This window comes from Bdellovibrionales bacterium, assembly GCA_041662785.1.
GTDB lineage: Bacteria > Pseudomonadota > Alphaproteobacteria > UBA9219 > UBA9219 > UBA8914.
On sequence record JBAZRW010000004.1, the window covers coordinates 115,344 to 161,326 of the forward strand.

At 55.3% G+C, this 45,983-nt stretch carries 42 protein-coding genes and 1 tRNA gene (1 of these 43 only partly in view); 38 read left to right on the forward strand and 5 right to left on the reverse strand.

Features of this window, described 5'->3' with window-relative positions; translation table 11 throughout:
* Positions 1 to 1,168: the 3' end of an efflux RND transporter permease subunit gene (locus WC612_04945; GenBank protein ID MFA6280118.1), read on the forward strand. It extends 1,892 nt beyond the left edge of the window; 1,168 of the gene's 3,060 nt are visible here — the last part of the coding sequence; the start codon falls outside the window, past its left edge; it ends in the stop codon at positions 1,166 to 1,168.
* Here WC612_04945 and WC612_04950 read toward each other — a convergent pair.
* The gene (locus WC612_04950; protein MFA6280119.1) at positions 1,165 to 3,699 is read right to left on the reverse strand and encodes a penicillin-binding protein 1A; all 2,535 of its coding nucleotides are present in this window, start codon (positions 3,697 to 3,699) and stop codon (positions 1,165 to 1,167) included. The genes WC612_04945 and WC612_04950 overlap by 4 nt on opposite strands.
* Before the next feature lie 161 nt (positions 3,700 to 3,860).
* Here WC612_04950 and WC612_04955 point away from each other — a divergent pair, with 161 nt between their 5' ends.
* The 6 genes from WC612_04955 (at position 3,861) to WC612_04980 (ending at position 12,260) form a co-directional block, all read left to right on the forward strand.
* Complete coding sequence (locus tag WC612_04955; GenBank protein ID MFA6280120.1) at positions 3,861 to 5,519, forward strand: carbamoyltransferase C-terminal domain-containing protein; 1,659 nt, start codon at positions 3,861 to 3,863, stop codon at positions 5,517 to 5,519.
* Positions 5,516 to 6,268 carry a ComF family protein gene (locus tag WC612_04960; GenBank protein ID MFA6280121.1) on the forward strand — a complete coding sequence of 251 codons (753 nt, stop codon included), beginning with the start codon at positions 5,516 to 5,518 and terminating at the stop codon, positions 6,266 to 6,268. Before WC612_04955 ends, WC612_04960 begins: the two co-directional genes overlap by 4 nt.
* 258 nt (positions 6,269 to 6,526) lie before the next feature.
* Complete coding sequence (nusA, locus tag WC612_04965; GenBank protein MFA6280122.1) at positions 6,527 to 8,026, forward strand: transcription termination factor NusA; 1,500 nt, start codon at positions 6,527 to 6,529, stop codon at positions 8,024 to 8,026.
* Positions 8,027 to 8,052: 26 nt separating this feature from the next.
* Entirely contained in the window at positions 8,053 to 8,706 is a 654-nt protein-coding gene (locus WC612_04970; protein ID MFA6280123.1) for an RNA-binding protein, read from the forward strand.
* Positions 8,703 to 11,411 (forward strand): translation initiation factor IF-2, encoded by a 2,709-nt coding sequence (infB, locus tag WC612_04975; protein MFA6280124.1) that lies wholly within the window; start codon positions 8,703 to 8,705, stop codon positions 11,409 to 11,411. The genes WC612_04970 and infB overlap by 4 nt, the downstream gene beginning before the upstream one ends.
* 195 nt (positions 11,412 to 11,606) lie before the next feature.
* Entirely contained in the window at positions 11,607 to 12,260 is a 654-nt protein-coding gene (locus WC612_04980) for a LysE family transporter (protein ID MFA6280125.1), read from the forward strand.
* Positions 12,261 to 12,498: 238 nt separating this feature from the next.
* Here WC612_04980 and WC612_04985 read toward each other — a convergent pair whose 3' ends face one another.
* Positions 12,499 to 13,632, reverse strand: coding sequence for a hypothetical protein (locus WC612_04985; protein MFA6280126.1), 1,134 nt, complete (start codon positions 13,630 to 13,632; stop codon positions 12,499 to 12,501).
* A gap of 203 nt (positions 13,633 to 13,835) precedes the next feature.
* On the opposite strand from WC612_04985, the gene rbfA reads away from it, so the two are divergent.
* From rbfA to pnp, 6 genes are all read left to right on the forward strand, one after another.
* On the forward strand, positions 13,836 to 14,246 hold the full coding sequence (gene rbfA, locus WC612_04990; GenBank protein ID MFA6280127.1) for a 30S ribosome-binding factor RbfA: 411 nt from the start codon (positions 13,836 to 13,838) through the stop codon (positions 14,244 to 14,246).
* A complete protein-coding gene (gene truB / locus WC612_04995; GenBank protein ID MFA6280128.1) occupies positions 14,239 to 15,147 on the forward strand; it encodes a tRNA pseudouridine(55) synthase TruB in 909 nt (302 codons plus the stop codon). Before rbfA ends, truB begins: the two co-directional genes overlap by 8 nt.
* A 17-nt stretch (positions 15,148 to 15,164) precedes the next feature.
* Positions 15,165 to 15,434, forward strand: a complete 270-nt coding sequence (gene rpsO / locus WC612_05000) for a 30S ribosomal protein S15 (GenBank protein ID MFA6280129.1) — start codon at positions 15,165 to 15,167, stop codon at positions 15,432 to 15,434.
* A 165-nt stretch (positions 15,435 to 15,599) separates the two neighbouring features.
* Entirely contained in the window at positions 15,600 to 16,043 is a 444-nt protein-coding gene (locus tag WC612_05005) for a GNAT family N-acetyltransferase (protein ID MFA6280130.1), read from the forward strand.
* Positions 16,040 to 16,462, forward strand: coding sequence for a GNAT family N-acetyltransferase (locus tag WC612_05010; GenBank protein ID MFA6280131.1), 423 nt, complete (start codon positions 16,040 to 16,042; stop codon positions 16,460 to 16,462). Before WC612_05005 ends, WC612_05010 begins: the two co-directional genes overlap by 4 nt.
* 374 nt (positions 16,463 to 16,836) lie before the next feature.
* A complete protein-coding gene (gene pnp / locus WC612_05015; protein MFA6280132.1) occupies positions 16,837 to 18,954 on the forward strand; it encodes a polyribonucleotide nucleotidyltransferase in 2,118 nt (705 codons plus the stop codon).
* Positions 18,955 to 19,271: 317 nt separating this feature from the next.
* On the opposite strand, the gene WC612_05020 is transcribed toward pnp, so the two are convergent.
* Together WC612_05020 and WC612_05025 are read right to left on the reverse strand one after the other, a co-directional pair.
* Positions 19,272 to 19,943 (reverse strand): isochorismatase family protein, encoded by a 672-nt coding sequence (locus tag WC612_05020; GenBank protein ID MFA6280133.1) that lies wholly within the window; start codon positions 19,941 to 19,943, stop codon positions 19,272 to 19,274.
* Between the two features lie 329 nt (positions 19,944 to 20,272).
* Positions 20,273 to 22,408, reverse strand: a complete 2,136-nt coding sequence (locus WC612_05025; GenBank protein MFA6280134.1) for a hypothetical protein — start codon at positions 22,406 to 22,408, stop codon at positions 20,273 to 20,275.
* A 235-nt stretch (positions 22,409 to 22,643) separates the two neighbouring features.
* On the opposite strand from WC612_05025, the gene WC612_05030 reads away from it, so the two are divergent.
* The 13 genes from WC612_05030 to atpA all read left to right on the forward strand — a co-directional run bounded on the left by WC612_05030 (position 22,644) and on the right by atpA (position 33,807).
* Positions 22,644 to 23,045, forward strand: coding sequence for an NADH-ubiquinone oxidoreductase subunit NDUFA12 family protein (locus WC612_05030; GenBank protein MFA6280135.1), 402 nt, complete (start codon positions 22,644 to 22,646; stop codon positions 23,043 to 23,045).
* Between the two features lie 26 nt (positions 23,046 to 23,071).
* A complete protein-coding gene (locus tag WC612_05035; protein ID MFA6280136.1) occupies positions 23,072 to 23,620 on the forward strand; it encodes an MlaD family protein in 549 nt (182 codons plus the stop codon).
* A complete protein-coding gene (locus WC612_05040) occupies positions 23,617 to 24,018 on the forward strand; it encodes a DUF2155 domain-containing protein (GenBank protein MFA6280137.1) in 402 nt (133 codons plus the stop codon). Before WC612_05035 ends, WC612_05040 begins: the two co-directional genes overlap by 4 nt.
* A 76-nt stretch (positions 24,019 to 24,094) precedes the next feature.
* Positions 24,095 to 24,295, forward strand: coding sequence for a DUF465 domain-containing protein (locus WC612_05045; protein MFA6280138.1), 201 nt, complete (start codon positions 24,095 to 24,097; stop codon positions 24,293 to 24,295).
* 13 nt (positions 24,296 to 24,308) lie between these two features.
* Positions 24,309 to 25,517, forward strand: coding sequence for a DNA recombination protein RmuC (locus tag WC612_05050; GenBank protein ID MFA6280139.1), 1,209 nt, complete (start codon positions 24,309 to 24,311; stop codon positions 25,515 to 25,517).
* A 5-nt stretch (positions 25,518 to 25,522) separates the two neighbouring features.
* The gene (gene def / locus WC612_05055) at positions 25,523 to 26,074 is read left to right on the forward strand and encodes a peptide deformylase (GenBank protein ID MFA6280140.1); all 552 of its coding nucleotides are present in this window, start codon (positions 25,523 to 25,525) and stop codon (positions 26,072 to 26,074) included.
* A gap of 13 nt (positions 26,075 to 26,087) precedes the next feature.
* A complete protein-coding gene (gene fmt, locus WC612_05060; protein MFA6280141.1) occupies positions 26,088 to 27,017 on the forward strand; it encodes a methionyl-tRNA formyltransferase in 930 nt (309 codons plus the stop codon).
* Positions 27,014 to 27,754 (forward strand): tRNA pseudouridine(38-40) synthase TruA, encoded by a 741-nt coding sequence (truA, locus tag WC612_05065; protein ID MFA6280142.1) that lies wholly within the window; start codon positions 27,014 to 27,016, stop codon positions 27,752 to 27,754. Before fmt ends, truA begins: the two co-directional genes overlap by 4 nt.
* A 137-nt stretch (positions 27,755 to 27,891) precedes the next feature.
* Positions 27,892 to 30,183, forward strand: coding sequence for a 5-methyltetrahydropteroyltriglutamate--homocysteine S-methyltransferase (metE, locus tag WC612_05070; GenBank protein ID MFA6280143.1), 2,292 nt, complete (start codon positions 27,892 to 27,894; stop codon positions 30,181 to 30,183).
* A complete protein-coding gene (locus WC612_05075; protein ID MFA6280144.1) occupies positions 30,180 to 31,052 on the forward strand; it encodes a methylenetetrahydrofolate reductase in 873 nt (290 codons plus the stop codon). Before metE ends, WC612_05075 begins: the two co-directional genes overlap by 4 nt.
* A gap of 12 nt (positions 31,053 to 31,064) precedes the next feature.
* A complete protein-coding gene (locus tag WC612_05080; protein ID MFA6280145.1) occupies positions 31,065 to 31,595 on the forward strand; it encodes a DNA-3-methyladenine glycosylase I in 531 nt (176 codons plus the stop codon).
* Positions 31,596 to 31,687: 92 nt separating this feature from the next.
* Positions 31,688 to 32,275 carry an ATP synthase F1 subunit delta gene (gene atpH / locus WC612_05085; GenBank protein ID MFA6280146.1) on the forward strand — a complete coding sequence of 196 codons (588 nt, stop codon included), beginning with the start codon at positions 31,688 to 31,690 and terminating at the stop codon, positions 32,273 to 32,275.
* 2 nt (positions 32,276 to 32,277) lie between these two features.
* Positions 32,278 to 33,807, forward strand: coding sequence for a F0F1 ATP synthase subunit alpha (gene atpA, locus WC612_05090; protein ID MFA6280147.1), 1,530 nt, complete (start codon positions 32,278 to 32,280; stop codon positions 33,805 to 33,807).
* 387 nt (positions 33,808 to 34,194) lie between these two features.
* Here the strand turns inward: atpA and WC612_05095 are convergent, their stop codons facing one another.
* A complete protein-coding gene (locus tag WC612_05095) occupies positions 34,195 to 35,871 on the reverse strand; it encodes a formate--tetrahydrofolate ligase (protein MFA6280148.1) in 1,677 nt (558 codons plus the stop codon).
* A gap of 124 nt (positions 35,872 to 35,995) precedes the next feature.
* Between WC612_05095 and gluQRS the strand changes: the two genes are divergently transcribed.
* From gluQRS to WC612_05155, 12 genes are all read left to right on the forward strand, one after another.
* Positions 35,996 to 36,853 (forward strand): tRNA glutamyl-Q(34) synthetase GluQRS, encoded by an 858-nt coding sequence (gene gluQRS, locus WC612_05100; protein MFA6280149.1) that lies wholly within the window; start codon positions 35,996 to 35,998, stop codon positions 36,851 to 36,853.
* A gap of 138 nt (positions 36,854 to 36,991) precedes the next feature.
* The gene (locus WC612_05105) at positions 36,992 to 39,079 is read left to right on the forward strand and encodes a bacteriohemerythrin (GenBank protein MFA6280150.1); all 2,088 of its coding nucleotides are present in this window, start codon (positions 36,992 to 36,994) and stop codon (positions 39,077 to 39,079) included.
* Between the two features lie 161 nt (positions 39,080 to 39,240).
* Positions 39,241 to 39,317: transfer RNA gene (locus WC612_05110), tRNA-Asp, on the forward strand.
* 261 nt (positions 39,318 to 39,578) lie between these two features.
* The gene (locus WC612_05115) at positions 39,579 to 40,139 is read left to right on the forward strand and encodes a hypothetical protein (GenBank protein ID MFA6280151.1); all 561 of its coding nucleotides are present in this window, start codon (positions 39,579 to 39,581) and stop codon (positions 40,137 to 40,139) included.
* 181 nt (positions 40,140 to 40,320) lie between these two features.
* Positions 40,321 to 40,689, forward strand: coding sequence for an NADH-quinone oxidoreductase subunit A (locus WC612_05120; GenBank protein ID MFA6280152.1), 369 nt, complete (start codon positions 40,321 to 40,323; stop codon positions 40,687 to 40,689).
* A complete protein-coding gene (locus WC612_05125) occupies positions 40,680 to 41,276 on the forward strand; it encodes an NADH-quinone oxidoreductase subunit B family protein (GenBank protein ID MFA6280153.1) in 597 nt (198 codons plus the stop codon). The genes WC612_05120 and WC612_05125 overlap by 10 nt, the downstream gene beginning before the upstream one ends.
* On the forward strand, positions 41,269 to 41,865 hold the full coding sequence (locus WC612_05130) for an NADH-quinone oxidoreductase subunit C (GenBank protein ID MFA6280154.1): 597 nt from the start codon (positions 41,269 to 41,271) through the stop codon (positions 41,863 to 41,865). Before WC612_05125 ends, WC612_05130 begins: the two co-directional genes overlap by 8 nt.
* On the forward strand, positions 41,858 to 43,069 hold the full coding sequence (locus WC612_05135; GenBank protein MFA6280155.1) for an NADH-quinone oxidoreductase subunit D: 1,212 nt from the start codon (positions 41,858 to 41,860) through the stop codon (positions 43,067 to 43,069). The genes WC612_05130 and WC612_05135 overlap by 8 nt, the downstream gene beginning before the upstream one ends.
* A gap of 28 nt (positions 43,070 to 43,097) precedes the next feature.
* Positions 43,098 to 43,733: a hypothetical protein gene (locus WC612_05140; protein ID MFA6280156.1), complete on the forward strand. Its 636-nt coding sequence runs from the start codon at positions 43,098 to 43,100 to the stop codon at positions 43,731 to 43,733.
* A complete protein-coding gene (nuoE, locus tag WC612_05145; protein ID MFA6280157.1) occupies positions 43,730 to 44,299 on the forward strand; it encodes an NADH-quinone oxidoreductase subunit NuoE in 570 nt (189 codons plus the stop codon). The genes WC612_05140 and nuoE overlap by 4 nt, the downstream gene beginning before the upstream one ends.
* Positions 44,300 to 44,302: 3 nt before the next feature.
* Entirely contained in the window at positions 44,303 to 45,574 is a 1,272-nt protein-coding gene (nuoF, locus tag WC612_05150; protein ID MFA6280158.1) for an NADH-quinone oxidoreductase subunit NuoF, read from the forward strand.
* A 79-nt stretch (positions 45,575 to 45,653) separates the two neighbouring features.
* Positions 45,654 to 45,947: a GIY-YIG nuclease family protein gene (locus WC612_05155; GenBank protein ID MFA6280159.1), complete on the forward strand. Its 294-nt coding sequence runs from the start codon at positions 45,654 to 45,656 to the stop codon at positions 45,945 to 45,947.
* Positions 45,948 to 45,983: the final 36 nt, after the last annotated feature.

A 45,983-nucleotide genomic window follows, 5' to 3' on the forward strand; every position in this document is an offset into this window, starting at 1 on the left:
GAAGGATATGAGCAGCATCACTGGCCTAAAGGCCGTGGCGTTGCAGCCGCCGTCGTTGCCAGGGGCTCGCGGCTTGCCCGTCCAGTTCGTGATCAAGACGACGGAAGGCTATGATCGTCTGCAACAAGTCGCCGATGATTTCTTGAAAACCGCGTTGGCCAGCGGCACGTTCATGTTTTTGGATACGGATTTAAAGTTCGATCTTCCCCAAGCCACGGTGCAGATTGACCGCGACAAGGCGGCGCAAATGGGCCTGTCGATGAGCGATATCGGTGGGGCGCTTAGCTCAATGCTGGGCGGCGGCTATGTCAATTATTTTAGTTTTTCGGGACGGTCCTATAAGGTTATCCCGCAAGTCGAGCAAAAAAGCCGCCTGAATAGCGATCAGTTGAAGGATTATTATATCACGACCTCTAGCGGCGATTCTGTGCCTCTTTCCACCATCGTCACGATGACGACCAAGGCCGTGCCCCAGACGCTTAATCATTTTCAACAGATGAATGCCGCGACTATTTCGGGCATGATGTTTCCCGGCATTGGTCTTGGTGATGCGCTCACAAAACTGGATGGCATGGCTCAAGCGTCTTTGCCGCAAGGCTATAGCGTCGATTACGGCGGGCAGGCGCGTCAGTTTGTGCAGGAAAAAAGCGGGTTTGTGATGACCTTTTTGTTTGCGCTTGTCATCGTCTATCTTGTTTTATCCGCGCAATTTGAAAGTTTCCGCGATCCCATCACAATCCTGATTTCTGTGCCAATGGCCATTGCGGGCGCTTTGCTTTTTATCTCTTTGGGTCTGCACGGCGCGAGCGTCAACATTTATACCCAAGTCGGCCTTGTGACTCTGATGGGCCTTATCAGCAAGCATGGTATTCTTATCGCCGAGTTCGCCAATAAGCTGATGCTGCAGGGGATGAGCAAGCGGGAGGCCATCGTTCATGCCTCTGGCGTGCGTCTACGTCCCATTTTGATGACCACAGCCGCCATGGTGCTGGGCGTCATGCCGCTGGTGATCGCAACGGGCGCGGGCGCTTTATCGCGGTTTAATATGGGGCTTGTTATTGCGGCGGGGCTTTCGATTGGTACGCTATTTACGCTGTTCGTCCATCCCGCCGTTGTTCTTATGATCGGCGAAGATCACAGCAAGAAGGCGGCTGCACCTAATACCTAATACAACCCGCCTGTGCCTTCGGTGGCTGAGGGGTTGGTGGGCATAGCGGGTGTGGCGGCAGGCGCTGTGCCGCTCGGCGCTGTTCCCTCGGGTATCGTTCCATCAGGTGTGGCTGCGGGAGGGTTAACGCCGTTCGCAAACTCACCCGTGACGCTGCCGTCCAGAACGGGGCGCGTTTCCGCTTCCTTGGGCTCCGTATCGGGAATAAAGGCTTCCCAAATACCGGACGGGTTAGTCGAGGGGGTCAGGTTGCCCGTGGCCGGATCGACGCGCACCATGCGAAGACCAGAAGGGATGCGGAACGGTACGGCCATCTTATCTTTCATCGCTTCCGCCATAAAGTTCTGAAAGACGGGGATGGCGACGCTCGCGCCCGTTTCATGGCTGCCCAGCGATTGAGGCTCATCAAAGCCGACATAGACCGCCGCGACCAGATCGGGCGTAAAGCCGACAAACCACGCATCGCGGCTGTCGTTTGTTGTGCCCGTTTTGCCCGCGAGGGGAAAGCCCAAAGCTTTGAGCCGTGCGCCTGTGCCGCGCTGCACGACGCCTTCCAGCATCGAGGTCATTTGATAAGCCGTGCGCGGGTCTTGGATTTGCACCCGCGTGTCGGGCATGTCGGGCGCAGCGATCCCTGCGCTCCAGTATTCAAGCTGGCAGCCCTCGCAAGGGCGCGTATCCGCCCGCCAGATGGTGCGACCATCGCGGTCTTGCACGCGATCAATAATGGTCGGCGTTATTTTCTTCCCGCCGTTCACGATCATGCCATAGGCGGCGGCGAGGCGAAGGGGCGTGGTTTCTTTAGCGCCCAGCGAAAAGGACAAAAGGTTCGGCATGTCATCCACGACGCCGAATTTCTTGGCCTCTTCCACGACGGCGTCCATACCGATGGCGTTGGCGAGGCGCACGGTCATGACATTGCGCGATTTTTCGATGCCGACGCGCAGCGGCGTTGCACCATAAAACTCTTGCGAATAATTTTCAGGCCGCCAAAGCGGCATGTTCGGCCCTTGGACATATTCAAACGGCGCGTCCAGAACGAGGCTGGAAGGCGTAAAGCCTTTGTCCAGCGCGGCCATATACACAAACGGCTTAAAGGATGAGCCGGGTTGGCGATAGGCCTGCGTTGCTCGGTTATATTGGCTGATTTTCGCGCTAAAGCCCCCCGTCATGGCAAACACGCGCCCTGTGTGGGGATCCAGCGCGACAATCGCGCCCTGTACGACGGGCACTTGGCGCAGGGTATAGGAACCTGCCGGATAGGCCTTGCCTTTGTCGTCTTTTTTGGCTTCTTCCACCAAAATAACATCGCCAATGTCCAGAACGTCCGCTGGTTTCTTGATGGCAGGGCCAAAGGTATTATCTTTTAGCTCGCGCCGTGCCCAGCTCATCTCCCCCCACGGCAGATGCCCGCGCGTGCCGTCCACGACCGCCAGCTCTGCCTCTTTGGCCGAAAGGCCGATCACAACGGCCATCGTCCATATCTCGCCGCCCGCTGGTACGGGGATAGCCTTTAATTGCGCGTTCCAGTTTTTCAAGGAGTCCAAATGCGCCACGGCGCCGCGCCAGCCGCGATTGCGGCGGTCATAGTCCACAAGTCCGTCGCGCAAGGCTTTCGTTGCCACATGCTGCAAATGCGGATCAAGGCTGGCTTTCACCGCAAGGCCGCCTTCTAATACGGGCTTATCGCCAAAAAGACTTATCAATTGGCGGCGCACTTCTTCGGTAAAGTACTCGCCGCCTTGGACGACTTCCGCCTCATCGCGTGCGCGCGTTTGCAAGGGTTCTGCCGTGGCGGCCTCGGCTTGCTCGCGGGTCAGGCGGCCATCGGCCTCCATACGCGACAGCACCCAATTGCGTCGCGCCACGGCGGCGTCATGATCGCGTACAGGGTGGTAGTTATTGGGCGCTTTGGGCAGCGCCGCCAGATAGGCGGCCTCGGCATGCGTCAGCTCATCCAGTGATTTGTTGAAGTAGTTGAGCGCGGCCGATGCCACGCCATATGAGCGTTGGCCCAAGAAAATCTCGTTCAGGTATATCTCTAGGATGCGGTCTTTGGTGAGCGATTGTTCAAGGCGCTGCGCCAGAATAATCTCTCGCACTTTGCGGGCGATGGAAACTTCGTTGGTCAGCAGCATGTTCTTGGCGACCTGCTGTGTGATCGTGGACGCGCCCATCGGGTGACGATCCCGTCCAACGTTTTGTAGGTTGGTGATGGCGGCGCGGATGATGCCAAAGATGTCCACACCCGCGTGTTCATAAAAATTTTGGTCTTCAGCCGACAAAAAAGCGCTAACAACGAGGGGAGGGATGGCCTTGATCGGCACAAAGATGCGCTGTTCAGCGGCGATGGTGGCCATCATGCGTCCATCATCGGCGTAAAGGCGCGTCATGATCGGTGGCTGGTAGTCCTTAAGGTAGGTGTAGTCGGGCAGATCGTGGCCGTAATGCTGAAAGAGCAAAAACAGCGCGATCACACCACTGACAGCGACCAGAAACAAAAAGGAAAACAAACCAGCCAGAACGCGCATGCAAAACCCGTAAGAAAAGAAGCGAAAGGGGGAAGAGGTATAAGGAGTCCCTGTTCTTTTAGCCCAAACCATCCCGTTTGTAAAAAGCGGAAGAACAAGCCTTTCTTTTTGCGGGCTTTCCCTGCTAAATAAGGAGGTTAGCCCTTCAGAAAAGACCTCTCATGGATATCCTTGGACTCTCATGTTTCGATACAGACAGCGCGGCGTGCCTTGTGCGCGATGGCGTTGTTGTTGCGGCGGCTGAGGAAGAACGCTTTTCCCGCCTCAAGCATGAGGACGGCTTTCCCGAAAACGCGCTGCGTTATGTTTTGCAAGAGGGCGGGATTACGGGCGCGGCGTTGGACGCTGTTGTCTTTTACGAAAAGCCAGCCTTGAAGCTTAAGCGTTTGTCAGGGCCACAGGCGGCGTCCTATCGCGAAAATACGCAAGCGCTTGCGGCGCGGATTCAGGCGACGTGTGGGGCTTCCCCCAAGCTGATCGAGATTGATCACGCGCTTTCCCATGCGGCGCTGGCCTTTTACACCAGCCCGTTTCAGGAGGCCGCTATTCTGGTGGTCGATGGCGTGGGGGAGGTGGCGACGACCAGCCTTTATCGCGGGCAGGGCTCGGCGCTAGAGCTTGTGCGCGAGGTCGCGTATCCGCATTCGCTGGGGCTTTTTTATACGGCGATCACAAGCTATCTGGGGTTTGAGGCGCATGAGGGCGAGTATAAGGTGATGGGGCTGGCTCCCTATGGCCAGCCGCTTTATCGGGACGTTTTAAGCGGTTTAATTGCGTGGCAAGAGGACGGCGGTTTTACGCTGGATCTGTCTTGTTTTTCTATGGACGCGGGAGAGTTAGAGGTTGGCCCCAAGCTGGCCGCGCTGCTTGGCGGCGCGCCGCGAGAGCCGGAAGCCCCTCTTTCGCAAAGGCATAAGGACATTGCCGCCTCGCTGCAAAAGGTGATGGAGGAAGCCTTGCTGCATTTGGCACAAGGCGCGAAAGAAGCCACAGGCCTAAGCCACCTTTGCCTGACGGGTGAGATGGCGCACAACATCGTTGCCAATGCGCGGCTGCGTGATGCGAAAATCTTTGATGATCTTTTCATCCCGTTTGCGGCGGGCGATGGCGGCGCGGCACTTGGTGCGGCGCTGCAGGGGTATTATGCGTTGTCGGGCGCACCTCGCCGTTATGACAGGTTGACGCCTTACCTTGGCCCCGCCTTTTCGGACGAGGCTTGCCGCGCCGCGTTGGATCGGCAGGGTGTGCGCTATGAAGTGTTGCCGCGTGAGGCGCTGCTTTCGCGGGTCGCGAAGCTTTTGGCCGAGGATAAGGTGGTCGGCTGGTTTCAAGGACGTATGGAGTTCGGCCCTCGCGCCCTTGGCAACCGTAGCCTTTTGGCCAATGCGCGGCGTGGCAGCATGAAGGAAACGCTCAACGAGCGCGTCAAGCACCGTGAGGCGTTCCGTCCCTTTGCGCCCGTTGTGCTGGTCGAACAAGCGGCGACCTATTTTGAGCTAGAGGGCGAAAGTCCCGCCATGCTTTATGCAGCGCAGGTTCGCCCCGATCAAAGAGAGGTGATTCCTGCCGTGACGCATATTGATGGCTCGGCGCGGCCCCAGACTCTCCGGCGCGAGGACAACCCTCTTTTCTACGATTTGATCGTGCAGACGGCGGTTTTGACGGGCGTGCCCGTTTTGGTCAATACGTCCTTTAACCGGCGCGGTGAGCCGATTGTGGCCTCGCCCGACGATGCGCTGACGTGCTTTAAGGAAACGGCTATCGATGCGCTGGTGCTGGGGTCGTTTTTGGTGGTTTCCCAACAAGGGGCAAAGCCATGACGTCTTTTCTCAAGCGGCTTCATGGTTGGGCGCGGGGCGTGCTGAGGCCTTTATGGGATATTTTGATGCCGCCCCTCTGTTTGGGCTGCGATGCGCATGTCACAGAAAACCAGACCCTTTGCGCCGCGTGCTGGAAGGCGATTCATTTCGTGAACGCGCCTTTCTGTCCGTGTTGCGGCGCGCCGTTTGATTCGCCGATGGGTGAGGGCGCGTTATGCAGCGTGTGCCTTGCCGAGACGCCCGCCTTCACGGCGGCGCGGAGTGTCTTTTTGTATGATGAGGCCAGCAAGCCCCTTTTGCTGCGCTTTAAACATGCCGATCAATTGCAGGGGTTGCCGTTGTTTGTGCAGGGGCTCGCGCGGGCGGGGGAAGTTTTTTGGCCGGAGGTTGACGGAATCGTTCCCGTCCCGTTGCATCGCTGGCGGCTTTTGAAGCGGCGCTATAATCAGTCTGCCTTGTTGGCCACCGCCTTGGGCAAGCGCGTTCAAAAGCGGGTTTTGGTCGATGCCTTGGTGCGCGAGAGGCCTACGCCGCCCCAAGGGCACTTTTCGAAAAAGCAGCGCCTTTTGAATGTGCGTGGCGCGTTTGCCCTGCGCGGCGGCGTGGACGTGCGTGGCCTTAAGCTCATTGTGGTGGATGACGTAATGACGTCGGGCGCGACGGTTAATGAATGTGCCCGAATCCTCCTTGCGGCGGGGGCAGCGCGGGTGGATGTCCTGACGCTGGCGCGGGTTAAGGGCGCGGATTGATTCTGGGGATAACAGCCTGAACCATCAGATTCATAAGAGAAAATCGTGGTTAAAAGGAGTGGGCGTCACGAAAGGGGGCTTTTTAAGCTTAACATCGCTGCGATATCTCTTGCTTTTTGCGTGGGTGAGTCTATGATGCGTTGCAAATCCGATGGTTAGTATGAGCGGTGGGCCAAAAGCCCGCCTTTTTTATTGCCCAAAGCGGGTGGTTTCCAAAACAGATTAGGTTCACAGCAAGGTTTAGGACGAGGTTCGAAAATGGAATTGTTGCATGTTGCCGATGCGGTCGCGCGTGAAAAGAACATTGAGCGCGATGAGGTCTTGGAAGCGATGGAGCAGGCTATTCAAAAAGCTGGCCGCGCCAAATATGGCTATGAGCATGATATCCGTGCGACGATCGACCGCAAGACGGGCGAAGTTCACTTGCAGCGCTATTTGCTGGTCGTCGAAACGGTTGAAGAAGAACATACGCAGCTGACGTTGAAAGCCGCGCGTAAGACCAAAGCCGATGCCGCGCTGGGCGAATACATTATTGACGACCTTCCCCCCATCGATCTGGGCCGCATCGCGGCGCAGACGGCCAAGCAGGTTATCGTGCAAAAAGTGCGCGAAGCCGAACGTCGTCGCCAGTTTATCGAATACAAGGATCGCGTGGGCGAAATTATCAGCGGCACGGTCAAACGCGTCGAATACGGCAATATCACTATCGATTTGGGCCGCGCCGAAGCGCTTTTGTCGCGTGATGAAAGCTTGCCGCGCGAGCATTTCAAGAATGGCGACCGCGTTCGCGCCTATATCTTTGACGTGCGCGAAGAGCAGCGCGGCGCGCAGATTTTTGTCTCGCGCACCCACCCCGTCTTTATGGCCAAGTTGTTCTCGCAAGAAGTGCCTGAGATTTATGACGGCGTGATCGAAATCAAGTCCGTGGCCCGTGACCCCGGAAGCCGCGCGAAGATCGCCGTGCTTTCGAATGACAGCTCGATCGATCCCGTCGGCGCGTGCGTCGGCATGCGCGGCAGCCGTGTTCAAGCGGTTGTGGGCGAACTTCAAGGCGAGAAGATTGACATTATTCCTTGGTCGCAAGATCCGGCCACGTTTGTCGTGAACGCGCTGGCTCCCGCCGAAGTTGCCAAGGTCGTGCTGGACGAAGACAACCACCGTATGGATGTTGTTGTGCCGGATGAGCAGCTGTCGCTGGCCATTGGCCGTCGTGGGCAGAATGTGCGCCTTGCCTCCATGCTCACGGGCTGGGACATCGATATTCTGACCGAGAAGGAAGAGTCCGAGCGCCGTCAGGAAGAGCTGCGTAGCCGCACCGAATTGTTCATCGAAGCCCTGTCGGTTGATGATGTGATTGCCCATTTGCTGTGCAGCGAAGGCTTTACCCGCGTCGAGCAGATTGCCGACACGCCTGCCGATGAGCTGGCGGAGATCGAAGGCTTTGATATCGAGGTCGGGAGCGAGCTGCAACAACGCGCTCGTTCATGGCTGGCTGAAAAGGCGGCGAAGCTTGAATCCACGCGCCTTGATTTGGGCGTAACCGACGATGTGATGGGGCTTGCCCATATGACGGTTGAGATGGCCGTGAAGCTGGGAGAAAAGGACCTTAAGACCCTTGACGACGTTGCTGATTTGGCGGGCGATGAGCTGCGCGAAATCGTGGGCGAAGACGAGATTACGCTCGCGCGTGCGAATGACATAATTATGGCGGCCCGTGCGCATTGGTTTGCGGATGACGCTTCTGCTCCTACTGAATAAGATGAGGACCAACGGAAGATATGTTGATGGTAGAAACTTCCTCACGCGATGCCACGGACACGCAGGCGGCCTTTGTGTCGCCAGCGGAGCGCCGTTGCCTTGTCACGGGCGAGTCTAAAGCCAAAAGCGATCTGATCCGTTTTGTCGTCGGCCCCGCGAATGTTGTTGTTCCCGACCTCACCTTACGCTTGCCTGGGCGTGGCCTTTGGGTGAGCGCGACGCGCGAGGCGCTGACCCGCGCGATCACCAAAAACCTGTTCTCCCGTGCGGCCAAGACCAAGGTCACGGTTCCCCCCGATCTTCTGGATCAAGTCGAAACGCTGCTTGCGCGGCGGTGCCTGTCGCTTTTGGGCCTTGCCAAAGGCGCGGGCGCGATTGTCACGGGACAGCCCCAAATCGAACATGCTCTTTCGCATAGCGGTTTGGCGTCGATCCTTTTGGCAGCCGATGCAGGGCGCGATTGCCGCAAGAAACTTTCTCGTGCCCATGTGACTGAGGCAGGTTTTTCGCGTACCGAGCTGGGCGCGGCGCTGGGTCATGATCATCTTGCCTCTGTGGGATTGAAGCCCCACGCCCTAACGGAAAAGCTTCAAAAGGAATGCGCACGCTGGCAAGGGGTCAGGGCCAAGGACAGTGATTTAACCGATAAAGACACGACGGAAAGCAGTGAAGAACGATGACGGATAAAGAGCCTAAAAAAGTTCTCAGTCTTGGTGGCAAGCCTACGCTTGAGCTGAAAAAGACGCCTGTTGCTGAAGTTAAAGTCAGCGGCGGCGCAGCGGGTGGCGCGGGCAGCGTGCGCCAAAGCTTTTCGCATGGTCGGTCTAAGACCGTCGCGGTTGAAGTCAAGCGCAAGCGCACCGATAGCGCCTCGCCGACCGTCGTTAAAAAGGACGGCGTGACAGGCGCGCGTGCTAGCGCCTTGGGATCCAAGATTGCCGTTGGTGGAGCCGCTCCTTCTGGGGCAGGTCGCCAACTGACGCAAGAAGAGCGTGAATCGCGCATGCGCGCGCTACGCGGTGCGGTGATCGATAATGAAAGCCGCCGCAAAATCGCGGAAGAGCTAGAGCAAGAGCAGGTCTTTGAGTCTGCGCCCCAACCTGAAGAGCCTGTTGCTGAAGATATTACGCTTTCTCCGCGTGAAAGACTCCGTCAGCGTGAGATGGAAGAGCTGCAACAAATTCAGGCGCAAGAACGCGTCGATAGCGAACAGCGTAAGCTGGATGATGAAAAACGCGCCAAGACTCTTGCCGCCAGCGGCATGCGCCGTGGTGAGGGCGAACGCGGCAAGGCAGGCGGGATGCGCGGTGCGGACATGACCGCCGAGCACGCTTTGTCCCTGTCGCCGCGTCGTGGTGTGGCCCCTGTTGTCACCACGGAAGAAGAGTCGGATGAAGGCGGCGCTCGTCGTGGACGTGGCGGACGCGGTGCGCCCCAGCAACGGCGCAGCAGCGGCGCACCTTCGGGTGATCGTCGCCGTGGCGGCAAGATGACCGTGACGCAGGTTTTAGAGGGCGAAGAGGGTGGACGCCACCGCTCGGTTGCTGCGATGCGTCGCCGCAGTGAGCGTGAAAAACGTCAAGCGATGGGGACCCAAGAACAAGTCAAGCAAGTGCGCGATGTTATTATTCCTGAAGTCATCACGGTGCAGGAATTGGCCAACCGCATGGCCGAGCGTGGCGTGGACGTTATCAAATCGCTGATGAAAATGGGCGTGATGGTAACAATTACGCAAAGCATCGATGCCGATACGGCGGAATTGGTGGCGACCGAGTTCGGCCATCGCATTAAGCGCGTGGCGGAATCGGATGTTGAATCGGGTCTGTCGCTTATTGAAGATACGGCGGAAAACATGCTGCCGCGTCCCCCTGTCGTCACGGTCATGGGCCATGTCGATCACGGCAAGACTTCTTTGCTGGACGCTTTGCGCTCGACCGATGTTGTCGCGGGCGAAGCAGGTGGCATTACGCAGCATATCGGCGCGTATCAGATTGTTCTTCCCAAGCCGATGCACGGTTTTGACCGCATCACCTTTATTGATACCCCGGGCCATGCGGCCTTTACCGAAATGCGCGCGCGCGGCGCGAACGTCACGGATATCGTGGTGCTGGTCGTCGCCGCCGATGATGGCATTATGCCGCAAACGATTGAAGCCATTCGCCATGCCAAGGCGGCTGGCGCGCCGCTTATTGTGGCGATCAACAAATGTGATTTGCCTGCCGCCAATCCGGATCGTGTTCGCCAAGAGCTTCTCTCGCACGATGTTCAGGTGGAAGAAATGGGCGGCGAGGTTCTGTCGGTCGAGATTTCGGCGAAGAAGCGCACAGGCCTTGATAAGCTGCAAGACGCGATCTTGTTGCAGGCGGAAATCTTGGATCTGAAGTCAAATCCTGACCGCGCCGCCGAAGGCGCTGTGGTTGAGGCTAAGATGGAAAAGGGTCGCGGCTCGGTCGCTACCGTTTTGATCCAACGCGGCACGATCAAGGTTGGCGATATTTTTGTGGCGGGCGCAGAGTGGGGACGCGTTCGCGCCCTTATCAACGATCACGGCAAAAATGTGCCAACGGCTGGCCCCGCCATGCCTGTCGAGGTTATTGGCCTGAATGGCACGCCTGTGGCGGGCGATGAGTTGGCCGTTGTGCCGACCGAAAGTCGCGCGCGGGAAATCAGCGAGTTCCGTATGCGTCGCCGTCGCGCTTTGGCTTCGGCCACGACGCAACGCGGTACGCTTGAACAATTGATGGAAAACATCAAGGCCGGATCGGCCAAGGAGTGTGCCGTTTTGATCAAGGCTGACGTGCATGGCTCGGTTGAGGCGCTCAAAACAGCGCTGGTCAAATTGTCCGAGGATAATACCGAGGTCAAGGTGCGCGTTCTGGATGCTGCGGTTGGCCCTATCACGGAGTCCGATGTCACGCTGGCGAACGCGTCGCACGCGATGATTATTGGCTTTAACGTTCGTGCCAACCCGCAGGCTCGTGAAATGGCCAAGCGCGACGGCATTGAAGTGCGCTATTACTCGATCATCTATAACGTGATCGATGATGTGCGGCAGGTTCTGACGGGCATGCTCGCCCCAGAGTTGCGCGAGAAGTTCCTTGGCAACGCGCAAATCCTGCAGGTATTTAACATCACCAAGGTGGGCAAGGTTGCGGGCTGTAAGATCACCGAAGGCATCGTCAAACGCGGGGCCAAGGTTCGCCTGCTTCGCGACAACGTCGTGATCCACGAAGGCGCTTTGAAGACGCTTAAACGCATGAAGGACGAAGTCAAGGAAGTGCGCGAGGGCTATGAATGCGGCATGGCGTTTGAAGCGTACGACAACATGCAGGCCGACGACGTGATCGAATGCTTTGAGATTGAAGAGATCGCACGGTCGTTGTAGGGGGGCATTCAGGATTCTGGATTCGGGATTCAGGGAAGAAAAGGCTTCGTGGCGGCGCGAGGCAATCCATCACCTGAAATGGCTGAGAAGAGCGCCAGTCTGAAATTTAGGAAATGCATAACTACGCTTCCTGTAGCCACTTGCGACGACGAATAATAGAGTGTGTAGGATGATGAAAAATAGGGGGAAAAGAACGTGACCCATCTTTCAATATATTTCGTCCAGTGGTTGACATTAATTGCTCTCTTTTCGATCGCGGTGATGTCACCTGGGCCTGATTTTGTTGTTGTGGTTCGTAATTCTGTGGCGCATTCACGACGCGCTGGTGTTTTTACGGCACTCGGTCTTGGTCTTAGTATCCTTGTTCATGTGACGTACACTGTTGCAGGCATTGCGACGCTGATTGCGCAATCAATTATGCTCTTTAATGTCATTAAGTACGCTGGTGCGGCCTATCTTATCTATCTTGGCATTCAAGCCCTTCGCTCGCACGGGATGGGACGGGCGACGGTTGATCGGGCGCTGAAAGCTGAAAAGAAGATTAAGCCTGTGTCCGATGCTGCGGCATTTGGGTCTGGCTTTTTGACGAACCTTCTTAATCCCAAGGCGACGTTGTTTTTTTTGGCCATTTTTAGCCAGATTATCAAGGGGGATACGCCCATAGTGTGGATGGCTGTATATGGCATTACATGTAGCGTTATTATTACGGCTTGGTTTAGCCTTGTGGCTTTCGTGTTGACGCAAGCGAAAGTCAGGAATGCGTTTCTGAAAGCTACAAAATGGATTGATCGTGGCTGTGGACTGGTTTTGATGGGGCTTGGGATTAAGGTTGCCTTGAGTTCGCGGTAATACCAATCAGCCCATGAATAGACCCGTGAAGAAAAAAAGGAAATGGGATCCCCGCTTTGCCCTTTCGCCCGCCGCAAGCGCGGCGGGACGAGGGCGCGGGGATGACGATAGTGGGTTAAATTAAAACATAAATCTTGTCATTCCCGCGTAAGCGGGAATCCCGTTTGTTTTCTTTCATCACAATCACTTTACCGGAGTTAGATTTTAAGCGGGGATCCAGTTTGGCTTTCCGTTAGCCTTACTTCTGATTTTGTGGCGCGGCAGGGGCTTGGGCCTTGTGTGAGGGGCGCGATGGGGCAGCTTCATGGTGTCTTGTTAGGTTTGGACTGAAATGTTCCGCAGCGTCCAAAATCTTTTGCGCGAGGGTTTCGGCCAGCGGATTTTCCTTAAAAGCGCCTTGCTCAGTCAGCGTTCGCAAAAGCGAATAGCCCTTGGCTGGATTCTTTTGAATGGCCTCCTGCATCCACGTTCTATAGGGATCATTAGAAAGCTGAATCTTAAGGCGCTGGCTCCACGATGAATTTGTGCGGCTTGCCTTAAGTAAAGAGCTTCGGATTTCTTGGACGGCAACGTTGATATCTTTTGGCGAGGGAGGCGTTTGCCCATTCATGTCGGCCTCCAGATGCGGCGCAAACCAATAGATGGGGCGATCCGTCAAGAGCCCCATATAACGCCCCCGAATCCATGCGCGGGCGCTTTCTCCCTGCGGGTTGTTCGCAGCGGTTACCTGAAGCGCGAAGCGATCACAGGCCAGCTCTTCCCAAAATTGATCATGTTCTGTCCTGTCGTTTTCTACGACCATCATGGTGTGGGCGACCTCATGAAGATTAACGGTAAGGTGGACATTATAATTTTGAGGGTATTGGACAAGGTGTTTTTCGGGAAGGCCCGTGAACAATGACCACAAGGTTTTGGGGTTCCCTTGAGGTGGAAACAAAAACAACTTGGCGCTGTAAGGAACACCGAGGGCAGAGGGATCTTTAGGTTTACTTTGAGGATAGGGATAGATGACGTGACGTTGCCCCATATCCATAGAAAGAATGGTCTGGCCTTCTGGAAGGGTTTCAAGCTGGCGCAGAAGATCGGGATGATTAGTCAGATGTTCAAGATTGGTATAATTGATGGGGAGATTGAAAGACGCAACTTTCTTCGCTAGATCAAAAGGAATGATTTTACGGATAGCCTCAACCCGACGTGCATTTTCGAAGGGGGATAGAGGCAGGCCGTGGAGGATTTGATCCCAGCCTTCAAAAGTGGATAAATCATGGGAAGAAACCTGATAGCCTGTCAGCGCCCATAGGGCGCGGTTGTTAAGGCCGTTTTGTAAAGGCTGGGGATCGAGAACAAGGGAATGTTTCTTTTTGTTTGTCACTTTTGATCACCTAAGAAATACGTCCTTAGTATAGCCTTTTTGGGGTTATAAATCGTAAAGGACGCGGCTCTAAAATTACTTTCATAAGGCTTTTGTTGATTTTTTTTGCTCTTTTCTATACAGGTGGACGTAGAAGGCGGGGGCGTTTCCCCTCAAGGGTTAATTTTTGTAAACGATAAGCCAGAAAAGAGCGACAACGCGCCATGCGAACACAAAGACAATTAAAGGTCGGGGAAGAAATCCGGCACGCTCTGGCGATGATGTTTCAGCGCGGCGATGTTCCATGGCCGCGTGATTTTATGCCGCCTATCGTGACAATTTCCGAGGTGCAGATCAGCCCCGATTTGCAAAACGCGACGGCGTTCTTCACGATTTTAGGCGGTAGCGTTGAGGCGAAAGAGGTTCGCCGCGTCCTGAACAAAATCGTCGGCTTTTTCCGGCGCGAGATTGCGAAGTCCGTTCGCCTGCGCCTAGTGCCTAAACTGGATTTCAAAGAAGATACCAGCTTTGTTTATGCCTCGAACATCGACCGCCTTCTTAGCGATCCCGCCGTGGCCAAGGATTTGAAGCGCGAGGATCCATCGCTTGAGGCTCAAGCGGCGGATGATGAATAACCCCATTTCTCCTATTCCTCATGGTTGGCTTATCCTCGACAAGCCTTTGGGGCTGACCTCAACGCAGGCGCTGGGCAAAGTGCGGCGGCTGATGGGTGGCAAGAAGGCGGGGCATGGTGGCACGCTGGATCCCCTTGCCACAGGCATTTTGCCGCTCGCGTTTGGTGAGGCGACGAAGATTGTCCCCTATGTCATGGATGGCGATAAGGAGTATCTGTTCACCGTCCAGTGGGGCGAGCAGCGCACCACCGATGACGGCGAGGGTGAGGTTATGGCGGTAAGTGATTGTCGTCCCGATGAAAATTCCATCCGTGCCGAGCTGCCCTTTTTTGTGGGGGAGGTTGATCAGACTCCGCCAACCTTCTCGGCCATCAAGATCGGTGGGCAGAGGGCCTATGACCTCGCCCGCGCTGGCAAGCCGCCCGAGATGACGCCGCGCAAGGTTCGGATTGATGCTTTGGAGCTTATAGGGATGCCCTCGCCGGACAGGGCGGATTTTAAGGTTAAGTGCGGTAAGGGGACGTATGTCCGCTCCTTGGGGCGCGATTTGGCGCTGAAATTGGGGACTTTCGGGTTTATTGCGGCCTTACGGCGCACGAAAGTGGGGCCTTTTACCCTAGAAAATGCTTTTTCTCTGGAAAAGCTGGAAGAATTATCGCATAAGGGCGATGCCTTAACGGCATTGCTTGCGATCGGATCGGCGCTGGACGACATCCCGGGTTTGACCTTGACCGCAAGCGAGGCGCAGCGACTTCGCGCCGGACAATCTCTTTTGATCAAGCCTCATCAGGTGGCTTTGATGGGTGCGCCCGTGATTTTGGCCAGCCATCAGGGCGTTCCTGTGGCGCTTGTCGAAGCCAAGTTCGGATCGTTTGTCGTGGTGCGCGGTTTCACCTTTTAGAAAATAAGGAGTCCCCGATGTCGATGACCAAAGCCCAAAAGCAGGCGATTGTTGCCCACCATGCTCGCGCCAAAGGCGACACGGGTTCGCCCGAAGTGCAAGTTGCAATCCTGACGCGCCGCATTAATGATCTGATGGATCATTTTAACAAGAATAAGAAAGACCACCACTCGCGTCGTGGTCTGCTGATGATGGTAAGCAACCGTCGCGGCCTTCTGTCGTATTTGAAGAAAACCAAGCCCGCTGTTTATGAAAAGTTGATCGCAGAATTGGGCTTGCGGAAATGACGTTAGACTTGGTTTTCCCCGACGCTTGTCGGGGAAAACCTTAGTCGCTGCGTCATTCCGCTGAAAAGCGGGATTCAGACGCGCGGCGCTGGATACCGGCCTTCGCCGGTATGACGATTAGGAGAAAGCTGTGAGTTTCGGAATAGGCCGAGACTTATAAGGGAAGTGGAACACGAAAACTTGTCTGTTGGTTTGTTAGAGATATCGGATACCATAACACCGGAAGTCGATGACGCGTTGTTGCGCGGCCTTACGGCCAATGCACTTGCCCAAAACGCCCCCCCTTATAAGAAAACGGAGCTTTCCATCGTCCGCCGCGATGAGGCGGGCGCGGTTGTCGCTGGCCTGACGGGCAAGACCGTTTGGGGCTGGCTCTATACGGATTCTTTGTGGGTGGATGAAAGCTTGCGTGGGCAGGGCGTTGGCTCGGCGCTGATAAAGGCCGCCGAAGAAGAGGCTCTTAAGCGTGGCTGCCACAGCGCCTATGTCTGGACAGAGAGTTTCGAAGCGCGCGGATTTTATCCCAAGTGCGGGTATACAGAATATGCCGTGATGGACGATTTCCCTATGGGACATCAGAAGATCGGGTTGAGGAAGGGGCTTGCATGAATAGACCAATTTATTTTGATAATCTGTTAGAAGAGGACTGGGAAATTATTCGGAAAGGGCTTGCCGACTATTCTATCCAATATAATCAGCCGCCTTTCGTCGTTGAACCCGCCGCTTTTGTTTGTCGTGATGGAGAAAGACTCGTTGGTGGTTTGTCTGGATGGTCAGCGCGAGGTGGTTTTGACATTGGGGCTTTTTGGGTTTCTCCTGACATGAGAAGACAGGGCATCGGTTCGGAACTAGTCCGTGCCGCTGAAGAGATTGCAAGGAGTCGCGGTTGTTTATCCATCTTTGTATGGACGATGAATTATCAGGCCCCGAATTTTTATGCCAAACATGGCTTTGAGAAGGTTGTTGAAAGGCCAGCTGATAATAACGGAACGGTATCGGTTGGTTTTATGAAAATACTGTCCAAATAGAGCGGATAGGCCAAAAGTTTCTCCCCACCTTAACAGGCTGGGGGACGTGTTTTTCAGGTCAAGCGGCACTGCCGGAAAAACATTAGAGTTTCATGAAGTGTGTCGCAGCATGAGAGCCATGCGCCATGGGGGCGTATGGGATGTCAAAAGTTTGTTGTGGTGGTGAGAGCCGTTAATTAACTCTTGTCCCGCGTCATTCCGGCGAAGGCCGGAATCCAGCGCCGAGTATCTACGAGGCGTATGAGTCATATGCGCGGCAGACGCCGCGCAGCTGGATCCCGCTTTTCAGCGGGATGACGAGGGTTTTGTTGAGAGGAAGGCTTTCAAAACATCATCAGAACAAACAACAGAGAAAACAGAAAGACGGAAAGAAAATGTTTACAGTCTACAGAAAAGAAATGGAATGGGGCGGGCGCAAGCTTGTTCTTGAAACCGGCAAAGTCGCGCGTCAAGCCGACGGCGCGGTGATGATCACGATGGGCGGCACGGCCGTTCTGTGTACCGTTGTCGGTGCGAAAAAACCAAAACCTGGGCAGGGCTTTTTCCCGCTCACGGTTAACTATCAGGAAAAGTATTTTGCGGCTGGCCGCATTCCCGGCGGATTCTTCCGCCGCGAGGGTCGTCCGACCGAAACGGAAACGCTGACAAGTCGTTTGATCGACCGTCCGATCCGTCCCTTGTTCCCCGAAGGCTATCTGAACGAAACGCAAGTGATTGCCACAGTTCTTAGCCACGATCTGGAAAACAACCCCGATATGGTTGCGATGATTGGTTGTTCGGCGGCTTTGACGCTGTCAGGCATTCCCTTCCTTGGCCCGATTGCTGGTTGCCGCATTGGTTATATCAATGGCGAGTATGTTTTGAACCCGACGATCACGCAGCTGGAAGAAAGCTCGCTAGAGCTTTTGATCGCTGGCACACGCGAAGGCGTGCTGATGGTCGAGTCTGAAGCCAAGGAGCTGTCGGAAGAAATCATGCTGGGCGCTGTGAATTTTGGTCATGACCAAATGCAGGCCGTGATTGATTTGATTATCTCGCTTGCTGAAGTCGCCGCCAAGGATCCTCGTGATCTGCCGCCTGCGCCTTATGATCGTCCTGCCATGATTGCCAAGCTTTCCGGCATTATCGGGGCCGATTTGGCAGACGCGTACAGCGAAACAGCCAAGCAGATCCGTTATGCCAAGTTGGATAAGATGAAGGAAAAGGCTTTGGCTGCGTTCGATGAGGCCGATCCTTTGCGTGAGCATGTTTTGGATGCCGTCGAGCAAATGAAGTACGATCACGTTCGCGCCTTGGTTCTTGATACGGGTCGCCGTATCGATGGCCGCGATACGAAAACCATTCGTCCGATTCTGGGCGAAGTTGGCTTTTTGGATCGCACGCACGGCTCGGCTTTGTTCACACGTGGCGAGACGCAAGCGATTGTCGTCACCACGCTGGGCACTGGTCAAGACGAGCAGATCATCGATGCGCTCACGGGCGAATACCGTGAAGCTTTCATGCTGCACTACAACTTCCCTCCGTACTCGGTTGGTGAAACGGGCCGCATGTCTGGCCCTGGTCGCCGCGAAATCGGTCATGGCAAGCTGGCATGGCGGGCGATCCGTCCTTTGCTTCCGGCCAAAGACAAGTTCCCGTACACCATTCGCGTGGTATCGGAAATCACCGAGTCTAACGGCTCATCGTCGATGGCGACGGTCTGCGGCACGTCGCTTTCGCTTATGGATGCGGGTGTTCCTTTGGCGCGTCCTGTGGCGGGTATCGCCATGGGCCTGATCAAGGAGCCGAAGGGCTTTGCCGTTCTGTCCGATATTCTGGGTGATGAAGATCATCTTGGTGATATGGACTTTAAGGTTGCGGGCACGGAAAACGGCGTCACCGCTTTGCAGATGGACATCAAGATCACCTCGATCACGAGAGAAATCATGCAAATCGCTCTTGGCCAAGCCAAGGAAGGGAGACTGCATATTCTTGGCGAGATGGCCAAGGCTTTGACGGGCGCTCGTGAAGGCGTAAGCCAGAACGCGCCTCGCATCACGACGCTCCAGATTCCCAAGGATAAAATCCGTGAGGTTATTGGTTCGGGCGGCAAGGTCATTCGCGAGATTTGCGAAACGACAGGCGCGAAGATCGATATCGAGGATGATGGCACGATCAAGGTCGCGGCGGTTGACTCGGCGGCGGGCGAAGCGGCGATTGCTTGGATCAAGGGCATCGTGGCGGAAGCCGAAGTCGGCGTCATTTACAAAGGCAAGGTCGTCAAGCTCATGGACTTTGGCGCGTTTGTAAACTTCTTGGGATCCAAGGATGGCCTCGTCCATATCTCGGAACTCAGCAAGGAACGCGTTGGCAAGGTTGGCGATGTCGTCACCGAAGGCCAAGAAGTTTACGTCAAGGTTATGGGCGTGGATGATCGCGGTAAGGTTAAGTTGTCGATGAAGGTTGTCGATCAAGCGACGGGCGTGGATTTGTCCGTGACGCAAGACGGCTAATATCAACGGCTTTTTGCGATGATGCTTTTCATTGCAGTAAGAGCCACGCTAAGTCCCTCCCCCTTGCGGGGAGGGGTTGGGGAGGGGGGAGTGACGATGAGCTGAAATCTATGGTTATGGATTATGTTCTGATCATGGGTGGCCAAGTTGCTCTCCCCCCCTCCTAGCCTCCCCCGCAAGGGGGGAGGAAAAGAGAAGGCTCCCTCCCGAAAGAGGGGGGCACTATGTGAGGCGAGAGCGTAAGCAGGTTTTAAAAACAATCCGGCGGTGACCTTTTCGGTTGCCGCCGGATTTTTGTTGGGAGAAGGGGGCTTAGGTCACCTTAAAGAGGCGTAGCTCACTACTTTTTGCAAAAGGCGCTGGGGCAGACCTTTGGGCTGCGGCATGGGGGGTAACATCCCCTTTTCCTTCAGATGGCGCAGAAAATCATCGCGCGGTGACAGATGGACTTTGTGGATCCCATCACAGGTATTCATTAGCTTTTCTTTATGCCATCCGGGGGCGTTGGGTTGTTTTTCGCAATAATTGTCCGCCATAAGGTCGTAAATAGCATAAACATTAAGCCCCACGTTTTGGGCGCCAATAATAGTGTCTGAAACGCACGCGCCGGTGTTCATTCCTGTTATAATAACATTCCGGCAGTTTTTTGATTGAAGGAGTTCCTTTAAGGGGGAGCGATGTTCGTAGTAGAAAGCGTCATTAACAAGTTTAATATAAATAGGTTCGTTCTCTTTTGGCCTGACCGCTTCAAGACCCAATTTTTGTACAAAGGGTGTTCTTTCTTTGGGTTCTTGCGGAGCAAAGGTAAAAGGAGGCTCATGGCCGGAGCCAAAGGCCACCCAAATGGTCAGGATATTATGTTCGCGCAGTCTGTTGGCAAAGATGCGCGCGGCATGTGTAAAATTATGAACCCGTGATTTTGGGAGACTTTTATAAAAGCATGATTGAATATCGATGGCCAGATGAACGGCGTCAAAAGCATTTTTCATAATGATTTCCTGTAAAACAAAGCCTTATTTTTTATACAGACGCATCATGAAAGTAAAAAGAGAAAAAGGGTGTTTTGGCTTGTTATAAGGTCGTTTTTAACCGGATTTATACCGGATCGAGAGGCTTTCTTAATCATTACGATACCGAAACTTAACAAGTAAAGCGTATGGTAGGGGAATGACACTTCAAAGCATTTAACTTAAATTGGAGATAAAAATGGCCCTCTTCGACTCGCGTTTTATTGTGCTTTTTGGCGCAGTTCTTTTTCTTTCAGCGGCCCTCTTTGCCAATGGCGCTTCCTCGGCTCCCTATTAAGCCTCAAGCAGGTCTATCCCCGTTTTGACGGCAAGGTTTTTCCCGTCAGGGGGGAGGCCTTGCGGCGCAAGCTAACCGCGCTGGCTGTCGCTTTGGCCTTTGGCTTGGCGGCAACCGTTGTCTGTTTCTTGCGGCTCAGGACGGGATGCGTGGCGCTTAGGCTGGGCGTCTTGCGCTTCATGACCCGCGCCGCCGTCGGCAGACTCGCCCGTTTCGCCTGATGAAGCGCTTTGATAGAGGGCGCTTGCCGTGTGAGCGTCAGGCTTTTTAAACCCAGCTCCCAAGCCTTTAGAACGAGCGTGGCGCGATCCTTTGCCTCTAGCGTTGCGGGCACGGCAAGCGTCAAGGCGACATCATCCGTGATAAAACTTTGCGTTGCCGCTGCCATGGCCAGCGTGGCGTCAAGTGGCATGGACTCTGCTGTTTCAAAGAGGGCGCGATGCTCGGCTTTAAGTTCCAGCACGGCATCCACCGTGTCGTGCCCGCAGCAAAAGGCGTTCGCGGCGTCGATTTCTTGCGCCGAAAAGCCCAGATGCCCCAGCATGTCAAAGGCAGGATTGTGAAGGTCTTGATCGCTCAGGCCAAGCTTGGCGCGGCAAAGCTCTAACCCGATCACCCAAGGCGTTACCGCAAGGCGCAGATGGTTCACGAAAGGCAGGGCGGCTTCGATGCGCTCCAACGCTTCATCGGGAAGGCCTTTATCACCCAGCGCCGTAAGGCTAATGGCGGGGGCGGCTTTCAGCGTGCGATAGCCTGTGATGTGATCAAGGATCGCCTTTTGATCCTCTGGCGCATAGCCCAGTGTTTCCAGTGCGATCCTCAGCGCGGGGCGGGCGCGGCGCTCAAATATCTCATCGCCAAGCGCATAATCGCAAGCCAACGCGGCCTCGGCCATGACGCCTGCGCTCGCGCTGTCCAGCAACGGCGCAAGGGCGGAGACGGGCGTGATCGTGGTAAGGTGAAGATGCCGAAGGCCATGCTGCCGGACAAGGTGAAGGGCTTCCTCGCTGGCATAACGCGCCGTGGCGATCAAAACCAGATCCGCGCCGGAATCGATGCGGATCGTTTGTGGCAGAACCTCTAGGCGGTCATAGTCGGTCTTTTCATTAAAGGTCGCCCGCAGCCTGTTGCCCAAGGCGCGAAGGGTAGCCTCGCGACCAGCGGTAAAGGCCTCGCAGCTCCCGACTTTTTGGGCGATCCGCGCCGAAGTCGAAGCCGCCGCCGCCGTGACGATGGCCGCCAAGGCCGCCGCCGTGTTGCGCGCAGGCTCGCTGTTATAGGGAAGGGCGAGGCTCATCAGCATCGCAGCAAGGTTGCCCATGTTGATCGCAAGGGGGCGTTCGGCGGAGGCCGTGACGGCTATCTCGTCATAGAAAAGCTCACACAAAAGGACGGCCAGCTTGGTCGCGTGGCGAAGGCCTGCCGCATCGATCCCGCCATCATCTTGACGGAAGGCCAGTAGGTTGAGCGTCGCGCTGGGCGCTGCCACGGCGCTTGGCCCTGATCCCCATTGCGCCATGGTGTCGGTAAAGGCCAGCGTGGTCGTGGCGTGGCTTAGGCTGCTTTCGAAAAAGCTTTGCCATTTCTCGCGTGTGTGCGGCTGCTCGCCGCGCAACAGGGCGTCGATGGTTTCGTTTTGCACAATCAGCGTTTGAGCATTCGGAGCCATTGGCGCAGGCGTAGCGGAGGATCCCGCCGCTTGCTGTCCATAGGCCCAATCAAGGCCAAGGATCGCCAATACGCGCGGCGCGATAACAAGGCGGCCCGTGAGCAAGGCGGCTCGCGTTTCGTCATAGAAGACGGAGGCTGCCTCTTCATCCGGCCAAAATCCTTTTTGCCAGCCACGATAGGTGGCGGCCCCTACCACGCGGTTCAGAACATCCATGACCGAGCGTTCGGGGGCCGAGGCGTGACCATTGGCGCGACGTTGCCATAGCCATGAGGGGATTGTGTTTTCCTCGACCACACGCCGAGCGGTGGGGGCCGATAAATGCAAGGCTTCCTGAAAAGACTGCGCGGCTTCAAGGCTCCATGTCGCAGGCACTTGAAAGGAGGGTCGAAGAACCTCGGCCTCGCTGCCCGCCGTGACAAAATGCATGGCATTCCAAGGGAGGAGAGCGCCCGTAGTAAAAAGTCGTTCCAAGTGCATGGGGGAAACCTTTGTTTTTCAGCGAAATCAAAGTTATCCACAAGATGATGTGGTGCGCCCATTTTATGACACAAAATATAGTGAATTTAAAGAAAAAGATACTCACAGGGGGTGGCTGCATAAGACCTTGGCAAAACCTTGATAAAACCCTTTTGGGATCAGGCTTTGTTAAAAGTTGTTCACACCTTTTTTAGGAATTGGATGGCAAAAGCAAGGGGACGAATGATGGGATAAAATGAACGAAGCCTTTTCTTGGATAAGACAACTCGCCCAGATCGGGACGAAGTTGACGGTAGTGCTGTTCGGACGGCTGGCCTTTACGGATGCCTATGACAACCGTTATTATGTTGTGCAGAAACCAAGGTGGCGGTCTAAGGCAACTGAAAAAAGATGGGTTTTGTACGCGGGCGCTCCTGAGGCGACCAAGGTTCCGCCAGAGGCTTTTGTCTGGCTACATCATCTGTGCGATCAGCCCTTGCCGAAGGTGGGGAGAACCCGTTATGGTAAAGACGTGGAGCACCATCCGAATCTGACGGGCACTGTGGTGGCTTCTTTTCCGTCAGGGTATGGGCTCTCTTTGAAAAAGGGGACATTGCCCCGTCATCGTGATAATCAGGCGTGGCAACCGCCTGCGTGAACAAAAATGAAGTGAAGGAGTTGGTTATGGGACGCAATGCAATTGAAACCGTGCTGGGAGCCGTTGTTTTGGTGGTAGCCGGTTTTTTTCTGGTTTTTGCCTATTCCAGCGCGGATTTGCGTAAGGTCGAGGGCTACACCGTTTCGGCGAATTTCCCGATGGTGGATGGCCTGAAAGAGGGCGGCGACGTCAAGATCAACGGCGTGAAGGTGGGCTCAATTGCCGAGATGAAGCTGATCACCGAACCGGGGCCAGCGCAGTATCTTGTACATATGAAAATGACCCTTTTGCCTTCCGTGGAGTTGCCGACCGACACCATCGCGATGGTGGCCAGCGAAAGCCTTTTGGGTGGCAAGTATTTGTCGCTTGAGATTGGTGTCGATGATGCCATGGTTCCGAAAGATGGCAGCGGCAAGCTAACCCGCACGCAAGCGCCGATGCGTCTTGATGATTTGATCGGGCAGCTTATCTACAGCAAAAAGTCAGAAGCAGCGCCTTCAGCGCCCGCCCCTGCCGCGGCTCCTGCGCCTGCTGCAGCGTCTGCGCCAGCAGCGGCTGAGCCGACGCTCCCGTGAGGACGCGCTTGCTTGCCTTGGGCGGGATTATGGCGGCGTTGGTTATGCCTTTTGCGTCGGCTTGTGCTGCGCCCAGCGTGGAAAAACCCATTGCGGTTTTGCGCGTCTTGGACAAGGTGACGGCGCGGGTTGAGGAAATCAACGTCCAGACGGAAACGCCCTATAAATTCGGCACGCTCTTCATCACGGCGCACAGCTGCCGCGAGACGACCCCCGATGAAACGCCAGAATCGGCGGCTTTTCTGGAAGTCAGCGAAATAAAGGCGGGTCAGACGGAAACGGGCGTTTTTAAAGGCTGGATGTTTGCCTCTAGCCCCGCTTTGTCGGCGATGGAACACCCTGTTTATGATCTATGGCTGATGGGCTGCAAGGGTAGCGCGGCAACGGCGACTCCCTGAAAAAAGGGAATCATGGCGCAGAGCCGGATTTTTTGCTATAATACTGCTCCTTTTCCAGTCAGGTATGAAAACACTTATGAGCCAGCAAGATAAACTCCTCGAACGATTAGAGCTTCTTAAGGACGAACATCGTGATCTTGACGATGCCATTTTGGCTCTCGCGCAACGGTCGGTTCCCGATATGGTGCAATTGGCGCGGCTGAAGAAGCGAAAGTTGGGGCTCAAAGACGATATCCTTCGTCTTGAAAGTCAGTTGCTTCCCGACATTATCGCTTAGGAAGACGGGGCCCATGGCGTCACTTTTTCCTATTTTGATTTTTCTTTGCGGCGCAGCCCTTGGCGGTGCGCTGGCCTATGCCTTGCTGCGTGGGCGCGGCGCGGCGCAGGGCGACCTGATTGACACGTTTAAAGCCTTGGCCGCCGACACGCTGCACCAAAACAGTGCTGCCTTTTTGCAATTGGCGGAAGGCAAGCTGGCGCAGCGTGAGCAAGCGGCCAGCGCGACCCTTGATAAAAAGACCGTGGCGATTGATGCGATGATCAAGCCCGTGCAGGAAACCTTGCGCAAGGTGGATTTGCAGTTACAGGCGATGGAGGTCAAGCGCGAAGGCGCGTATCGTGAGCTGGCGGAAATGGTGACGGCGTCTCGTGAAACGCAAATCCAGTTGCGTCAGGAAACCAGCCAGCTGTTGCAGGCTTTGCGTGCGCCCACGGGGCGTGGCCGGTGGGGGGAGCTTCAACTCCAGCGCCTTTTAGAGATGACGGGCATGTCCGCCCATGCCCGCGATTTCACGACACAGGAAACGGTGGCGGGCGAGGACACGGCCATCCGTCCCGATGTGATTGTCGCTTTGCCAGGTCAGCGCTGCGTGATTATTGACAGCAAAGTGCCGCTTTCGGCGTACTTGGATTTTGTGCAATCGGGCGATGAGGGCGCACGCGCGGGCGCGATCCGCCAACATGCGCGGCAGCTAAAAGACCATATCAAGCGCCTAAGCAACAAGGCTTACTGGGACAAGATTGAGGGCACGCCCGAATTCGTTGTTTTGTTTTTGCCCGGCGAGCATTTCCTGTCCGCCGCGTTAGATGGTGATCCCGACTTGATGGAATACAGCGCGGCCAACCAAGTCGTTTTGGCCACGCCCATGACGTTGATTGCGTTGTTGCGCACCGTGGCCTATGGCTGGCGGCAAGAGGCGATGCACCAAAATGTGCGCGAGGTGGCCGATCTGGGCCGCGCCCTTCATGCGGCCTTGGGCTTGTTTGCCGAGCAAATGGATGCCGTAGGCTCGAAGCTGGGCGGCGCGGTCGAGGTGTACAACAAGACCGTTCGCTCGTTGGAAAAGAACGTGCTGACCAAGGCGCGGCAGCTGTCCGTTTTTGGCGCGGGCTCCAGCGAAAAAGAAATTGAAGCGCCCGCGGTGATTGAGCGTGAGCCGCGTTTGATCGTTGTGGAGCCGCCGCCTAAAAAGATTTCGGCCAGTGGCGAAAAAGGATAACGATGATGACCAAACTAACTGTGAGAACCGTTCCCGACCCTGTGCTGCGTGAAAAGGCTTTGCCTGTCGCTGCCGTGGATGCCGTGACGGTCAAGCTGATGAAGGATATGCTAGAGACAATGTACGCCGATGATGGCATTGGTCTTGCCGCCAATCAGGTCGGCGTTTTGAGCCGCGTGATCGTGGTGGACGTATCGGACAGTCGCGATGGCCGTGAGGCTTTGTTGATGGCGAACCCCGAAATCCTGTGGGCAAGCGACGAGACGTTCACTTACCGCGAAGGCTGCCTGTCGGTGCGGCCTTGTTCTTCGGAATCGTCGGCGGATTTATATGCAAACGTGACGCGCCCCAAGGCGATCCGTGTGCGCTATCAGGATGAAACGGGCGCGGCGCGCGAGATTGAGGCGCAGGAATTGTTTAGCCAGTGTATCCAGCACGAGATTGACCATCTGGACGGCATTTTATTTGTGGATCATATCTCGGCGCTTAAGCGCGGGATGATCATGAAGAAGATTGAAAAACTTCGCCGCGCGATGGGCGACGGGAAACCGTTTTAAGGGGGGCTTTTTTATGCCCAAGCTTCGTATCGTTTTTATGGGAACGCCCGACTTTGCCGTGCCAGCGCTGCAAGCGCTGCAGGGGGCTGGTCACGTTCTTGCCGCCGTCTATTGCCAGCCACCTAAGCCAGCGGGACGCGGGCAGACCGTTCATAAAACGCCCGTGCATGAGGTGGCCGAGGCCTTGGGCCTTGACGTGCGCACACCTGCGATGTTGCGCGATCCGGTCGAGCAAGCGGCGCTGGCGGCGCTCAAGCCCGATGTGATCGTGGTCGCGGCTTATGGCCTTATCCTGCCGCAGGCCGTCTTGGATATTCCGCCTAGGGGCTGCCTGAACATTCATGGCTCTCTATTGCCGCGTTGGCGCGGCGCGGCCCCCATCCATCGCGCTTTGTTGGCGGGGGATGAGGAAACAGGCATCACGATCATGCAGATGGACGTGGGGCTGGACACAGGGCCGATGCTGATGAAGGAATCCTTGCCGATCACGGAAGAAACAACGGCACAAAGCCTGCACGATGACATGGCGGCCATGGGGGCGCGGATGATTGTTGAGGCGCTAGAGGCGGCCAGCGCAGGGACATTGTTTGCTACGCCGCAGCCCTCCGAAGGCGTGACTTATGCTGCCAAGCTTTCCCGCGAAGAAGGTCGGATCGACTGGACAAAACCCGCTCAAGACTTGGCGCGGCAGGTGCGGGCGTTTCATCCTTGGCCCAGCAGCTATTTCCTGTGCGGCGCGGAAAAGATTAAAGTGCTCAAAGCGTCTTTTCTTCCCGACCTCAACGGCGCGGCAGGCACGCTTCTTGATGAGCAAATGACGGTGGCGTGCGGCGGTGGCGGAGCCTTGCGGCTTGAGACGGTACAGCGCGAGGGCAAGAAGCCCGCCAGCGGCGCAGAGGTGCTGCGTGGTCTGCGGCTTGCCAAGGGGACAAGGTTCCTATGACGACGCGCTGGAAAATAACGGTGGAATATGACGGTGCGGGGTTTTGCGGTTGGCAAAGGCAAACCGAGGATGTGACGGTGCAGGCCGTTATTGAAACGGCGATCCATGCTTTTTCCGGAGAAACCGTCAGGCTGCATGTCGCGGGACGCACCGATGCGGGCGTGCATGCGCTGGCACAAGTCGCACATTTTGATCTGGAGAAAGAAGTTGCGGCGGTAGAGGTCAGCGGTGGGATCAATTTTCATGCGCGGCCCCATCGCGTTGTGGTTGTGAAGGCAGAAAAAGCGCCGCCTGAATTCCATGCGCGGTTTTCGGCTCTCTCGCGGCGCTATCGCTATCAGATTATCAATCGCCCCGCGCCTTTGGCGCTGATGGAAGGCAAGGCGTGGCATGTTGTGCGTCCCTTGGCCTTAGAGCCGATGCAGAAGGCGGCGGCGTTGTTGATCGGGACGCATGATTTCTCAACCTTTCGTGCCCAGCGGTGTCAGGCGACCTCGCCCGTGCGCACCTTGGATGTTTTGGACATCACGCAGGTCGAAGACAATTTCTTTTTTGACGTGAAGGCGCGATCTTTTTTGTATCATCAGGTGCGCAATATGGTCGGTACGTTGGCTAAGGTAGGAACGGGGCGCTGGACGTTGGACGAATTCGCCACCGCTTTTGCCGCTAATGACCGCGCCAAGGGCGGCCCGACCGCCCCATCCGAAGGCCTTTATTTTGTCAGTGTGGATTATTAAGGCGGTGGCCCCCCTGTTTGGGGCGGCTATAACCTATTGAGACCGCATACAGTTGCGTTCTTCGACCCATGTTATCTTCATTTTCATACTTTTTTTCTAAAACGGAGGAAGACGCAAAATAACAGCGAGGCAGAAACATGGCCAAATCAACGATCATCGGTTTTCCACGTATTGGTGGCTACCGTGAGCTGAAATTCGCGACAGAGCGTTATTGGCGCGACGAAATCTCGGACGAGGGGCTGCATCAAGTCGGCGCAGAGCTTCGCGCCGCGCATCGTGCCATGCAAAAAGAGGCAGGGATCGAGTGTTTAATCTCTGGCGATTTTTCTTTTTATGACCAAGTTTTGGATATGTCCGCTCTGCTGGGCGTTGTTCCTGTGCGCTATGGCTGGGTCGGTGGGAAGGTGGATTTTAAAACCTATTTTGCGGTGGCGCGGGGTGCGCAGCGCGGGGGCGTTGATGTGCCTGCCGCCGAAATGACGAAATGGTTCGACACGAACTATCATTATATTGTGCCTGAGTTTGAAAAGGGGCAGAAGTTTAAGGTCTCCTGCGACAAGCTTTTTAGGGAGTATCGCGAGGCGAAGGAAGCTGGCGTTGAAACGCGCCCTGTCTTGATCGGCCCCGTTAGCTATCTCTTGCTGGGCAAGGACCGTGAGGGCGGCGCGCCTTTGGATCATTTGGATTCGCTTCTTGTGGCCTATGCTGATTTGTTGACCCAACTGGAAGCGGAAGGGGCGGGGTGGGTTCAACTGGATGAGCCGTTTTTGGTTACCGATTTGGATGATCGCGCACGGGCGGCTTATGCCACGGCCTATGCAGCGCTCCGCGCCGCCTCGTCGCTCAAGCTGTTTGTGACAACTCCTTTTGGAAGTCTTGGGGATAATCTTGAAACGACAATGTCTTTGCCGATTGATGCCTTGCATATTGATGCGGTGCGCGGCGCGGATCAGGTGGACGCTGTTTTGGCGGCGCTTCCGCCTTCCATGATCTTGGCTCTTGGCGTGGTGAATGGACGCAATGTCTGGCGCAATAATCTTGAAGCGTCGCTCCAGCTTTTGGAACGGGCCGCCATGAAGATCGGAAACAACCGGCTTTGGGTGACCTCTTCTTGTTCGCTCCTTCATGTGCCTTATGATGTGGACAGCGAAAAAGAGCTTCCCTCTACGTTGCGAAAGTGGCTGGCTTTTGCGTGTCAAAAAATGGAAGAAATCGCGACGCTCACGCGTGGGTTGAACGAAGGGCGTGAGGTCATCGCCTCGGCCTTGGTCGCGAGTTCGCAAGCGATTGAGAACCGTAAGGCTGCGGAGGCACTCCATGAGCCTGCCGTGCGTGAACGTATGGTTGAGCAACCTTTGGCAGGCGCGGGGCGGGCCTCGCCTTTCGCGCAGCGGTGTGAAGCACAGAAAAAAGCTTTGGCGCTTCCCTTGTTCCCGACGACAACCATTGGATCCTTTCCCCAAACGGCGGAGGTGCGGAAGAAAAGGGCGGCCTTTCATGCGGGGACGATCTCGAAAGAGGTCTATGACCAGTTTGTCAAAGAACAAATTGCCAGCTGCATCAAGTTTCAAGAAAGCGCGGGGCTAGACGTTTTGGTGCATGGTGAGTTTGAGCGCAACGACATGGTTGAATTCTTTGCCTCCAAATTAAAAGGCTTCGCTTTTACCCAGCACGGGTGGGTGCAATCCTATGGCACGCGCATGGTGAAGCCGCCCCTTATTTACGGCGACGTTTTGCGTTCTGCGCCCATGACGGTTGAGCTTTCGCGCTATGCGCAAAGCCTGACCCCCAAGCCTGTTAAAGGCATGCTCACGGGCCCCTTGACGATCACGCAATGGTCGTTTGTGCGCGACGATCAGCCGCGCAGCGAAACCGCTCACCAGATTGCCTTGGCGTTGCAAGATGAGGTGTTAGAGCTAGAGGCGGCGGGCCTTAAGGTCATCCAGATTGATGAACCCGCCTTCCGCGAAGGCATGCCGCTGCGGCGCAGCGCATGGGGCGCTTATTTCGCGTGGGCGGTTCAGGCTTTCCGGCTTGTTTCATCGGGCGTGCGTGACGAGACGCAGATTCACACACATATGTGTTATTCCGATTTCAACAACATCATCGCCTCGATCAAGGATTTGGACGCCGATGTTCTGTCGATTGAAACCAGCCGCTCGCAAATGGAATTGCTGGATGCGTTTGTAAGCTTTCACTATCCCAACCAAATCGGGCCGGGCGTTTATGACATCCACAGCCCGCGTGTTCCTCCCGAACAAGAAATCGTGACTCTTATCGATAAAGCGTGCGAAAGGCTGGAGCCGTGGCAGGTCTGGATTAATCCCGATTGCGGCCTTAAAACACGCGACTGGCCGGAAACGCGTCTGTCCCTTAGCCGGATGGTGGTGGCGGCCAAGGCTTTGCGCGGCAAATACGGAGGCGCATGAGCGAGCGTTTTATCCCGTCCGATATTTCTTTTTCGCTAGAGGTTTACCCGCCCAAAACGGCGCAAGGGGTGGATCATCTTTTGCAAACCGTCGATGCCTATGCAGCGACTAAACCGGCGGCGATCACGCTCACGTTTGGGGCAGCGGGCGGGGTGGACGAGGATATGAATGTCCGTGCCGTTATTGCGAGGCTGCGTCAACACACCGATGTGCCTGTGGTGGCGCATGTCACCTGCGCTGGACGATCCCGCGCCGAGGTTGATGCTATTGTTGAAGAAAGGGTTGCCGACGGCGTTTCCCACTTCGTTGCGCTGCGGGGCGATATGTTCGGCCACGGTGCGCCCTACACGCCGCACCCTGATGGCTATGCCATGACGTATGACTTTGTCGCGGCGCTGAAACGCAATCATCCCGACCGGCTGGTTTATGTTGCGGGTTATCCCGAAACGCACCCTGAATCGCCATCGGAATCGTTCGATCTTGATCATTTGAAGCACAAGGTCGATGCGGGTGCGGACGCGGTGCTCACGCAGTTTTTCTTTGATCCTGAAGTTTTCTTGCGGTGGCGCGATAAGGTTGAAAAGCGCGGCATTCATGTGCCTTTGATTCCGGGCTTGCTGCCCATCCTTGATTTCCCCCACACTTGTGCGATGGCTCAGCGCTGCAACGCGTCAATCCCCGCGTTTTTGCACACGATGTTCGATGCTGTTGCGGCGGGAAGCCTTGACCATGATTTGCTGGCGATGAACGTCCTTTCTCACCAGATTACAAGGTTGGTGGAACATGGTGTCACGCACTTTCATTTTTACACGATGAACGAAACGCGCCTGACGCGCCATCTTTGCGCTTGGCTCCGCGCAGGGTTTTAGGGGAGGGGCACGATGGTCGATTACTGCGAGATGGCCAAGGGTCACCCGCTGCATGGGCCGTATCACGATACGGAATATGGCTTCCCGTCCCGTGATGAGCGCGTGCTGTTCGAGCGCTTGGCGCTAGAGATTATGCAGGCTGGGCTGTCATGGGAAATCGTTTTGAAAAAACGGGGGGCGCTGAATAAGGCTTTTGACGGGTATAGGGTGGCCACGGTTGCAGCCTATGGCGAGGCAGATATCCAAAGGCTTTTGGCCGATGAGGGGATCATTCGCAATCGTCGCAAGATCGAGGCTATTGTGGCCAATGCGGCGGCCGTTTTAAACATACGCAAGGAATATGGGGGCTTTGCCTGCTGGCTGGATGCCTTCCACCCTCAACCCAAGGCCGATTGGGTCAAATTGTTCAAAAAGACCCTTCAGTTTACGGGTGGCGAGATTACCGGTGAGTTTTTGATGAGCCTTGGCTATCTGGAGGGCGCGCATAAGCCCGCCTGTCCTGTGTATAAAAAGATCAAAAAGGCAGGCGGAACCCGCCTTTGAACCCTTTTTCCCGATTGCCCGCTTGCGCCGCCGCTTAACCTCTGCTATCTCCCCCTCGTGACCCAAGGAATCGAGCTTTTTGGAGACGAATCGTGCCCTCATCAGACCTGCCCAAGATTATAGCCGGAGAGCAAGCTGTTTTGGCGCGTCGCTACGCGGCGGCGGTGTTTGAATTGGCTCAGGAACAAGGCGTGATGGAGCCTGTTGAAGCCGATTTGCGCGCCTTGCAAGAAGCCATTGACTCCAACCCTCTTTTTCATGTGATGGCGACCCACCCGCGCTTGCCTCACCACGCCATTCAAACGGCTGTTAAGAACATCATTGAAGGTTCGCACTTTCATGCGTTGACGGCCGCTTTCTTAAGGCAGATCGCACGCGGCCGTCGCCTTGCCTATCTCAGCCTGATTATTGAGATTTTTAAAAATAGGCTGGCCGACATGCGCCGCGAGCAAGTTGCCGTGGTGACGGTCGCCCAAAAGATAACATCCGCGCAGGAAGCGCAACTAGCGGCTCAATTGGGCCGCATGACGGGCGGCTCGGTTCGTCTGGTGATTGAGGAAGATGCCGCATTGATCGGCGGCATGACGGTTAAAATTGGTTCGCGTTTGATCGACGCATCTCTTCAAGGAAAACTGGCGCGTTTGGAGCGCCGGCTTAAATCGCAACAGGAGGCAGCGTAGTTATGGATATTCGCGCATCAGAGATTTCTTCGGTTCTAAAACAGCAGATTTCGTCGCTCGGTCTTGAAACCGAAATGGCCGAAGTGGGACAGGTTCTGTCAATCGGTGACGGTGTGGCCTTGATCTATGGCCTTAACAATGTTCGTGCCGGTGAAATGGTTGAGTTTCAAAACGGCGTTAAGGGTATGGCGCTCAATCTTGAGACCGATTGCGTCGGCGCTGTTATTTTCGGCGATGACCGTTCGATCCGTGAGGGCGATGTGGTCAAGCGCACCGATGCGATTGTGGAAGTTCCCGTGGGCGCAGGCCTTTTGGGTCGCGTTGTGGACGCGCTCGGCAATCCCATCGATGGCAAGGGGCCTCTTAAAAACGTCAAGATGACGCGTATGGAAGTCAAGGCGCCGGGCATTATTCCCCGTCAGTCGGTCAGCGAGCCGATGCAAACGGGCCTGAAGGCCATCGATTCCTTGGTTCCCGTCGGTCGTGGTCAGCGCGAGCTGATTATCGGTGATCGTCAAACGGGTAAGACGGCTGTGGCCATCGACACCTTTATCAATCAAAAAGTCATCAACGACAGCAGCGACGATAAGAAGAAGCTGCACTGCATCTATGTCGCCATTGGGCAAAAGCGCTCAACCGTTGCGCAGATTGTCAAGACGCTGGAAGACGCGGGCGCGATGGAATACTCCATCGTGGTTGCGGCCACGGCGTCTGAGCCTGCGCCGCTGCAATTCATTGCGCCCTATACGGGTTGCGCGATGGGCGAGTTCTTCCGCGACAACGGCCAGCATGCCGTGATCGTGTATGATGATTTGTCCAAGCAAGCGGTGGCCTATCGTCAGATGTCCTTGCTTCTCCGTCGCCCTCCCGGTCGTGAGGCTTATCCGGGCGACGTGTTCTATCTTCACTCGCGCTTGTTAGAACGCGCGGCGAAGATGAACGATACGCTGGGCGGCGGCTCGTTGACCGCTCTGCCGATCATCGAAACGCAGGCTGGCGATGTGTCGGCCTACATCCCCACCAACGTGATTTCAATCACGGATGGTCAGATTTTTCTTGAAACCGCCTTGTTCTATAAGGGCGTGCGTCCCGCTATTAACGTCGGTCTGTCGGTCAGCCGCGTCGGCTCGGCCGCGCAGATTAAGGCGATGAAGCAAGTCGCGGGTTCGATCAAGCTTGATCTGGCCCAGTTCCGTGAGATGGAATCGTTCTCGCAGTTCGCCTCCGATCTTGACGCGACGACCAAGCAGTTGCTTAGCCGTGGTCAACGCCTAACCGAGCTGTTGAAGCAGCCCCAGTATCGCCCTATGCCGATTGAAGAGCAGGTTGTGTCCATTTACTCTGGGGTTAAGGGTTATCTGGATACCATCAAGGTCGATGATATTGCACGGTTTGAGCAAAGCTTGCTGATTGCTATGCGCAGCCACGGCGCGGCGATCCTTGCCGCTATCAAGGCAGACAAGCAGATCAAGCCGGAGACCGAAGAAAAGCTGAAGGCGTTTATGGAGCAGCAGGTTCGCGAATTCGCGTAAAGCCTGTCATGATCTCGGTTCCGGCGTTGGCTTTTGGTTCCTTTTCTGCGCTTCCGCTGCGCACGTACTTAAACGTACGCTTGCGCTGCGGTTCTCGAAAAGAATCCAAAATCCTTAGCCGGAACGCGATCTTGAACAGGCTTTAAAAATCATAGCGTTTGGCTTTTTATAAAAAGAGGGGAGGCTGAAAAGCCTTCCCTCTTTTTTTCTTGCTGTCATCCTGCCCCCCCGTCATTCCGGCCAAGCGCCGCGCCGCAGGCGTGGGGTGCGAGCCGGAATTTGGTTTGTTTTCTTCACCAGTCCAAAAAGAAACTGGATCCCACGTCCATTTTCTTTCGCCCCTTCGGGTCGAAGAGAAAATGTCTTGGGATGACGAGAGGAGAGCCTTTAAAACAACCCGTCAATCTGGCCGTCCTTATTGACGTGAATTTTATGGGCGGCGGGGGTGCGTGAAAGCCCCGGCATCGTCATAATCTCACCGCACAGCGCCACGACAAAGCCCGCGCCCGCCGATAGGCGAACGTCGCGCACGGGCGTGATATGCCCATTGGGCGCGCCAAAGCGCGTGGGATCGGCGGTAAAGCTGTACTGTGTTTTCGCCATGCAAACGGGCAGATGGCCGTAGCCTTCCTTTTCGAATAGCTCCAGCTTGCGCGCAGCGGCGGGGGCAAGGTCGATATCGTCGGCGCGATAAATCTCCTTTGCCACGGTGCGGATCTTATCGGCGAGTTTCATCTCATTCGGATAGAGCGTCTTGAACGTCGCCTTGCCAGAGGTCGCGACCGTTGCAACTTCGTCGGCCAGCGTCAAAGCGCCCGCGCCGCCTTCTGCCCAATGGTTGCAGAAATGGGCGGAGACGCCGATCTTGGCGCAGGCTTCGTGAATGACGTTCATCTCGGCTTGCGTGTCGCTGGTGAATTGGTTGATGGCGACAAGCGCGGGCACGCCGAACTTCTGCACGTTTTCGACATGGCGGATCATGTTGCCAAGGCCTGCGCGAACGGCCTCCACATTCTCGGCGGCCAGTTGGTCTTTCGCGATGCCACCGTGCATCTTCAGGGCGCGGACGGTGGCCACGACGACGACGGCTGCGGGTGATAAGCCCGCTTGGCGGCATTTTATGTTGAGGAACTTTTCAGCGCCCAAATCCGCGCCAAAGCCCGCCTCGGTCACCACAAAGTCAGCCAGCCGCAGCGCGGTTTCTGTCGCCACGACGGAATTGCAGCCATGCGCAATGTTGGCAAAAGGGCCGCCGTGGATCAACGTGGGCGTGCCCTCTAGTGTTTGCACAAGGTTGGGCTGAAACGCATCGCGAAGGAGAGCCGTCATCGCAGGCGCGGCCATGATATCGCGGGCGCGGACAAAGCTTTTGTCGAACTTTTGGCCAAGGATGATATTGCCTAGGCGCTCTTCCAAATCCTGATAGGTGCGGGCAAGGCAGAAGATGGCCATGACCTCGGACGCCACCGAAATATCAAAGCCGTCCTCGCGCACTTGGCCGTTATTGCCAAGCCCTACGACGATTTGGCGAAGGGCGCGGTCGTTCATGTCCATCACGCGCCGCCATGTGATTTTAGAGGGATCGATGCCCAGCGCATTGCCCCAGTAAATATGGTTGTCCAGCATCGCGGCCAGCAGATTGTTGGCCGAGGTGATGGCGTGGAAATCGCCCGTGAAGTGCAGGTTAATCTCATCCATCGGGGCGACTTGCGCCTTGCCGCCACCCGTCGCGCCGCCCTTCATGCCAAAACAGGGGCCAAGAGAAGGCTCGCGTAGGCAAATGAGGGTCTTCTTGCCGCGCTGCGTCAGCGCATCGCCAAGGCCGATGGTGGTCGTTGTCTTGCCTTCGCCCGCCGTCGTGGGGCTGATGGCCGTGACAAGGATCAGCTTGCCGGTAGGTGGTTTGGCCGCAATGCCAGTGATCGTCTCCATATCGATCTTGGCTTTATAGGGGCCATAGCGATACAGCGATGAAGCCGCAAGGCCGACCTTCGCGCCAATTTCCTCGATGGGGGAAAGCTTGGTGTTGCGGGCAATCGTGATGTCATCAAGTGGTGCGGCCATGGGGCAAGAATCCTTTCATCAAAAGTCGTCGCCAATCTGCCCGTTTTTGCGCGGATTCGCAATTGCCTTTGTTCGTTAACAGCATTAACAATAAGAGAGATAACGACAAAAAGGTTGGTCTTTCATGATCATCACGCGGTTTGCGCCTAGCCCGACGGGGGCGCTGCATGTGGGTCACGCGGCCTCGGCCTTGTTCGCCTATCGCGCGGCAGTGGAAGCGGGCGGGCGATTTTTGCTGCGGATTGAGGATATTGATCCTGTGCGCTGCAAGCCTGCCTTTATCGACGGGATTTATGAGGATCTGCGGTGGCTGGGGATGGACTGGCCGACCCCCGTGCGCCGCCAGTCCGAGCATATGGCGGATTATGCCGCTGCGCTGGACACGTTGAAGGCGATGGGTTTGCTGTATCCCTGTTATTGCACGCGGACGGAGGTGGAGGCCGAGGCCGCCGCGTCTGGCCACGCGCCGCAAGAGGGCGATGAGGCGGGGGAGGTTGTCTATGCCGGAACATGCCGCGCTTTGACCCTTGCGCAGCAAGAGGAGAAGGCGGCGCTTCGTGCCCCCGTTTGGCGGTTGGATATGCAAAAGGCCTTGGCGCACGTGAAAGAGAAAGGCGGGGGCGCTTTGCGTTGGCATGATCGCGGCGCGGGGGAGGTGATCGCGCAGCCAGAGCGCTTTGGCGATGTCGTTTTGGCGCGGCGCGATGTGAAGGCCAGCTATCACTTGAGCGTTGTCGTCGATGATGCCTTGCAAGGCATAACGCTGGTCACACGAGGGGCGGATTTAAAAGATTCCACGGACCTCCATCGCTTGTTGCAGGCTTTGCTGGGGCTTCCGACGCCGGAACACCACCACCATCCGCTGATCCTTGGCGCAGACGGCAAGCGCTTTGCCAAACGCGACAACGCCGCAACACTGCGTTCTATGCGTGAAGGGGGTATGCCTGCGGCGGAGGTGATGGCTCAGTGCCTTTATGCTTAACAATTTGTTAAAGGCTCCGTGCCAGAACTGAGCATGCGTGGGTACATTTTTTGTGTGGTTAAGTGGTTCGTTTCCCCATGCGTTCAAAAACCTGTCTTCGTCCCGCCTTCCCCTTGTTTGCTTCTGTGGAGTTTTCGCATGCTTTCTCGCCTTAAAATTGCTGCGCGGCTGATGCTAAGTTTTGGTCTGCTCAACTTGATGATCGCTGGGTTGAATGGTTACACGATTTATCAGGGGCAGGGCACGCAGGCTTTGGTGGAAGCTACTCTCCGAACGAGCAAAAATGAAAACCAAATGAATGTGGCAAAAGCGGCTCTTTATAAAGCGCGCATGAACATTTGGGCTTATCTGGCCTCTGGAGAGGTTGAGCGCAGTCAAGGAGCAACGGAAGCGTTGAAAGAGACAAAAGACGTTCTTGATTCCCTCCTTACCGCGACGGTTGATCCCCAAAGAAAAGAAAAACTCCAAAAGTCACGCGATTTATTGACGGAATATGAAAGCGAAGTCGAGAAGCTGAAAAACAGTAAGGGTCGTAACGAGGCGCTGGGGGATCCCGAAGTCGCGGCACGCATTTCTGCGATTGCCACCACGGTGGCCAAGATTGACGAAACAAACCTAGCTCTTGCCCAGTCCTATGGCGCGGTGGCGTCTGGCCGCGCCACGTCGGCGATGGAGCGGATCGAAAGTTTGAACAAGTGGACTTACATTATTGGCGTGCTGAGCCTTTTGGTGGGGGCTTTGTTGTGGTGGTTGACCTCGCGGAGCATCGTTAATCCCATTAAAGCGATTACAAGCGTGATGGACAAGTTAGCCGCAGGCGATTTGACGGTCGATGTGCCCGGACTAGAAAGCCATGACGAGACGGGCGAGATGGCGCGCGCTGTCGAGGTTTTTAAAAATAATGCCAAGCAAGTTGCCGAGCTGCGCCACGATCAGGAACAGGCGTCCGTCAAGTCCGCCGAGCAGCGCAAAAAAGAAATCAAAGAGATGGCCGATGCGTTTGAGGCCAGTGTGATGGGGGTTGTGCGCGTTGTATCGTCGTCTTCCACCCAGATGCAAGCCACGGCGCAAAGCATGTCGGAAACAGCGCAACAATCAGCGCAGGAAGCGGCGCATGTCGGGGAGGCCTCGACACAGGCAACAGACAATGTGCAAACGGTGGCTTCGGCGGCTGAGGAGTTAAGTGCATCCATTGGCGAGATTACCAATCAAGTCGGCCACGCCGCGTCGATTTCTAAAACGGCGGCTGAGGAAACGCAGCAAACGACGGCCCTTGTGCAAGAGCTTGTAGCTGCCACGGACAAGATTGGCGGCGTTGTGCAGCTTATTAATGATATTGCCAGCCAAACAAACCTGCTTGCGCTCAACGCGACGATTGAAGCGGCCCGCGCGGGTGAGGCGGGCAAGGGGTTTGCCGTTGTGGCGGGCGAGGTAAAAAATCTGGCCAACCAAACGTCAAAGGCGACGGAAGAAATTAGTGCGCAAATCAATAGCGTACAGGCAAACACCAAGCGTGCCGTGGACGCCATCAAGCATATCGAAGGCATTATCGAGCAAGTGCAAGAAATCTCGTCCACGATTCAGGAATCCGTTGAGCAGCAGGGCGAGGCCACGCGCGAGATTGCGCAAAATGTGCAGCAGGCAGCCTCTAGCACGCGTGAGGTTTCTCAAAGCATTTCGGCGGTGACTGAGGCGGCTTCAACGACAGGGGCCGCGGCCGAGCAGGTCCTCATCGCGTCAACCGATCTTGCGAAGAACGCCGAAACGCTGCAAGCCGAAGTGGTGGGCTTTTTGACGAAGATACGTGAAGAGAAAAAAGAGCTTTTGATGGAGTGGACTGATAAGTTTAAGCTGGGCATCCCCTCCATTGACGCGCAGCATAGAAGGCTTGTGGATATGCTCAATGAGCTTTATGCGGGCTTTAGAGCGGGGACAGCCAAGCAGGTCATGGGGCCGATCCTTGACGAATTGATTAACTACACGGCCACGCACTTTAAGCACGAGGAAAAATTTTTTGAGAGCACGCACTATGCGGAAACGCCGCAGCATAAGCGCGAACATGAAAAGCTGGTGAAAACAGTTCTTGATGTTCAGGCCAAGTACAAAAGCGGGCAGGCCGTCCTTAGTCAGGATGTCATGGTCTTCTTGCGGAGCTGGTTGACCGACCATATCCTTGGAACCGACAAGCGCTATGTTAAGCATTTCCTTGATAACGGCGTTCAATAAGGGCTTGGCGGGGCAGGCCTCATAAAGGGGGCGGGTTTTTTCTTAAGTTCCCCCCTAAAACCTGTAAATAATGGATTTCCATGGTTGACAGAAGGGGGGCTTTTGCCCTAAAGGTTGCGGCCTGTTGTGACAGACAGGGGTCTTTTGAAGGCCGTTTTAATGCGGGAGTAGCTCAGTTGGTTAGAGCGTCGGCCTGTCACGCCGAAGGTCGCGGGTTCAAGTCCCGTCTCTCGCGCCATTTTTATGGCTTTTGGGCTTTTTAGCCCTCTTCCTCCCCTTGATAAGATTTTTTCTTGCGAAACTATTTGAATTAGAGCAAATGGTTGTTGGTGCTTCTTTATGGTTAATGATAAAAACATCATAAAGAGCGAAAAAACCCTTGACATGGGAAATGTCTTGTGCTATTGACAATACCACGCGGAGCTATGTCCATAAGAGGGCGCTGCTAAGGTGGTTGGAGAACGGTTTAACAGACCCCTATTTATGAAGGAGGATCATTATGATTTCAGGAACGGATAAGAACGGCGTTCAAGCGACAGTAAATCAAAAGCCCATAGTTATTCGTCGCCATATGGCGGATCAAACCGAACAGAAAATTTTTGATTTTTTTGAAGCGGCAGCATTCTTGGCTTTAAGCCAGAAACCTGTGAAGCTTAATACGCTCTCTGAAAAAGGAGAGCCTCTATTGACCTGTGAAGCGCATATATGGCCGGAGCCTCACCAATTTTTTGCTAATCTCTCGAATTACAGAGTTGTGGTGAAGCGAGATTTGGATAATGAGCCAAGCTTGCTCACTTTGAAGGTTTTAGCGCGTGAAGGGCTCTCCCTTTTAAAGGGTAACGGCGCTTCTGCCTTTAAAACGGTTTTTCGAGCCACAATGGTTAAAGATGTGCGGACGGGTGGGGAACACGATAAAATTGCCCTTTTTCCTGTTGTCGGGCAGCCATCGGATCCTTTTCAGACAAAGTGGGGCGTTGATTTGGACAAGATGGCGGAGCAAGCGCATGATTCGCAGCGGTTCCACCAGATCCTTGTTCAAAATCAGTTAATGGCTGGTTAGAGGCTAGCGCCTAAAATATGTTCTAACCAGAGGTGCGGCGACAGAAAAAGGATGGCGTGTGTGGCTTTCTATTTGCCGTGTGAACCACCTTTCTTGCCGTTGTTTATGCTATCGTGTCCTTGATTTTCTGGTCTAATCAGTGGATGTTGGACATCACTTCTCCTTGTGACGGACATCCCTTATGGCCGATTCCTTTTTAGTCAATTACGCTCCGATTGCCGTCTTTATGGCCATCGCGCTTTTTGTCGCGTTGGCAGCGGTGGCGTTGTCGTTTTTGTTGGCCAAGCATCATCCTGATAAGCATAAAAATGAGACTTATGAATGCGGCTTCCCGCCCTTTGGCGATGCGCGGGCGAAGTTTGATGTGCGTTTTTACCTGATCGCCATTTTGTTTATCATTTTTGATCTGGAAATTGCCTTCCTCTTTCCGTGGGCGATTGTCCTGAGTGATATCGGCTGGCTGGGTTTCGGCTCGATGATGGCTTTTCTTGGCGTGCTAACGGTTGGCTTTATATACGAATGGAAGAAGGGGGCGCTCGAATGGGATTAACATTGCCACCTGATTTTATTCTTCCCGATGATGAGGCCCTGCGCGAGCGGATGGAGGCTTCGGCGCGGCTTATTGGCAACGAAGTGCAAAACAAAGGCTTTATGCTGGCCAAGTTGGACGATCTGATGGCGTGGGCGCGGACGGGTTCGATGTGGCCCATGACGTTTGGCCTTGCATGCTGCGGGATCGAGATGATCCATGCGTATATGAGCCGCTATGATTTGGATCGTTTTGGCATGATGCCTCGCCCCAGTCCAAGGCAGTCCGATGTGATGATCGTGGCCGGCACGCTGACCAACAAGATGGCGCCTGCTTTGCGTCAGCTTTACGACCAGATGCCAGAGCCAAGGTGGGTGATCTCGATGGGAAGCTGCGCGAACGGCGGCGGGTATTATCACTATTCGTATGCGGTGGTGCGCGGGTGCGACCGCATCGTGCCTGTGGATATTTATATTCCGGGTTGTCCGCCTAGCGCCGAGGCGTTGGTGTATGGGCTTTTGCAGCTGCATCGCAAGATCAGGCAGGCGGGCAGACCCACCATGATTGATCGCCGCCAAAGCGCAGAAAGGCGGGGACGGGATGAGTGACCTTTTTCCTCCATCCTTAGCCGATGCGGTGCACGCGGTGCTGGGCGAGAGTCTGGAGCACGCGCGCAGTGAGCGCGATGAGCTGACAGTTATTGTTCCGCGTAAACGGTTGGTGGATTCCCTGCTGGCGCTTCGCGATGATCCGCGCACAGCGATGCATCAGCTGATGGATGTAGGCGGCGTGGATTATGTTGCGCGGCGGCCTCGCTTTGATGTGGTCTATCAGCTGCTGAGTTTAAGCCATAACTGGCGGCTTACCGTGATCGTGCAGACGGATGAGCGCCTGCCTTCCGTGGTCAGCGTTTATCCCTCTGCCGGATGGATGGAGCGCGAGACGTTCGATTTATTGGGCATTACGTTCGACGGCCATCCGGACTTGCGGCGAATTTTGACGGATTATGATTTTGAAGGTCATCCGCTGCGCCGCGATTTCCCTTTGATGGGGTTTGAGGAAAAAGTCTATGACGATTTGCATTGCTGCGTGGTGAGCCAGCCCGTAACGCTGCAACAGGACTACCGCGCCTTTGATGCGCTCTCGCCTTGGCAAGGCCTGACCGATGTGCAGAAACGGGGAGGCAAAGATGACTGAACCCGTCCAAGTTCTGGTGCGTGATAAGGATGGCCGCGAGGGTGCGCCGTTCACGATCAATTTAGGGCCGCAGCATCCCGCCGCGCACGGCGTGTTGCGCTTGATCTTGGAGATGGACGGCGAAGTGGTGGAGCGGGCCGATCCGCATATCGGGCTTTTGCATCGTGGGACGGAAAAGCTGATCGAGCATAAGACGTACGCGCAGGCTTTGCCTTATTTTGACCGTTTGGATTATGTTGCGCCGATGGCGGGCGAGCAGTGCTTTTCGTTGGCGATTGAGCGGCTTTTGGGCATCACGCCGCCAGAGAGGGCGCAGGTTATCCGTGTGATGTTCGCGGAAATCACGCGGCTTTTGAATCATATTCTGGCGGTCACGACGTTCGCGCTTGACCTTGGCGCGATCACGCCCGCGCTGTGGGGCTTTGAGGAACGCGAAAAGCTGATGGGCTTTTATGAGCGCGTCAGCGGCGCACGGATGCACGCCAATTACATTCGCGCTGGCGGCGTGGCGCGTGATCTGCCGGACGGGCTGTTGGAGGATATCGAAGCGTTTTGCGATCCGTTTATTACGTTCCTTGATGATCTGGAAACGCTGCTGACAAACAACAGGATCTTTAAGCAGCGCACCGTGGATATCGGTATTCTGTCGAAAGACGACGCGCTGGCGTGGGGCGCATCGGGTCCTATGCTGCGTGCCAGTGGCGTGGCGTGGGATTTGCGCAAGGCGCAGCCTTATGATGGCTATGAGGCCTATGATTTTGATATTCCCGTTGGAACAACGGGCGATTGCTATGCACGGTATTTGGTAAGGATGGCCGAGATGCGCCAGTCGGTGCGGATCATGCGCCAGTGCATCGCGAGGATGCCCACGGGCCGCGTGATGGTGGATGATTACAAGGTCGCTATGCCAGAGCGTGAGGCTATTGAAAAGTCGATGGAAGCGTTGATCCATCACTTTAAGTTGGCGAGCGAGGGCTATCATGTGCCAGAAGGCGCAACCTATACGGCCATTGAAGCGCCGAAGGGCGAATTTGGCGTGTATCTGGTGGCCAATGGCACAAACAAGCCTTATCGCTGCAAGATTAGGCCGCCTAGCTTCGCCCATTTGCAGCTGCTTCCGCTTTTGTCGAAGCAACATATGCTGGCCGATGTCGTCGCGATTATTGGCAGTCTTGATATCGTGTTCGGGGAGATAGATCGGTGAAACATTTAACGAAGAGTGGAGAGATAAAATGAGTTTAGAGCAGCATATCGAGCTTGGGGACAAGATTAATGATTACGGCAGAAACTATGTCGTTGCGGGCATCGTACAAATGGAATCGTCCTTAACGAATTTTAATAATCCTTTGAGTTTTTCCTTTAACGAAGAACAAGACGCCCAAGTGTTATCCAGACTTAGATATGTCATTGGACTTAGTGAAGAAGAATTAAAAGCTGGATCCTATTTAAAAAATGTAAGTTCGTGTACTAGCGCTGCGGATATTCTTGTTTTAGCGCAAGATTTAACCGTTGATCAGGGGTGTTGCATAGACCTGAGTCTGGATGATCCCGTTGTTTTCGGTTCTTATCTTTTTCGCGATGATTTACAGAGCCGCATAAAGGACGCGAGTAAAATTATTGTTGGGAAGAAATACGAAAAAGAGGGGACGGGGTCATTCATGGTTTCTGCGAAAATGCTTGGGGGACCCCTTGATAACTGCTTTGTTACGGTTGGTTTTCTGCTAAATAAATTTAAGTATCGCTTCTTGGCCGTGCCCAAAGAAGGACTGAAAGAAATTGGAGTGAACAAGCAAGGCAGTGAAGAAGTAAAAGTGGCTCCATCAAAGCCATCCCAACATATCATTGCTATGGATGATGTAAGCCCATGAACAACGCGCAGCCCAAAAGCTTTTTCTTTACGCCTGAGAACGAGGCCGAGGCGAGGAAGGTTATCGCCAAGTATCCTGCCGGAAAGCAGGCTAGCGCGATGTTGCCTTTACTGGATATGGCGCAGCGTCAGCATGGCGGGTGGCTACCTTCTGCCGCCATCGTCTATGTGGCGGGGCTACTTAGCGTGGCAGAGGTCAAGGCGTTTGAGGTCGCGAGTTTTTACACGATGTTTAATCTGGAGCCTGTCGGCAAGTATTTGATCCAGCTTTGTCGCACGACGCCTTGTTGGTTGAAGGGCGGCGAGGACATTGCGCGAACGTGCGAAACGCGCCTTGGTATCAAGGCGGGGGAGACGACTCCCGATGGCCTCTTTACGATTAAGGAAGTGGAGTGCCTTGGCGCGTGCGTCAATGCGCCCGTGATGCAGATTAATGATGATATGTACGAAGATTTGTCGCCCGATAGCGTGATGAGGATTCTGGATGACCTTGCGGCTGGACGGCAGCCTAAGGTCGGCTCTCAAACCGGTTGCTGCGGATCATGCGCGTGTGGGAAGGGGGAGTGAGGTATGCTAGCTGATCAAGACCGCATCTTCACGAACCTGTATGGGCAAGAGCCGTGGACGTTGGGCGGCGCGAGGCAGCGCGGCGTGTGGGATGGGACGGCGGCGCTTATTCAAAAGGGCAGTGCGTGGATTATTGATGAAGTGAAGGCGTCTGGACTTCGCGGGCGCGGCGGCGCGGGCTTTGCCACGGGGCTTAAATGGTCGTTTATGCCCAAGCCTTCTGAGAAGCCGCATTATCTGGTGGTGAACGCCGATGAAAGTGAGCCTGGCACTTGTAAGGATCGGGATATTCTACGCTTTGATCCGCATCGGTTGATTGAGGGCGCTTTGCTGGCGGCGGCGGCGATTCATGCGCACAGCGTTTATATCTATATTCGCGGCGAGTTTGTGAATGAAGCGCGGCATATGCAAGCCGCGCTGGATGAAGCTTATGCGGCGAGCCTGATCGGCAAAAATGCGGCTGGCAGCGGATGGGATTGCGACATTGTCCTTCATCGCGGCGCGGGTGCGTATGTGTGCGGCGAGGAAAGCGCTTTGCTGGAAAGCCTTGAAGGCAAAAAGGGGCAACCTCGCAACAAGCCGCCTTTTCCGGCGAACGCGGGGCTTTATGGCTGTCCTACCACGATCAACAATGTGGAGACGATTGCGTCGGTGGGTGCAATTTTGCGGCGCGGCGGCGCTTGGTATGCGGGGCTTGGTCGTCCCAAAAACAGCGGCACGAAGTTGTTCTGTATTTCGGGGCATGTGAACACGCCGTGTAATGTTGAAGAGGAAATGGGGATCCCGTTGCGCGAGCTGATTGAGAAACATGCGGGTGGCGTGCGCGGCGGCTGGGATAATCTGCTGGCCATTATTCCCGGGGGCTCGTCGGTTCCCTTGTTGACCAAGGACCTCTCGGAAAAGGCGCTGATGGATTATGATGGGCTGCGTGAGGTTGGATCGGCGCTTGGATCGGCGGGTGTGATCGTGATGGATAAGTCCACGGACATCATCGCGGCGATTGCGCGGCTGTCGCGTTTTTACATGCATGAAAGCTGCGGGCAGTGTACGCCGTGCCGCGAGGGGACGGGCTGGATGGCGCGGATGATGGACCGCATGGTGCGTGGCGACGCGACGCTTTCGGAAATCGACACGCTGTGGGACGTCACTAAGGAAATCGAAGGCAAGACGATTTGCGCCCTTGGCGATGCCGCCGCGTGGCCGGTGCAGGGTTTGATCCGCCACTTCCGCCCCTTGATGGAAGCGCGGATACGGGCTGCGGGAGGGGAGAGATGAAGGTCTTTCGGCAACCCCATACGTCATCCCCGCGAAAGCGGGGATCCCGTTTGTTTTCTTCTTTCATAAAGGAAAGGGAATGGAAAAACGTTTTTGGGTCTATATCGTTACGGACAAGCCTTATGGGACGCTTTATACAGGTGTTACAAATGATCTTGCGCGGCGTGTGTGGGAACATCGTGAATGTATCTATAAGGGCTTTACAAAAAAATATGGTCTTAAGCAGCTTGTGTATTATGAGGAATACCCGTCGGCCACGGAAGCCATTGCAAGAGAAAAGTGCATTAAAAAGTGGAATAGAGACTGGAAAAAACAAAGCATTGAAAAGTTCAATCCGACATGGAGGGATATGGGGAAAGATTTACAAAAATAGAAAACGGGATCCCCGCTTTCGCGGGGATGACGGTGT

Bases quoted from the DNA above. Each gene is read 5' to 3' on its own strand.
- WC612_05130 (MFA6280154.1), top strand. From the start codon at position 41,269: ATGAGTGACCTTTTTCCTCCATCCTTAGCCGATGCGGTGCACGCGGTG.
- WC612_05010 (MFA6280131.1), top strand. From the start codon at position 16,040: ATGAATAGACCAATTTATTTTGATAATCTGTTAGAAGAGGACTGGGAA.
- WC612_05025 (MFA6280134.1), bottom strand. From the start codon at position 22,408: ATGCACTTGGAACGACTTTTTACTACGGGCGCTCTCCTCCCTTGGAAT.
- WC612_04970 (MFA6280123.1), top strand. From the start codon at position 8,053: ATGGTAGAAACTTCCTCACGCGATGCCACGGACACGCAGGCGGCCTTT.
- WC612_05035 (MFA6280136.1), top strand. From the start codon at position 23,072: ATGGGACGCAATGCAATTGAAACCGTGCTGGGAGCCGTTGTTTTGGTG.
- WC612_05030 (MFA6280135.1), top strand. From the start codon at position 22,644: ATGAACGAAGCCTTTTCTTGGATAAGACAACTCGCCCAGATCGGGACG.
- nusA (MFA6280122.1), top strand. From the start codon at position 6,527: ATGGAATTGTTGCATGTTGCCGATGCGGTCGCGCGTGAAAAGAACATT.
- atpA (MFA6280147.1), top strand. From the start codon at position 32,278: ATGGATATTCGCGCATCAGAGATTTCTTCGGTTCTAAAACAGCAGATT.
- WC612_05075 (MFA6280144.1), top strand. From the start codon at position 30,180: ATGAGCGAGCGTTTTATCCCGTCCGATATTTCTTTTTCGCTAGAGGTT.
- WC612_05120 (MFA6280152.1), top strand. From the start codon at position 40,321: ATGGCCGATTCCTTTTTAGTCAATTACGCTCCGATTGCCGTCTTTATG.
- metE (MFA6280143.1), top strand. From the start codon at position 27,892: ATGGCCAAATCAACGATCATCGGTTTTCCACGTATTGGTGGCTACCGT.
- WC612_05140 (MFA6280156.1), top strand. From the start codon at position 43,098: ATGAGTTTAGAGCAGCATATCGAGCTTGGGGACAAGATTAATGATTAC.
- truB (MFA6280128.1), top strand. From the start codon at position 14,239: ATGAATAACCCCATTTCTCCTATTCCTCATGGTTGGCTTATCCTCGAC.
- WC612_05155 (MFA6280159.1), top strand. From the start codon at position 45,654: ATGGAAAAACGTTTTTGGGTCTATATCGTTACGGACAAGCCTTATGGG.
- WC612_05080 (MFA6280145.1), top strand. From the start codon at position 31,065: ATGGTCGATTACTGCGAGATGGCCAAGGGTCACCCGCTGCATGGGCCG.
- nuoE (MFA6280157.1), top strand. From the start codon at position 43,730: ATGAACAACGCGCAGCCCAAAAGCTTTTTCTTTACGCCTGAGAACGAG.
- rbfA (MFA6280127.1), top strand. From the start codon at position 13,836: ATGCGAACACAAAGACAATTAAAGGTCGGGGAAGAAATCCGGCACGCT.
- infB (MFA6280124.1), top strand. From the start codon at position 8,703: ATGACGGATAAAGAGCCTAAAAAAGTTCTCAGTCTTGGTGGCAAGCCT.
- WC612_04960 (MFA6280121.1), top strand. From the start codon at position 5,516: ATGACGTCTTTTCTCAAGCGGCTTCATGGTTGGGCGCGGGGCGTGCTG.
- pnp (MFA6280132.1), top strand. From the start codon at position 16,837: ATGTTTACAGTCTACAGAAAAGAAATGGAATGGGGCGGGCGCAAGCTT.
- fmt (MFA6280141.1), top strand. From the start codon at position 26,088: ATGCCCAAGCTTCGTATCGTTTTTATGGGAACGCCCGACTTTGCCGTG.
- WC612_05105 (MFA6280150.1), top strand. From the start codon at position 36,992: ATGCTTTCTCGCCTTAAAATTGCTGCGCGGCTGATGCTAAGTTTTGGT.
- nuoF (MFA6280158.1), top strand. From the start codon at position 44,303: ATGCTAGCTGATCAAGACCGCATCTTCACGAACCTGTATGGGCAAGAG.
- WC612_04955 (MFA6280120.1), top strand. From the start codon at position 3,861: ATGGATATCCTTGGACTCTCATGTTTCGATACAGACAGCGCGGCGTGC.
- WC612_05125 (MFA6280153.1), top strand. From the start codon at position 40,680: ATGGGATTAACATTGCCACCTGATTTTATTCTTCCCGATGATGAGGCC.
- WC612_05050 (MFA6280139.1), top strand. From the start codon at position 24,309: ATGGCGTCACTTTTTCCTATTTTGATTTTTCTTTGCGGCGCAGCCCTT.
- WC612_05095 (MFA6280148.1), bottom strand. From the start codon at position 35,871: ATGGCCGCACCACTTGATGACATCACGATTGCCCGCAACACCAAGCTT.
- rpsO (MFA6280129.1), top strand. From the start codon at position 15,165: ATGTCGATGACCAAAGCCCAAAAGCAGGCGATTGTTGCCCACCATGCT.
- WC612_05045 (MFA6280138.1), top strand. From the start codon at position 24,095: ATGAGCCAGCAAGATAAACTCCTCGAACGATTAGAGCTTCTTAAGGAC.
- def (MFA6280140.1), top strand. From the start codon at position 25,523: ATGACCAAACTAACTGTGAGAACCGTTCCCGACCCTGTGCTGCGTGAA.
- gluQRS (MFA6280149.1), top strand. From the start codon at position 35,996: ATGATCATCACGCGGTTTGCGCCTAGCCCGACGGGGGCGCTGCATGTG.
- truA (MFA6280142.1), top strand. From the start codon at position 27,014: ATGACGACGCGCTGGAAAATAACGGTGGAATATGACGGTGCGGGGTTT.
- WC612_05115 (MFA6280151.1), top strand. From the start codon at position 39,579: ATGATTTCAGGAACGGATAAGAACGGCGTTCAAGCGACAGTAAATCAA.
- WC612_05020 (MFA6280133.1), bottom strand. From the start codon at position 19,943: ATGAAAAATGCTTTTGACGCCGTTCATCTGGCCATCGATATTCAATCA.
- WC612_05135 (MFA6280155.1), top strand. From the start codon at position 41,858: ATGACTGAACCCGTCCAAGTTCTGGTGCGTGATAAGGATGGCCGCGAG.
- WC612_04950 (MFA6280119.1), bottom strand. From the start codon at position 3,699: ATGCGCGTTCTGGCTGGTTTGTTTTCCTTTTTGTTTCTGGTCGCTGTC.